The organism is Psychrobacter sp. Ps1, assembly GCF_022129425.1.
GTDB lineage: Bacteria > Pseudomonadota > Gammaproteobacteria > Pseudomonadales > Moraxellaceae > Psychrobacter.
This window is the reverse complement of sequence record NZ_JADQAN010000009.1, coordinates 1-57,671: the sequence shown is the minus strand read 5'-3', so window position 1 is coordinate 57,671 and position 57,671 is coordinate 1. Positions and strand designations below refer to the sequence as shown.

General features: G+C 42.7%; 47 protein-coding genes and 1 pseudogene (1 of these 48 running past the window's edge). 26 read left to right on the top strand and 22 right to left on the bottom strand.

Annotated elements, in window-relative coordinates; translation table 11 throughout:
- The 4 genes from I3249_RS06295 to I3249_RS06280 all read left to right on the top strand — a co-directional run.
- Nucleotides 1-605, top strand: partial view of a glycerophosphodiester phosphodiesterase family protein gene (locus I3249_RS06295; RefSeq protein ID WP_238069138.1) — the 3' portion only. 766 nt of this gene lie to the left of the window's left edge; 605 of the gene's 1,371 nt are visible here — the last part of the coding sequence; the start codon falls outside the window, past its left edge; it ends in the stop codon at nucleotides 603-605.
- Nucleotides 606-837: 232 nt separating this feature from the next.
- Nucleotides 838-1,617 (top strand): response regulator, encoded by a 780-nt coding sequence (locus tag I3249_RS06290; protein WP_238069137.1) that lies wholly within the window; start codon nucleotides 838-840, stop codon nucleotides 1,615-1,617.
- Nucleotides 1,618-1,633: 16 nt separating this feature from the next.
- On the top strand, nucleotides 1,634-3,391 hold the full coding sequence (gene creC / locus I3249_RS06285; RefSeq protein WP_238069136.1) for a two-component system sensor histidine kinase CreC: 1,758 nt from the start codon (nucleotides 1,634-1,636) through the stop codon (nucleotides 3,389-3,391).
- 235 nt (nucleotides 3,392-3,626) lie between these two features.
- Entirely contained in the window at nucleotides 3,627-3,827 is a 201-nt protein-coding gene (locus tag I3249_RS06280; RefSeq protein ID WP_238069135.1) for a hypothetical protein, read from the top strand.
- Nucleotides 3,828-3,961: 134 nt separating this feature from the next.
- Here I3249_RS06280 and aroC read toward each other — a convergent pair whose 3' ends face one another.
- Both aroC and prmB read right to left on the bottom strand, forming a co-directional pair.
- The gene (gene aroC / locus I3249_RS06275; RefSeq protein ID WP_093068921.1) at nucleotides 3,962-5,065 is read right to left on the bottom strand and encodes a chorismate synthase; all 1,104 of its coding nucleotides are present in this window, start codon (nucleotides 5,063-5,065) and stop codon (nucleotides 3,962-3,964) included.
- A gap of 153 nt (nucleotides 5,066-5,218) precedes the next feature.
- Nucleotides 5,219-6,391 carry a 50S ribosomal protein L3 N(5)-glutamine methyltransferase gene (gene prmB / locus I3249_RS06270; RefSeq protein WP_238069133.1) on the bottom strand — a complete coding sequence of 391 codons (1,173 nt, stop codon included), beginning with the start codon at nucleotides 6,389-6,391 and terminating at the stop codon, nucleotides 5,219-5,221.
- Nucleotides 6,392-6,731: 340 nt separating this feature from the next.
- Here prmB and I3249_RS06265 point away from each other — a divergent pair, with 340 nt between their 5' ends.
- On the top strand, nucleotides 6,732-8,135 hold the full coding sequence (locus I3249_RS06265; RefSeq protein ID WP_238069132.1) for a L,D-transpeptidase family protein: 1,404 nt from the start codon (nucleotides 6,732-6,734) through the stop codon (nucleotides 8,133-8,135).
- 153 nt (nucleotides 8,136-8,288) lie between these two features.
- Here the strand turns inward: I3249_RS06265 and I3249_RS06260 are convergent, their stop codons facing one another.
- Entirely contained in the window at nucleotides 8,289-8,501 is a 213-nt protein-coding gene (locus tag I3249_RS06260) for a hypothetical protein (RefSeq protein ID WP_101206118.1), read from the bottom strand.
- Nucleotides 8,502-8,776: 275 nt separating this feature from the next.
- Here I3249_RS06260 and I3249_RS06255 point away from each other — a divergent pair, with 275 nt between their 5' ends.
- From I3249_RS06255 to I3249_RS06235, 5 genes and pseudogenes are all read left to right on the top strand, one after another.
- Nucleotides 8,777-10,528, top strand: a complete 1,752-nt coding sequence (locus I3249_RS06255) for a TIGR00341 family protein (RefSeq protein WP_238069130.1) — start codon at nucleotides 8,777-8,779, stop codon at nucleotides 10,526-10,528.
- Nucleotides 10,529-10,682: 154 nt separating this feature from the next.
- Nucleotides 10,683-13,355: an alanine--tRNA ligase gene (gene alaS, locus I3249_RS06250; protein ID WP_238069129.1), complete on the top strand. Its 2,673-nt coding sequence runs from the start codon at nucleotides 10,683-10,685 to the stop codon at nucleotides 13,353-13,355.
- Nucleotides 13,356-13,712: 357 nt separating this feature from the next.
- A complete protein-coding gene (locus I3249_RS06245; protein WP_057759246.1) occupies nucleotides 13,713-14,999 on the top strand; it encodes an aspartate kinase in 1,287 nt (428 codons plus the stop codon).
- A 423-nt stretch (nucleotides 15,000-15,422) separates the two neighbouring features.
- A pseudogene (gene csrA / locus I3249_RS06240) lies at nucleotides 15,423-15,590 on the top strand (carbon storage regulator CsrA); the annotation flags it as partial.
- Nucleotides 15,591-15,769: 179 nt separating this feature from the next.
- On the top strand, nucleotides 15,770-16,144 hold the full coding sequence (locus I3249_RS06235) for a HopJ type III effector protein (protein ID WP_057759243.1): 375 nt from the start codon (nucleotides 15,770-15,772) through the stop codon (nucleotides 16,142-16,144).
- Between the two features lie 126 nt (nucleotides 16,145-16,270).
- Here the strand turns inward: I3249_RS06235 and I3249_RS06230 are convergent, their stop codons facing one another.
- Both I3249_RS06230 and I3249_RS06225 read right to left on the bottom strand, forming a co-directional pair.
- On the bottom strand, nucleotides 16,271-16,582 hold the full coding sequence (locus tag I3249_RS06230) for a DUF1315 family protein (protein WP_057759241.1): 312 nt from the start codon (nucleotides 16,580-16,582) through the stop codon (nucleotides 16,271-16,273).
- 55 nt (nucleotides 16,583-16,637) lie between these two features.
- Nucleotides 16,638-17,642: an NAD(+) kinase gene (locus I3249_RS06225; protein WP_179798759.1), complete on the bottom strand. Its 1,005-nt coding sequence runs from the start codon at nucleotides 17,640-17,642 to the stop codon at nucleotides 16,638-16,640.
- Between the two features lie 319 nt (nucleotides 17,643-17,961).
- On the opposite strand from I3249_RS06225, the gene I3249_RS06220 reads away from it, so the two are divergent.
- Nucleotides 17,962-18,684, top strand: coding sequence for a Bax inhibitor-1/YccA family protein (locus tag I3249_RS06220; RefSeq protein WP_057759239.1), 723 nt, complete (start codon nucleotides 17,962-17,964; stop codon nucleotides 18,682-18,684).
- A gap of 119 nt (nucleotides 18,685-18,803) precedes the next feature.
- Here the strand turns inward: I3249_RS06220 and I3249_RS06215 are convergent, their stop codons facing one another.
- A complete protein-coding gene (locus tag I3249_RS06215) occupies nucleotides 18,804-21,599 on the bottom strand; it encodes a heavy metal translocating P-type ATPase (RefSeq protein WP_238069128.1) in 2,796 nt (931 codons plus the stop codon).
- 497 nt (nucleotides 21,600-22,096) lie between these two features.
- Here I3249_RS06215 and mrcB point away from each other — a divergent pair, with 497 nt between their 5' ends.
- The 6 genes from mrcB to purH all read left to right on the top strand — a co-directional run bounded on the left by mrcB (nucleotide 22,097) and on the right by purH (nucleotide 30,223).
- Nucleotides 22,097-24,541, top strand: a complete 2,445-nt coding sequence (gene mrcB / locus I3249_RS06210; protein WP_238069187.1) for a penicillin-binding protein 1B — start codon at nucleotides 22,097-22,099, stop codon at nucleotides 24,539-24,541.
- A 97-nt stretch (nucleotides 24,542-24,638) separates the two neighbouring features.
- Nucleotides 24,639-25,451 carry a tetratricopeptide repeat protein gene (locus tag I3249_RS06205; protein ID WP_238069127.1) on the top strand — a complete coding sequence of 271 codons (813 nt, stop codon included), beginning with the start codon at nucleotides 24,639-24,641 and terminating at the stop codon, nucleotides 25,449-25,451.
- Between the two features lie 133 nt (nucleotides 25,452-25,584).
- A complete protein-coding gene (gene prmA / locus I3249_RS06200; protein ID WP_102090395.1) occupies nucleotides 25,585-26,511 on the top strand; it encodes a 50S ribosomal protein L11 methyltransferase in 927 nt (308 codons plus the stop codon).
- Between the two features lie 172 nt (nucleotides 26,512-26,683).
- Nucleotides 26,684-27,952 carry a DUF3426 domain-containing protein gene (locus I3249_RS06195; RefSeq protein ID WP_269137219.1) on the top strand — a complete coding sequence of 423 codons (1,269 nt, stop codon included), beginning with the start codon at nucleotides 26,684-26,686 and terminating at the stop codon, nucleotides 27,950-27,952.
- A 178-nt stretch (nucleotides 27,953-28,130) separates the two neighbouring features.
- Nucleotides 28,131-28,493, top strand: a complete 363-nt coding sequence (gene fis, locus I3249_RS06190; protein ID WP_238069125.1) for a DNA-binding transcriptional regulator Fis — start codon at nucleotides 28,131-28,133, stop codon at nucleotides 28,491-28,493.
- Between the two features lie 149 nt (nucleotides 28,494-28,642).
- Nucleotides 28,643-30,223, top strand: a complete 1,581-nt coding sequence (purH, locus tag I3249_RS06185; protein ID WP_238069124.1) for a bifunctional phosphoribosylaminoimidazolecarboxamide formyltransferase/IMP cyclohydrolase — start codon at nucleotides 28,643-28,645, stop codon at nucleotides 30,221-30,223.
- Between the two features lie 181 nt (nucleotides 30,224-30,404).
- Here purH and I3249_RS06180 read toward each other — a convergent pair whose 3' ends face one another.
- Nucleotides 30,405-32,279, bottom strand: coding sequence for a SurA N-terminal domain-containing protein (locus tag I3249_RS06180; protein WP_201580036.1), 1,875 nt, complete (start codon nucleotides 32,277-32,279; stop codon nucleotides 30,405-30,407).
- A 351-nt stretch (nucleotides 32,280-32,630) separates the two neighbouring features.
- Entirely contained in the window at nucleotides 32,631-32,903 is a 273-nt protein-coding gene (locus I3249_RS06175; protein WP_045445077.1) for an HU family DNA-binding protein, read from the bottom strand.
- A gap of 524 nt (nucleotides 32,904-33,427) precedes the next feature.
- On the opposite strand from I3249_RS06175, the gene I3249_RS06170 reads away from it, so the two are divergent.
- The 8 genes from I3249_RS06170 (at nucleotide 33,428) to fdx (ending at nucleotide 40,582) form a co-directional block, all read left to right on the top strand.
- On the top strand, nucleotides 33,428-34,072 hold the full coding sequence (locus tag I3249_RS06170; RefSeq protein WP_238069123.1) for a hypothetical protein: 645 nt from the start codon (nucleotides 33,428-33,430) through the stop codon (nucleotides 34,070-34,072).
- Between the two features lie 395 nt (nucleotides 34,073-34,467).
- Entirely contained in the window at nucleotides 34,468-34,977 is a 510-nt protein-coding gene (locus I3249_RS06165) for an Rrf2 family transcriptional regulator (RefSeq protein WP_057759222.1), read from the top strand.
- On the top strand, nucleotides 34,974-36,200 hold the full coding sequence (locus I3249_RS06160) for an IscS subfamily cysteine desulfurase (RefSeq protein WP_101206130.1): 1,227 nt from the start codon (nucleotides 34,974-34,976) through the stop codon (nucleotides 36,198-36,200). Before I3249_RS06165 ends, I3249_RS06160 begins: the two co-directional genes overlap by 4 nt.
- 152 nt (nucleotides 36,201-36,352) lie before the next feature.
- On the top strand, nucleotides 36,353-36,763 hold the full coding sequence (iscU, locus tag I3249_RS06155) for a Fe-S cluster assembly scaffold IscU (RefSeq protein WP_057759218.1): 411 nt from the start codon (nucleotides 36,353-36,355) through the stop codon (nucleotides 36,761-36,763).
- Nucleotides 36,764-36,990: 227 nt separating this feature from the next.
- Nucleotides 36,991-37,311 (top strand): iron-sulfur cluster assembly protein IscA, encoded by a 321-nt coding sequence (iscA, locus tag I3249_RS06150; RefSeq protein WP_021814983.1) that lies wholly within the window; start codon nucleotides 36,991-36,993, stop codon nucleotides 37,309-37,311.
- Nucleotides 37,312-37,485: 174 nt separating this feature from the next.
- Nucleotides 37,486-38,067 carry a Fe-S protein assembly co-chaperone HscB gene (gene hscB / locus I3249_RS06145; protein ID WP_238069122.1) on the top strand — a complete coding sequence of 194 codons (582 nt, stop codon included), beginning with the start codon at nucleotides 37,486-37,488 and terminating at the stop codon, nucleotides 38,065-38,067.
- Between the two features lie 209 nt (nucleotides 38,068-38,276).
- Nucleotides 38,277-40,157, top strand: a complete 1,881-nt coding sequence (hscA, locus tag I3249_RS06140; RefSeq protein WP_238069120.1) for a Fe-S protein assembly chaperone HscA — start codon at nucleotides 38,277-38,279, stop codon at nucleotides 40,155-40,157.
- Between the two features lie 86 nt (nucleotides 40,158-40,243).
- Nucleotides 40,244-40,582, top strand: a complete 339-nt coding sequence (fdx, locus tag I3249_RS06135; protein WP_101206134.1) for an ISC system 2Fe-2S type ferredoxin — start codon at nucleotides 40,244-40,246, stop codon at nucleotides 40,580-40,582.
- Between the two features lie 97 nt (nucleotides 40,583-40,679).
- Here the strand turns inward: fdx and I3249_RS06130 are convergent, their stop codons facing one another.
- The 5 genes from I3249_RS06130 to I3249_RS06110 form a co-directional block, all read right to left on the bottom strand.
- Nucleotides 40,680-42,101, bottom strand: a complete 1,422-nt coding sequence (locus I3249_RS06130) for an adenylate/guanylate cyclase domain-containing protein (RefSeq protein ID WP_238069119.1) — start codon at nucleotides 42,099-42,101, stop codon at nucleotides 40,680-40,682.
- A 311-nt stretch (nucleotides 42,102-42,412) separates the two neighbouring features.
- The gene (locus tag I3249_RS06125; protein WP_057759208.1) at nucleotides 42,413-42,844 is read right to left on the bottom strand and encodes an HIT family protein; all 432 of its coding nucleotides are present in this window, start codon (nucleotides 42,842-42,844) and stop codon (nucleotides 42,413-42,415) included.
- Between the two features lie 150 nt (nucleotides 42,845-42,994).
- On the bottom strand, nucleotides 42,995-46,708 hold the full coding sequence (gene mfd / locus I3249_RS06120; protein ID WP_238069118.1) for a transcription-repair coupling factor: 3,714 nt from the start codon (nucleotides 46,706-46,708) through the stop codon (nucleotides 42,995-42,997).
- A 217-nt stretch (nucleotides 46,709-46,925) separates the two neighbouring features.
- Entirely contained in the window at nucleotides 46,926-47,462 is a 537-nt protein-coding gene (rraA, locus tag I3249_RS06115) for a ribonuclease E activity regulator RraA (protein WP_238069117.1), read from the bottom strand.
- 206 nt (nucleotides 47,463-47,668) lie between these two features.
- A complete protein-coding gene (locus tag I3249_RS06110) occupies nucleotides 47,669-48,370 on the bottom strand; it encodes an NAD-dependent epimerase/dehydratase family protein (RefSeq protein WP_201571930.1) in 702 nt (233 codons plus the stop codon).
- A 464-nt stretch (nucleotides 48,371-48,834) separates the two neighbouring features.
- Between I3249_RS06110 and rpsT the strand changes: the two genes are divergently transcribed.
- Nucleotides 48,835-49,101, top strand: a complete 267-nt coding sequence (rpsT, locus tag I3249_RS06105; protein ID WP_010200097.1) for a 30S ribosomal protein S20 — start codon at nucleotides 48,835-48,837, stop codon at nucleotides 49,099-49,101.
- Nucleotides 49,102-49,256: 155 nt separating this feature from the next.
- Here the strand turns inward: rpsT and I3249_RS06100 are convergent, their stop codons facing one another.
- From I3249_RS06100 to I3249_RS06060, 9 genes are all read right to left on the bottom strand, one after another.
- Nucleotides 49,257-50,093 carry a histidine phosphatase family protein gene (locus I3249_RS06100; protein ID WP_238069116.1) on the bottom strand — a complete coding sequence of 279 codons (837 nt, stop codon included), beginning with the start codon at nucleotides 50,091-50,093 and terminating at the stop codon, nucleotides 49,257-49,259.
- A gap of 158 nt (nucleotides 50,094-50,251) precedes the next feature.
- Nucleotides 50,252-51,064, bottom strand: coding sequence for a metallophosphoesterase (locus I3249_RS06095; RefSeq protein WP_238069115.1), 813 nt, complete (start codon nucleotides 51,062-51,064; stop codon nucleotides 50,252-50,254).
- 210 nt (nucleotides 51,065-51,274) lie between these two features.
- A complete protein-coding gene (gene pyrF, locus I3249_RS06090; protein WP_201571926.1) occupies nucleotides 51,275-51,973 on the bottom strand; it encodes an orotidine-5'-phosphate decarboxylase in 699 nt (232 codons plus the stop codon).
- A 104-nt stretch (nucleotides 51,974-52,077) separates the two neighbouring features.
- Nucleotides 52,078-52,485: a lipopolysaccharide assembly protein LapA domain-containing protein gene (locus tag I3249_RS06085; protein WP_102094435.1), complete on the bottom strand. Its 408-nt coding sequence runs from the start codon at nucleotides 52,483-52,485 to the stop codon at nucleotides 52,078-52,080.
- Between the two features lie 62 nt (nucleotides 52,486-52,547).
- On the bottom strand, nucleotides 52,548-52,853 hold the full coding sequence (locus tag I3249_RS06080) for an integration host factor subunit beta (protein ID WP_057759195.1): 306 nt from the start codon (nucleotides 52,851-52,853) through the stop codon (nucleotides 52,548-52,550).
- A gap of 324 nt (nucleotides 52,854-53,177) precedes the next feature.
- Entirely contained in the window at nucleotides 53,178-54,866 is a 1,689-nt protein-coding gene (gene rpsA, locus I3249_RS06075) for a 30S ribosomal protein S1 (protein WP_057759193.1), read from the bottom strand.
- A gap of 307 nt (nucleotides 54,867-55,173) precedes the next feature.
- The gene (cmk, locus tag I3249_RS06070) at nucleotides 55,174-55,941 is read right to left on the bottom strand and encodes a (d)CMP kinase (protein WP_238069114.1); all 768 of its coding nucleotides are present in this window, start codon (nucleotides 55,939-55,941) and stop codon (nucleotides 55,174-55,176) included.
- Nucleotides 55,942-56,130: 189 nt separating this feature from the next.
- A complete protein-coding gene (tadA, locus tag I3249_RS06065; RefSeq protein WP_346268580.1) occupies nucleotides 56,131-56,682 on the bottom strand; it encodes a tRNA adenosine(34) deaminase TadA in 552 nt (183 codons plus the stop codon).
- Entirely contained in the window at nucleotides 56,683-57,420 is a 738-nt protein-coding gene (locus I3249_RS06060; protein WP_201605546.1) for a uracil-DNA glycosylase, read from the bottom strand.
- Nucleotides 57,421-57,671: the final 251 nt, after the last annotated feature.

Sequence of the window (57,671 nt, the reverse complement as noted above, 5' to 3'; positions counted from 1 at the left end):
ACACGCCTGAGCTAAAAGCGCCTGCAGTGACCATGCCGTTTAATGGCTATCGTTTGAACGATTACCGCCAACAGCTGATAGATACTTATAAGGCAGCGGATGTACCTGCAAGCGATGTATTTGCCCAGTCATTTAATATAGAAGATCTGGATTACTGGATCAAAAACGAGCCAGCTTATGGGGCTAATGCCGTTTATCTTATTGATGACAGCAATGAGACCGCTAAGGATAAAACATTTGATAAAGATGACGCAGCCACATGGAAGCACTCATTGGCTGATATCAAAGCACGTGGCATCAACACCATTGCACCAGCACTTTGGTTGTTAGTCACTACTGATGGTAAAGGAAATATGCAACCATCAGAATACGCAAAACAAGCCAAAGCCAATGGTCTAAAAATTATTACTTGGTCGATAGAGCGTTCAGGACCATTAACCGATGGTGGCGATTGGTACTATAGTGGTCTTGGTGATGCTATCAACAATGATGGTGATATGATGAATTATATTGACGTACTAGCGCAGGACGTCGGTGTCCAAGGTATTTTTTCAGATTGGCCCGCTACAGTGAGCTACTATGCCAACTGCAAAGGTCTTAAATAGGTTTTCGCTTAGTCTATTAATAAACAACCATGCTTAATCTTCGTTATCAAGGCCAGCTTACCCATTGAGCTGGCCTTTTTGTTAAATGTATCAAAATGGTCACATCGCAAACCGTCCACTTAATATCTTATTTTTCCATTAACTTTTCACACCATTTAACTCGTGGCAGCAAGAGCAGTCTGCTGTTTTGTGCTACGATAATTTATTAAGCTTATAAGACGATGTAGAGACTATGACCCATATTTTACTGGTAGAAGATGATCCTGCGATCGCGATGTCACTCAAGGTCACCTGCAAGCGCGAAGGTTGGCAAATAACTTGGTTGGATAATGCCAGTAGTGTGTTACCCATGCTGCATAGTTATGAAGCACAAGATCTGTCGGCGATCATTATGGATGTCGGTCTGCCAGATGGTGACGGCTTGAGCCTATGTCAGCAAATACGTCACACACCTGATATCGACGCCTTAAAAGATTTGCCTATCGTGTTTTTGACAGCACGTAGCGATGAGGTCGATCGTATTTTGGGATTGGAGATGGGCGGTGACGACTATTGCGCCAAACCCTTTAGTCCACGTGAGTTGGTCGCGCGTTTAAAAGCCATTTGGCGACGTGAACAGCTGATTCAACAGTCAGGCTCTCATACCATAAACTCAGATAACAGTACTGATACTACTTCCTCGAATAATCTATCAGGACAAGCATTAACGTTTGAGAACCAATCTGGTGTTTGGCATTATCAACCGCTCAACTATTCATTAACGTGGCAAGAGCAAAAGCTTGAGCTTAGTAATACAGAACGCAAAATTTTGCTGACACTATTACAAGCACCGCAGCAAGTCTTTAGCCGTGAGCAATTACTTAGCGCAGTAAGCGACTATCCTGACCACCGTTTGGCACGCACGATAGATAGTCATATCAAATCAATTCGTAAACAGCTTGCTATGGTAGATGTGAATATCGATGTCATCCATACGCATCGCGGACTGGGTTACGCATTATGTCCCGCTTAACAGTGGCTGCTAGTTTATGAATAATAAAACCAATCCTGCTGAAAATGCTATTCATAACGACCAAAGTAATTGGTATGCCAAACTGCATCCTATTGGTACTGCTCAGCAAGCCCCTAAACGCAAACGACTGCTCAATTTAAGTATATTTTTTAGAATTTGGCTAGCCGTTGCGTTGGTGCTCGTCATATGCGGCGTGGTCGTGTTTACTCAATTGTTTGGCTACGTCAAGCCAACCGCGCAACAAGTCATCGAAGACACGCTCTTAGACACCAGTAAATTACTCGCGGCCAGTCTACAGGTGCCGTTATCTACAGGACAGTTATATGACGAGGAATATCAAGCGCAACTTGATGCTGCATTTGTCGGCATGCCAGCGATGAATGAAACGCTCAGTCCTGTCGATCAAACCAAAAGCTACAGTAGCTTTCGCGTGTATGTGACAGACAGTAGCGGCATAGTCATTTACGACTCCCTGCCCAAACCTGATAATAATGAAGGGCAGAACTATGGACGCTGGAACGATGTCTATCTCACGTTAAAAGGACAATACGGCGCAAGAAGCACGCTGCGAGATTATCAGCGGCGCGATGGTTCAGTCATGTATGTGGCTCAGCCCATCAAAAATCCGTCTGGAGATATCATTGGCGTGGTCAGTGTCGGTAAGCCTGTCGCTAGCGTATTGCCTTATTTAGATGACACTCGTAACCGCATGCTTATCACCGCACTACTTATCAGTATCGCCGCCCTTATACTGGCAGGTCTAGTAGCATGGTGGCTTAAGCAAAGTATTACCTTAGTGACTCAATATACCAGTGCATTGGCAGAAGACACCAAAAAGCCCTATTTCTATCTAGGTCATGAATTAAATAGCCTGACAGATACCATCGAGACTATGAAGCATCGACTCGAAAACCGTGCTTACGTCACTGATTATGTCCATACTTTGACCCACGAGCTAAAAAGCCCTTTGACTGCCATACGTGCCAGTAGTGAGCTGTTAGAGGACGATGGACTAGATGGCAATAAACTAGATGATGAAGATCGGCAGATGCTCATTGAGACGGTTGGTGAGCAAAGTGTAAAAATGCAACAGCTCATCGACCGACTTCTGTTGCTTGCTAAAGTAGAACAGCCTACCTTTAAGCTCAACCGACAATTGACTCCCCTATTACCGCTTTTGCAAAGTCTGATCAGAGATAATACAGCCAAGCAGCAACAGCAGAATCTATACCCTATCGATATACATATTGATAATAAGAATGTGAACAATACTGCAAACTTGCCAGTAGAAGTACTGGCATCGACCAGCGTGTATGCTGACCAATTTTGGTTAATACAAGTACTGCAAAATGTGCTTGATAATGCCATTCATTTTGCTGATAACACTGTTGATATCTCGTTGCACAGCACAGCGCGAACGGTAACCATCGATATATTTAATGATGGAAAGCTATTGCCTGATTATGCTATAGCCAAAGCATTTGAGCGTTACTTTAGCTTGTCTCATCAAGACCAACCATCATCTCAAACAGACAGCAATAACTTAAATACAGACTCGGTATATCCAACAACTGAGCTGAGGCAAACTGACCATAGTAGTAATACGCTTAAAAAAGGCACGGGCCTTGGACTCACCTTAGTAAAGCAAGTAATTGAACATCATGGTGGTCAGGTAGCCCTCAATAATATCCATGCCAATGATGATAAAGCCTCTGATACTAGTAAAAGCCAGCGTTCTGGTGTGATGGTTAGTGTCACCCTACCACTAGCTTGAGAATAATAACTTATAGTCGATTCAATTTAAGAGTAGTACAAGGCAACCGAGTGCAGATGTATATGTGATACTTCAAGCGAGGTTAACGCTGTAATACTTTTATAGTGGAATGACTATATATGGATTCATCAACTTTCCATCATGACTACACAGGATTTCTACTTCTTTGTTTTACGATAGCACTAGGTTCTGTTGAACCTTCAAATTCGTAAAGTAAATGAGGAGTAGAAAATCTATGTCACATCAATTAACGGATAACCCTATTATCAATAACCTAATCGGCCTTAGCCGTCATCATTGTACACAAACATTAACGAGCCAAGGCGTCGATAGTATTGAGTTTGGTCATTGGCTAGCGATTCCTAGTCAGCGGTTATTATTGGTATTTAGACATCAGCAGTGCGTGGCTATTGATGAGTATCAACTGGCAGCCTGATATCTTGCTCGCTCAATACATTAATTGTGTTTAGGTAACACCTGTATTTTATTTGGACATAAAAGAGCCTTTTATTATTTCTAGTATTAAACTACTGGAAACAACAAAGGGCTGATTACTCTACGACAAAAATACTAAGTAATCGATTGTACTGGCGGCTTCACATCCGCGTTTTGACCACGGTGACGCAGATAATGATCAAGCACTACAATCGCTAGCATTGCTTCGGCAATAGGCGTAGCACGCACACCAACGCAAGGATCATGACGACCCTTAGTCAGCATATCAACTGCTTCACCTTGAGTGTTGATGCTCTTGCCAGCAGTGGTAATACTAGACGTTGGTTTTAGCGCAATACTCACACGGATATCTTGGCCTGATGAGATACCGCCCAAGACACCGCCAGCATGGTTGGCTGCAAACCCATCTGGCGTCAGCTCATCACGAGCGCTATGTCCGAATTGACCTGCCACCGCCATCCCATCGCCAATCTCGACGCCTTTAACCGCATTGATACTCATCATCGCATGAGCAATATCTGCATCTAAACGATCAAATACTGGCTCACCTAAGCCTACTGGCACACCGCTCGCAATGATATCAAGGCGCGCGCCACAGCTAGTGCCTTCACGGCGCAAGTTATCAATCAAAGTTTCAAAACGGCCAATCGCTTCTTTGTCTGCACAGAAGAACGGATTGCTATTTACAAATTCCCAGTCAATTTGGCTTGGGTCTAAGACATTACTATGCTCATTGCCGATTTGGGTCACGTGACCACGGATTTGTACACCCAGACGTTCTTGCAAGTATTTCTTGGCGATAGCACCAGCAGCCACTCGCATAGCCGTCTCACGCGCTGACGAGCGACCGCCACCGCGATAGTCACGGAAGCCATATTTCATACTATAAGTATAGTCAGCGTGTCCAGGACGGAAAGTATCTTTGATATCGCTATAGTCTTTAGATTTTTGATTGGTATTGCGAATCAATAAACCGATAGACGTACCTGTGGTTTTGCCTTCAAATACGCCAGAGATAATCTCAACTTCATCAGACTCACGGCGCTGGGTTGAATACTTAGACGTACCCGGTTTGCGACGATCCAAATCTACTTGTAGGTCGTCTGCAGATAATGCTAAACCTGGTGGTACGCCATCAACGATGGCCATAAGGCCTGCGCCATGTGACTCACCGCAAGTGGTGACCGTAAAAACCTGCCCAATACTATTGCCTGCCATAACTGTCCTTAAACAAGTAAACGCTACTGATGACTATTTGACCAATCACTCATGCCACTTATGATGATTGCTTGTGTTGCTTATAATGAGTGATTGTATTGTTGCTTATAGTTTCGACTCGTGCAGCCGACGCCCATTCAAGCTAATATTTAGCTATTTAAGACTATCTAATAGCTGAACATAAGAGGCAAACAATTGACGGTTTGAAACTAGCTCATCATAGGTAATCGCAAAGACACCATGCCCGCCATGTGCAAACTTCAACCAATCAAACTGGATTTCAGGATAGGCTTGTTTTAGTGCCCATTCGCTGTCACCTACCTCACAGATCAGTAAACCATCTGGGCTAAGGTAATCTGGCGCTTCAAATAAGATACGATGTACCAAATCTAAGCCGTCTTGGCCAGCTGCAAGTGCATGCTCAGGCTCATATAAGAACTCAGGCGGCAAATCTGCCATGATAGCGGCGTCCACGTACGGTGGATTGGTGACGATAAGCTCATACTGGTTCTCAGCAGGTATCTTGGCAAACAAATCAGACTCGATTACGTTTACTTGATGACCAAGGTCATGATGATCGACATTGACCATTGCCACTTCTAACGCGCCTTTATCAATATCAACAGCATCGACCAACGCATCAACGAAACGGGTAGCAAGCGCGATTGCGATACAACCAGAGCCAGTACACAAGTCCAAGATACGCTCAGGCTGCGACAATTGCTTTACATCCAAGCCATGATCATAGAATACCGCTGACTTTTCGTTCGGACTGACACCCAGTGGTTTGGCCAATTCGGTAACTTCAAAGTATGGATGGAACTGCTGACGAATCAACTCTGCAATCGGTGAGCGCGGGATAAGAACACGCTCATCAACATAAAAAGGCAAATCGCAGAAGTACGACAAGTTAATCAAATAACTTAACGGCTTACGTTCAGCGATACGCTCTTCTAACAGCCCTAGTACCAACTGCTTTTCAGACGTGGTCAGACGACAGTCTAAAATCTGCTCATTGGCAGACCAATCGAGAGACAAAGAATGCAAGACAATGGCTGACGCTTCTGCAAACTCATCGGTCGTGCCTTGTGCAACAACAACGTCATAATTACGCAGCTGTGTGACTGAAAAACGAATAAAGTCGCGAATACTGACGAGCTGCTCTCGTGCTTCGTTTAGCTCTAAATGTAAGTTAGCAAATTCATCGTGCTCACCAAGAAGTCCAGTCTCTAAATCATACTCCATCTCACCGTCTAAGCCCTCAGACTCATCATTGAAGTATTGGTTTTGAAACTCTTCTGCACTCATTGTTTGGTCTTCTGACATATCGCACCTTGTGGATTAACTGCTAGCGGGTTAAATTGCTTTTTGCTAAAAATCGTTATATTAAATAAAATTCAGTCATACATTATAGACGTAAACCTCTAGTAGCGCCAATAACTGTCATTTTTACTTGCACAAAAAATAGTGCGAATAATGAATAGTTTGCGTAAGAATCGAGCACGACGCCATACACACCTTGGTTAAATTATTACCCAACTGTAGCGAATACGTCAGCAGTTGACGTTTGGCAAGTCTTAAATGCAAAAAGATGTGTCAAAAGTTTGCGATGCAATCAAATTATGCGCATAATAGCCGCATTAGTAGCAACCACAAGTGACTCAATATGATGAAAATAAAGCCAATTATTACTGCCATATCTATCGCAGCTGTAAGTGCTAGTGTAGCCGCACTTGCTGCACCTGCCGATAGTACTCGCACATTGCCAGTACGCACGGCTGACGCTATGCCAGGTCTTGCAAAAAAGGTTAGCCTTAATGTGCAAGAAAACCGTAGTCGCTCAGATGGCGCTGCTACTGTACAGTTAAATACAGAGAAAGCGAAACCAGTCGACAGCATGAACCAGCTTATCAATAATAAGCAAGAAGCCAACCAAAACGTGCCAGCCCCAGTTGCTGATAATATGAGTGCAGCAGAACTAACGCGTAAAGATGAGCAAGCTGACCGCAATGATGACATTAGTGAAGGTCAAGCCGTCGCGGCGCCTAGCGACCTATCATCTATCGACTCGTCTGATCCACTCGCTTTTGAGTTACCAGAGAGTGAGAAGCGTCAAGACTTTAGCGATGATCCAACCATCAAAAACATCGAAGACAAGGATGGTAAGAAGCACACAACGCTGAACTTGTCGAACTATGCTAAGCAAGTGAATGGTGCTGTCTGGTCACCTAATATGAAAGTCAACTCAGCGATGACCATCAAAATGCAGGCGCTGCTCGATTGGAACCATGCTTCTCCTGGTCCTATCGATGGCGGTTGGGGTATGAACAGCAAAAAAGCCCTTGTTAACTTCCAAACGATGAAAGGCTTGCCAGCGACTGGTAAAATGGACCAAAAAACTTGGGATGCCTTGGTTAAAAATATCCCTGCGAACAAACCTGTACTGGTCACTTATACGTTGACCGCAGACGATATCAATACCAATTTTGCGACTACCCCTTCTGGTTCGGAAGCGAAGTCAAAAATGAAAGGTCTTTATTATCAAGACATTAAAGAGATGCTAGGTGAACGTTTCCATATGGATGTACGTTACTTAGATAAACTCAACAAAAATAAAAAGTACGCTGTTGGCGAGACTATCACAGTACTAAATACTCGTGACAAGCTGAACCAACGTATCAATCGCGTGGTTGCCAACAAAGCCGACAAAACATTGTATGCCTATAATGGTGACAAATTGGTTGCTACTTATCCGACGACCGTCGGTAGCGATGCCACACCGTCTCCAAAAGGCAAGTTCAAAATTATCAATAAAGTAAAAATGCCTTGGTATAAATCAACCGTCGGTGAAGGCGCTCAAAAGAAAGTTCATATGATAGCACCAGGACCAAACAACCCAGTCGGTGTCGTTTGGATGGGATTATCTAAGCCTTCTTACGGTTTACATGGCTCACCAGTACCTGAAGGTATCAGTCGTCAGGGCTCAGCAGGTTGTGTTCGCTTGACCAACTGGGATGTGTTAGAAGTGTATGCCAATATCGAAAATGGCGCAGTTGTCGAACTTCAATAAATAGAACTGTATTAAAACTAGCTTCGATACTAGTTATCAAGTATTTTTAATGATAAAAAAGACCTCAATATTGAGGTCTTTTTTTTGTTTGTTGATGGGCGGTTCCACTTCACATCGATAACACTGCTTGTCTTTGTGTCTTACTGTTCGCCTTTATGTCTTATAGCCTTCCTCATTGCCAGTAATACTGCCAATTTTTTTGGTAAAGAATAACCCTGCAGGTATTGAAGCCAAAAAACCCAATCCCACCGCTATTTGAATATGAAATATCTCATCGAACCCTGTAACGAGAGCTCCGATCATAAAAAGCCCAATAGTCACGGTGGCTGTCATTGAGTATATGACAGAAAATAATGGCCAGTTCATAAGTTATTCCTTATCTTTATTGAGGATATAATATATTTAACCTCAATTCCACAAAAAAAGTAAGTATTTACCGTGAACCCTTGTAGCATCTATATTGAATGACTTTTGAATAAAAACCATGCTATTATTAAGGTTTTAGACTTAATCATAAGAAACATCAGTTCTTACCCCCACCTTCTCTCAACTCTTTTTTATATTTTCAAGAATCTCCTATATCTTTATCTATTTATCATTACAATAATGACTTTCTTTATCTACTAAGAATGTTATCTGCTATGTCCTCATCTAAAAAAAACACTGCGCCTAACTCATTGGATCCAAAAGATTCATCTGTCACTACTAACGCTTCTCAAGATCAAGACGCGATAATTGACCTAGTAGTTGATGATGATGCTGTCGATCACGATGAAAGCGAAGACAATCAACACAAGCAATCGACTGATACAGATAGCAAAACAGACTCCGAAGTAGACACTGAATGTGCGCAGCCACCTGACGCCGAGATAACGATGGAAACCATCAGTGACGATGTGGTCGTAGCAACATTGGAGTCGACAGAACCTGAGTCACAATCAAATACTGAAGCATCAGAGGTTGCAGAGTCAGAAACTATAGAAGCGAAAGAAAAGTCCGATTTCTTCCAGTCGGATACGGCAGAAATAACAGAAAAAAGTGCTCAAGATGATAGTGGTGCTGAAGTAACGGTAGAAGCAGAAGACGACCCTGCCGATGACCCTGCTGATGACACAAACATCGCAGCACAGTCATCAGATAACAAAACAGCCAATCAACAAAAGACAAAAAATGAATCTAGTCGCGATGATGACAATCAAGAGAATAATTCAGAAGATAAAAGTCAAAGTAAAGACACCGATGTAGAAGACAGCGACGCTCAAAAGTCTCAAGATGAAAGTGACGAGGATGAGGTTCAAGAGGAAAAAGAAGCCAAGCTTGAATCTTATAAGCAGTTTGTCGCCGAGCAATTCAGCAATCAAAAGGTAGATTACCCAGAAGTACGGGTTAGGATTGAGGCGAACGCACTGCCTAGCAAGATGTACTTCATCATGAATATTTTGTCTGCCATCATTGCCAGTTATGGGCTAGTGACCAATTCAGCAGCCGTGGTTATCGGAGCTATGTTGGTTGCGATGATGCTAGGCCCTATCACGGGTATAGCGCTAGCGATTATCGATCACCGTATGCCCTTACTGCGTAAGTCGCTTTTTACCGTCATTATCGGTGTCTCGCTGGTGGTATTGGTCGGCTTTATCGTTGGTTGGCTACACAAAGACCAACCGCTAACGGCAGAAATCCTATCACGTACCCAGCCTACCTCTATGGATTTAATGATTGCCTTAGCAGGTGGTACAGCTGGTGCTTATGCGATGGTATCTCCGCATCTCTCGGTTGCGGTTGTTGGCGTTGCGGTTGCCACAGCCTTAGTACCACCACTGGCAGCTAGTGGTATCTTGCTCGCTAATGGCGAGATGCAACTCGGGCTTGGTGCGCTATTATTGGCAGCGACTAACATTCTTGCTATCCAGTTTACCAACGCGCTTGTATTATGGGTCTTAGGCTTCCGTCGTTTGGTCGATGACGATTATAAATCCAATACTTATCTGACCTTTTTGCAGCGCAATGCCGTGACCTTGTTGCTACTTGGTGGCTTAGGTGCCTACTTAACCATCAATCTACAGACCAATGCCAAGCAGCAAGTATTTGAGAGTAGTGTAAAAGAAGCCATCAACAACTACTTTATCGACCAAGGCAATGTATTGACCAATACGCAGTTTGATACCTCAGAAGAGAACCAAGTGGTGCGAGCAATCGTACGTGGAGAGACTTTGCCGAGTTCATATGACGTACGCCAGATTGAAACGCTCATTACTAATGATATGGCAGAGAATTTCCCAGAGTACTTGCCAATCAAGCTCCAATTACGTTATTTGCCTGTACAAGTAATCGAGTCCAATCCAACCACACAAGACAAATTGGATGAAACGGATGCTGCAATTTTGACCAACTAGTTTGCATACTCTATAAATTAGGCAATGACTAGCACACGTATAATAACCTAGTAGTTATAACTCTTGTACCAAGAGCTTGGGCGTTTGTGCTAAAATCGCTTGCAAAATTATTTTATGTCATTTACTCAATTCTATCCGTCAGTAAGGAGCCGCTGTGAGCCAGCCATTTCGCTCAGCCGATATTCGCCAAGCCTTTATCGATTTTTTCATAAGCAAGCAGCACACCCAAGTTTCATCGTCTAGCTTGATTCCACACAATGATCCGACATTGCTATTTACCAATGCCGGTATGAATCAGTTTAAAGAAACCTTTTTGGGTATGGAACCACGTGACTATACACGTGCGGTAACCTCTCAAAAGTGTGTACGTGCTGGCGGCAAACATAATGATTTGGATAATGTCGGCTATACCGCACGTCATCATACTTTCTTTGAAATGCTTGGCAACTTCTCATTTGGTGATTATTTCAAGCAAGCAGGCATCGAGTATATCTGGGAGTTTTTGACCTCAGATAAGTGGTTAGCGATTGATAAAGATCGTCTCTATGTGACTATTTATGAAACTGACGACGAAGCCTTTGAGATTTGGAATAAAAACATCGGCATTCCAAGTGAGCGCATCATTCGTATTGGTGATAACAAAGGGGCTCCTTACGCTTCTGATAACTTTTGGACGATGGGTGATACTGGTCCTTGTGGCCCTTGTACCGAAGTCTTTTATGACCACGGCGCCGATATCGAAGGCGGTTTGCCAGGTACGCCAGAAGAAGACGGCGATCGCTATATTGAGATTTGGAACTGCGTATTCATGCAGTTCAATCGTCAAAAAGACGGCACGCTATTACCACTGCCAGCACCTAGCGTCGATACAGGCATGGGGCTTGAGCGTATTAGTGCCATCATGCAAGGCGTTCATGGCAACTACGAAATCGATTTGTTTGTCCATTTGATGGATGCAGCAGCTGACATCTTAGAGATCAATAATGAGCAACAATCATCATTGAAAGTCATCGCCGACCATATTCGTGCTGTAGCATTTTTGATTGCTGATGGTGTTACGCCAAGTAATGAAGGTCGCGGCTATGTATTGCGCCGTGTCATTCGTCGCGCGGTACGTCATGGCAACAAGCTTGGCGCTGATAGCGAGTTCTTCTATAAGATGGTTGCGCCGCTTGTAGCTGAAATGGGCAGTGCCTATCCTGAGCTACAAGACAAACAAAGCGTCATCGAAAGTGCTATTCAAAAAGAAGAAGCACAGTTTGCTAAAACATTGGCTCAAGGCTTACGTTTACTTGCCAGCGAACTTGAAGGCTTACAAGATGGCGATACGCTATCTGGTGAAGCTGCATTTAAGCTCTATGATACCTATGGTTTCCCACTTGATTTGACCGCAGATATCACTCGTGAGCGTGGTATTGCTATTGATGAAGCAGAATTTGACGAGCATATGCAGGCACAACGTGAGCGTGCGCGTAATGCTGGCAAGTTTGACGTCGATTACAGCAGTGTCATCCAAGTAGAAACGCCAACGACATTTATCGGCTATGAGCAGCTTGAAGAAGACGGCGTGACTATTGACGCGCTTTATCAAGACGGCAACCTAGCAGACAGCTTAACAGAAGGCATGGAAGGCGTTGTGGTATTAGATCGCACCCCATTTTACGCTGAAGGTGGTGGTCAGGTTGGTGAGCTTGGTGAAATCCGTACAGCATCTGGCGTCTTTGAAGTACAAGATACCAAAAAATCTGGACAGGCGATTATCCATTATGGTGTCGTGACCATGGGTGATATTAGTACTAAACAAACCGCTGAAGCGCAAGTACTGTCTAGCATTCGTGCAGCCAGTGCCAAAAACCACTCGGCCACTCACCTATTGCATGCAGCGCTAAGAGAAGTGCTAGGCGACGCGGTCACGCAAAAAGGCTCATTGGTCTCAAGCGAAGTACTACGTTTTGACTTTGCTTATGACAAACCTGTCAGCGCTGCTGAAATCATGCGTGTTGAACGTCTCGTTAATGAGCAAATTCAAGCCAACACCCCTGCCCGTATCGAGCACATGTCGATTGATGAAGCGATGAACCAAGGCGCTATGGCGCTGTTTGGCGAAAAGTACGGCAGTGACGTTCGAGTCCTAACCATGGGTACAGACCGTATCGTTGATGGTCAGCGCAAGCCTTTCTCTATCGAGCTATGCGGTGGCTTGCATGTACAGCGTACGGGCGATATCGGTGTGCTAAAAATCACCAGTGAGTCTGGTATTGCGGCTGGTATCCGCCGAGTTGAAGCTGTCACAGGTATGAATGCGGTCAAAAACATTCAGCAAAGCGAGCAACAGCTAAGTGAGTTGGCAAGTCAGCTGAAAGTAAAACGTCCTGAAGTAGCGCAGCGTGTCCGTACTATGGCTGATAAGCAACGTGACCTAGAAAAACAACTAGAGCGTTTGCAACAAAAAATCGCCAGTGCTCAAGCAGCCAATTTGCTTGATGATGTACAAACGATCGCAGGTACGCCAGTTCTTATCAGCACCTTAAGTGGTATCGATGGTAAATCCATCCGTACACTGATGGACGATATCAAATCAAAACTGCCTGATAGCGTGATTGTATTGATTGGTGATAAAGACGATCAGTTAGCCCTAGCAGCGAGCGTCGCAAAATCTGTCACTGCAAAAGTGAAAGCTGGTGATATTATTCGTCATTTGGCAGGTGAGCTTGGTGGTAAAGGTGGTGGTAAGCCTGACTACGCACAAGGTGGCGCACCGAAGTCTGGCAACAGTACAGCGGTTATCAGCGCTCTACCTGCTTGGATTGAAACCCAGCTTAGCTAAGCTAGCGAATACTAAACTCGTGAATATATTGGTATAGCGCGTCACAATGTACTTTATATTTATCGCATAGCTTTACTCTATTACACATAGAATACGTGATTGGTTATAACTACTATAACCAATCGCCATACATCTAAGCGCTCCTGAGGCTTAAAGTTATGCGGCAGATATGGTATAAAGGTCAACGTTTGGGCATATTGTTCATTCCATAAGGTTGATAGATACCATTAGAAGAATGAAAGACCTAAAGGCATAACTCTTATCATCTGGCTTTATCTATACAAGCATTGACGAGCATCACATTGACTCTCATCAATGACAATAAAAAGTCATTATTGAATAAATAGGTAGATTTTTATGGCGTTAATAGTACAGAAATACGGCGGCACCTCGATGGGTAGTATCGACCGCATCAAAAACGTCGCCAAACGAGTCAAACGCTGGCATGACAATGGTCATCAAGTGGTCGTCGTGGTCTCAGCCATGAGCGGCGAAACCAACCGTTTGATTGATCTAGCTCGCCAAATTAGCACGCAACCTGATCCTCGCGAATACGATCAGATGGTCTCAACAGGTGAGCAGGTTTCTATCTCACTCCTCGCTATGGCCATTAAAGAGCTTGGTATTGGTGCCCGTTCAATGACTGGTCGCCAAGTCGCGATTAAAACCGACAACGCCCATAACAAAGCCCGTATCGAAAGCATCGATGACAAAAACATACGCGAGCAATTAGATGCTGGCAATATCGTTATTGTGGCAGGTTTCCAAGGTATCGATGAAGAAGGCAACGCGACCACATTAGGGCGCGGCGGTTCTGATACCACAGGTGTGGCGATTGCTGCTGCCTTGGGCGCTGACGAATGTCAAATTTATACCGATGTCGATGGTGTCTATACCACTGACCCTCGTGTGACCTCAAAAGCCAAAAAACTTGAAAAAATTACATTTGAAGAAATGCTTGAAATGGCAAGTCTTGGCTCCAAGATTCTACAAATTCGCTCAGTAGAATTCGCTGGTAAATATGGCGTGCCGCTGCGTGTACTTTCTAGCTTTGATGAAAACACAGACGGTAGCTTTGACCAAGAATTTCAAGACAACGTGGGTACCCTAATTACGATAGACGAAGGAGACAATATGGAACAGGCAATCATCTCAGGTATCGCGTTCAACAGAGACGAAGCAAAAATCTTAGTACGCGGCGTGCCTGACCATCCTGGTATCGCCTCTGCTATCTTAAGCCCAATTGGTCGTGCCAATATCGAAATCGATATGATTGTACAAAATCTTTCGGATAACGGTACCACTGACTTTACTTTCACAGTTAACCGCACTGATTTAGATAAGACGCTAAAAGTGCTTAACGAAGAAGTGAAAGATGAAATTGGCGCTAAAGAAATATTGGGTAACAGTGAAGTTGTTAAAGTTTCATTGGTTGGTGTTGGCATGCGTTCACACGCAGGTGTCGCTAGCCTTATGTTCCAAACACTGGCTGAAAACAACATCAACATCCAAATGATTTCAACCAGCGAAATCAAGGTGTCGGTTCTGATTCAAGATCAACACTTAGAAAAAGCCGTTAAATCATTACACACGGCATTTGGCCTAGATCGTGAAGACGGTGAAAGCAAAATCGCTGGGCTATAAGACACAAAAACTGTTAAAATATAGCATTAGCATTGATGGTTATCTATTAATCGCTATTAATGCCTTTATATAGTATGTAGACAAACAGCATTTAAATTAATAGCGTTTGAATTAATAGTATCCAAATAAATACAGTACTTAAATAAAATAGGATCTTTTTAGGTCCTATTTTTATTTTTTAGCATAGTTGAAATGAGCATTTACCTAATAGTTTTGTGAAAAGCCGTGACAGTATCTGTTATGCCGCCTATAATGGGGCTTTCATTTGGGCTAAATGAATCTACCTATCATTACCGCTATTGGCACGATATCTGGCATCGTGATAATGGTTATATTGCGTGTTTGGTGCTGCGGTAATGTTCTGCAATTGAGAAGTAATCTGATGAGTAATAATTTGTTGATGCGACATAAGGAGTGTGACGCATGTTAATTTTGACACGCCGCGTGGGCGAAACGCTAATGATTGGCGACGAAGTAAGTGTGACGGTTCTAGGCGTCAAAGGCAATCAAGTACGTATCGGTGTAAACGCACCTAAAGATATTGCAGTACACCGCGAAGAGATTTATCAACGTATTCAGCATGAGCGTTCTGTACAGTCGCAAATGCAGCATCTTGAGCAAGGCAACTTTTCGCCTTCGTTTGATGATGAAGATTACTTTAATCGCTAAGCTAGCTAAATTATAATGCTGAACGCTCAACGGCTACTATCATCATTGAGCACACATAAATATTATATTGTTTTTTTAATCTGCTCTGAGGTCATTTATTTATGAGTATCCGCCAATCAGATGTATCGGCATTACTTAATGGTTTGAACAAAAAAGCCATTGGATTCAATGATGTCATCAGCTTTATCGATGATTTTTATCGCTATGCGCCTGCCCCTTTTGTGAATGGGATGGTACATAATGCAGCCGGTGAGAACGAAGGTAGCGCAAAGATTTTTGGTTTTGCTAAGCACCATGGCCTGAACCAATTGGACACGCTTAAGCTATTTGGCGAACATTATGCCAAGGTTCAAGCAACGCCTAACGGTACCGATCATGCCAATATCCGTAATTTTTTACATTGGGGCTGGCAAGGATTCTTGATGCAAAAGAATCCGCTAACGGTTCGTCCTAGTGTCGATACGACTGCTATTTAATCATTTATAGTGATTAAGCTATTTCTGATAATTTAATTATTGGTAAAGTAAAAAAAGCCACGCTATATAGCGTGGCTTTTTTATGACAATTGTCTTTATCACAACTATTATAGACTTCTTATAAACCTATTTATCACGAAACTTAACAGGCTGTACCGCACCTTTAGGATTCGGCATATTAGGGTAGTGATGCTCGTGCTCAACGTCACATTCAGCGCCAACGACAGAGCCATCATCTTTTACGGGTTTATGAATATAACCTGTACGCTCAGCTGGCGGTAGGTGCTCATGCTCCCATACCATCACTGCTTGCATACAAGTCTCGCGCTGCTCAGCGGTAATCTTACGACCGTCAGGCCATTTGCCTAGTTCAATCGCCATACGAAACTTATCAACTACTTCGGGCGTTAGACTTGCTAGTATTGTTTGTTTATCCATCTTGCCTACTCTCCACTACCATTTTTTGCATCATATATTGGTCTAATAGATACGCTTATTCATCGTCTATAATATCATCATCGACATCAAGACTGAATTCTTCGGCATGTACGTTCCAGTGCAGCTTGGTACGGCAGGCCTCATAAAAGTCAAACCCAGGTGGGTGCAACAAGGTAAGCTTATCAGGATGCTTACGAATATGAAGGCGCTGCTCTTGCTCAAGTGGCACGCTTGGCTTACCGTCCGCACTAACCATCGGCTGAGTACGATTGTCTTCGTGGATACGAATACAGACCTCACTATTACCACTGACCACAATTGGTCTGCTAGATAATGTATGGGGATGCATCGGCACCAGACAAATAGCGTCCATACTCGGATGAATAATTGGACCGCCACCTGATAAGGCATAAGCGGTAGAGCCAGTCGGTGTTGCTGCTATCAAGCCATCACTATGCTGTCTATAAACGTCGTGACCATCAATTTTCATCTGAAAATCAATCATATGTACCGATTTACCAGCATGCAGTACGATGTCGTTCAGCGCCATATCTTCATGGATAATTTTGCGCCCTTCTCGTATCTCCATCGTCAATAAAAACCGATGGTCCAGTTGATAGTCTCCCATCAATACTTGGCGCAACTTGAAGGCAGCTTCATCAGGTTTTACATCTGCTAAAAATCCTAAACGACCACGGTTTACCCCTAGTACAGGTACACGGTAGCGTGCTAACGCCTCAGCGGCATGTAGTATCGAACCATCACCGCCAACCACAATAACCAAATCACAAATCTCACCAATCAAACCACGTTTGACGATTTTGACTCTTTCTATATCTGTGAGGTCAAGCGTTGGTAAATTGGCTGTTTGTACATCCATTATCAAGGTCAAATTCATGTCATTGACGGTTTGGGCAATCTGTACCAAGCTTTGAGTGACACTACGTTTACCAGCACGGCCCATTAGACCAATACGCCTAAAGGCGGGGTTTTTAATAGCGTGGAATAGCTCTGATTCATGTAAGTGTGGCAATCTTGCTGACTGCGCTGAGTTTTCCATAAAACGACTCGGTATAACGGTGAAGTACAAGGTAATGATAGCGATAAATGCGCGCTTAGACTAGCATGTTTATTAATTATCGTTGTTAACTGTCGTAACTGACCCCATATAAAAGCTATCGAATGTTTTACTTAGTCAGATCTGTCTGTTCAGTTTTTCAATTAGCGTATTGGGCGATACTGTAGCTCGATGCACTAGACAATGAACAGCCTGAGGTTGCACCGCAGCAGTTGTCACGCAAACACAGTTGACAATAATGGCGGTTTTGCTAAAGTAACTAACATCACTATTTTTATATTTTATTATTAAGGACTTATGTATGGCCAATCCTATTGTCAGTCGCGCAGAACTTGCGATCGGCGGTAATCCAATGACGGTCAAGGGCGTAATTCAAAAGACCAGCTTATTACTTGGTTTATCAGCCATTACTGGTGTGGGCTTTTTCTTTTATGCGCTTATGGCAGGTTTATCGCAAGGTTTTATTACGATGGCAGCCTTTGGTAGCATGATTGCTGCGTTTGTTCTGGCTCTTTTTATTACCTTTAAGCCGCAAAAAGCCAAGACTTTGGCAGTGCCTTACGCCTTGCTAGAAGGTATCTTTTTGGGCGGCATCTCATTATTTTTCATGAGAATGTATCCAACAGTACCAGTCACTGCAATGTGTGCAACTTTCGTCACAGCTGCAGTTATGCTTGGTCTATATCGTTCAGGTCTAGTTAAGGTTACTGAAAAGTTCCGCTCTATCGTGACCTCAGCGGTTATTGCCATTATGCTTGTTTATGTAGCACAGTGGGTACTTTCTCTAGCGTTTGGTTCATCATTGCCGTTCCTATTTGAAGGTGGCGCTATCGCTATTGGCTTTAGCTTATTTGTCATCGTTATCGCTTCTTTCACCTTGCTATTAGATTTCGATAATATTGATCGCGGTGTTGCGATGGGTGTTTCTGAAGATTACGAATGGTTGTTCAGTATTGGTATTCTTGCAACCCTCGTCTGGATGTATATCGAATTTATGCGTCTGCTAAGCTATCTACAAGACTAATTGTAAGAGTAACCTAACAGTATCTCTGTATAGAAAAAACCGCCTTCCATTTGATGCAAGGCGGTTTTTTTATGGGCAAACTTTACAGACCTGTTTACATTAAATGCTTTTTAAAGAGACTAAGCACGTTTTAGACGCAATGCATTTAATACAACAAACAATGAGCTGAGCGACATACCAATTGCAGCGAGCCATGGTGGCACATAGCCTAAAGCCGCTGGTATCAGGACGATACTGTTGTAAGCAAGCGCCCAACGGAAATTTTGCTTGATAATACGTTCCGTCTTATCAGAGATGCGTTTAGCCGCAGTGATGGCCTCGATCTGTCCATTTAAGATAATACTATCACTAGATACTTGTGCTAAGTCTGCCGCACCTGCAATCGAGGTCGACACATCTGCTGCGGCTAGCACTGGTGCATCGTTGATACCATCACCTACCATCAATACCACAGCACCATTAGCTTGCAACTGCTGGATATGATTGACCTTATCAGTTGGTGATAGTCCATTGTATGCTGCTTGCATTCCCAAGTTCTCAGCCATGACTAGCGCTTGCGGGCTTGGATCACCTGTCAACATAACAGACTCGATACCTAGCTCTTTGAGCGTATCCAGCATCGACTGCGCACTATCACGTACCTTGTCATTGAAATAAAAGCATGCCAGCGCCTGCCATCCGTTATCATCAGTGTTCTGACAAGATAACAGCACTGCTGAGCTGGCTCGTTGCGCTACTAGATCGATGGTTAAATCATTACTAGCATCTATATCATTGACGCTATTATCTGTTTTATCTAACGCAAAGTCCTTGTGACCGATTCGATATACAGTGCCATCAATCATCGCTTCCACCCCGCCCGCTGGATAATGCTGTACGGCTTGCGTCGATGGTAGATGTAACTGATAGGCTGCCGTCAGTAACGCATGGGCAATTGGATGACGACTCCCTACTTCTAGTGCAGCTGCAATTGCCAACAGCGTATCTTTTTGCGCCGTTGATGATAAACCATCAGATTCGTTCTGGCTTTTTGGTGTGATTAATTCGATATTTAATAAATTTGGCTTACCATAAGTCAGCGTGCCAGTCTTATCAAAAGCAAAATGCGTGATTTCAGCTAGCGTTTGTAGTGTATGTCCACGCGTCGTCAAAAAACCATAGCTTGCCAGACGATTGGTTGAGACGGTTAAGGCAATCGGCGTCGCCAACGACAGAGCACATGGACAAGTAGCGACCAAGACTGCCACGGTTGCCCAAATCGCTTGGCTTGGATCGACGATATACCAGCCGATAAATACTAAGACGGATAACACCAAAATACGCGCGACAAACCAACGTGCTAGCTTATCTGCTTGCTGCGCCAATTTGGGTTTTTCGCTCATGGCACGATTCATCAATCGATCAATTAGGCCTATCTGGCTGTCTTTTGGCAAGGCGGTGACTAGCATTTCGAACGGCTGGCTGTCGTTTTGTGCACCGCCAACAATATAATCGCCTTGAGACTTGATGATTAAATCACCCTCGCCCGTCAGTAGACTTTGTGACACCGTTGCAGTAGAACTTAGCAAGATGCCATCACTGATAATCTCAGAGCCCGCTTCAACCAAAATGATGTCACCCACTTGTAAACTATGAGCGGTGACCATTTGCTTTGAATCTATATCGCCTTCCGATTGTGATTGCACATTCTGTTGGTTGCATGACTGTTGCCAATCTTGAGCGATACGTGATGTGAGCTGATAAACATTGGCGTCCATACGCTGCATAAAATCAGGCATGACATCAGCCGCGTCTGATGCCTTTTGAGCCTCATCTTCGATAGCCTCATCTTGTTGATATTCATTTTCTTTTAGAAGTTGTAAAATACGCTCGGCAGCGGCTTTATCTTCAGCGACTTTTTGTACCAATACCGGCTCAACCACAACCAAATCATTAGCCATAGTCGCGGCTTTTAGACGTGCATTGTGCTCGATATAACGCCCTGCCAGCAAAAAGAAAATAAACATACTGACCGAGTCATAGTATGTCTCCCCTTGTCCAGTAATGGTGGCGTATAGACTGGCAAAGAAGGTGATAATCAAGGCAAGACTAACAGGCACATCCATATTGACTTGGCGCGCACGAATTGCTGACCATGCAGAGGTAAAAAAAGGAATGCCAGCATAGAAAAATACAGGCGTACTCACAAACAAAGATACCCAACGCAAAAAGTCACGTTGGAATATCAACATGTCGCTATACTCGCCAAAATACAGCGCAACGGCATACATCATCGCTTGCATCGAACCTAGTGCAGCGATGCCGAGACGCAATAGCATTTGATTATTATGACGTGCCAGCATGGCTTCATGAGTATCTTGCCGATAAGGCTTGGCTTCATAGCCGATTTCATTGATGACCGCTAGAATACGACTGATAGGTAACTTATCTTCATCCCAAATAACCCGCATACGTTGGTTGGTCAAATTCACCTGACATTTACCAATACCCTCTAGCTCATCGAGACGTGACTCAATCAGCCAAGTACAGGCAGCACACCGTAAGTTATTAACAGACAGCTCTGCTACTGACATGCCATCTTGCGCGTAAACGAACTGTGATTTTATCTCGTCATGATCGTAGACCTCGAGACGTGTCAGCTGAGTTGGCAAACTTGCTGTACGGTTAATTTCCGATCGGTCAAGATAATACTGCTCAAGACCAGCCTCTACTATACTTTGGGCAGCTAACTGACAGCCCATACAACACATCTCTCGTGACTGACCTAATATCTCAGCATAAAACGGTGGCTGAGGTACGGGATCACCGCAGTGAAAGCAGTGGTCAGCCAGCGGGAGCACTAATCCTTCGATGATAGAAGTGTCTTCATAAGAGTGATTGGTAGCAAATGATACTGATGATGGGATACTAGACATAGTCGCGCTTACTTCCTTTGACAGGCTTGCTTAAAATGCATTCACTTAAAGCAAACTTGCTCGTATTGACTGTACTGTACGTCATGCAATAGAGCCGTTTTTAATCACATGAATATTACTACCGCTAGTAGCATAATATTAATAACAAACGGCTAATAGCAAACAATTAGCAACAGCGAATTCATACAAAATACATCGTGAGGACAATCGTAAATTGTTATCTTATATAGCGTTTATCTACCAGATTGAAAGTGACTGACGCTTTATTACAAGTATCGGTATTTTAATAGGGATTATACTATAAGCCATCGCTATGAGCAGTACCATCGCTCATGGTCTACGACCAATAAATGCCTGCGTTAACGATGATAGATTGAAAAATTTGTCAATTTGCGTCATTATGAGGCAGTTTTTTATCCAAAAATGGTGCGACATCCGTGCAAAAACCTAATTACAAGTTACCAAATACCAAGTTATCAGCGTCATCTAAGTCTGCTATGCACACGCTACCCTCGCAGCAGCGCGGCTTGGTCTTTAGTAGTCTGCTATTAATTATCATCATCGCAGGCATGGTGCTGTTGGCGCTATATTTGATCAAACTTGATCGCACCATTACTCATAAGTTTGAGGGCAAGCGCTGGGACATTCCAGCCAAAGTGTATTCGCAGCCGCTTGAGCTGTATCAAGGCGCCAATGTCGATAGAGATACGATGAAGACATGGCTAGAGTTGCTCAATTATCAAAGCAACAAGGCTTATGATCGCACGGGCACCTATCATCGGACAGGTAATACTTACTTTATTCACACTCGCGGCTTTACTTATAGCGCCAATGATAAAGATGCCGAGCAAGTCATCAAAATGACGATTTCTGGCAATAAAGTAGAGTCTATTCAAAGTACTCTGCCTGCCAAAAGCGGTATCATTCGTCTAGAGCCTGTCAATATCGGTGGGATCTATCCCGACAGCAATGAAGATCGGATGGTTGTGTCTTTGGACGAAGTGCCTCAGCCGTTAATTGATGCCCTTATCGCTACCGAAGATCGCGCGTTTTATGAGCATAAAGGGGTATCGGTACGTGGTATCGCCCGTGCCGTAATCAATAACTTTACTGGTGGTGCCAGACAAGGTGGCTCGACCATCACCCAGCAGCTGATCAAAAACTTTTATCTCAACTCAGATCGCACTATCAAACGTAAAGCCAATGAAGCATTGATGGCCGTGCTACTTGAGCTGCATTACAGCAAAGATGAAATTTTACAGACCTATTTGAATGAGATTTATCTGGGTCAAAATGGCAATCGCTCTATCAATGGTTTTGGTTTGGCATCACAGTTTTATTTTGACAAACCTCTTAATGAGCTGCGCTTAGATCAGCAAGCGATGCTGGTTGGTATGGCAAAAGGTCCAAGTATCTATAACCCACGTCGCAATCCAAATGACTCAAAAGCACGCCGTGACGTGGTACTTAACAACATGCTGACCATGGGCACACTGAGCCAGGAAGACTACGACAAAGCCTTAAAGCAACCGCTTGGCATCGTGGATAAGCCTGCTGAAGGCAAAAGCCAGTTCCCTGACTTCTTAGATATTGTCAAACGTGAGCTAAATACCGTTTATTATTCTGACGACCTCAAGAACGAAGGTCTGATTATTATCAGTACTCTAGACCCTATCGCTCAATTGGCCGCAGACAAAGCCGTTGATAGAAAACTTGGTGAGCTACGCCGTAACAGTAGCAAAACTAAGGATTTACAAGGTGCGTTAGTCAGTGCCAACCCTGAGACTGGCGAGCTAGTGTCTGTCGTGGGTAGTGGTAGTGAATTTACAGGGTTTAACCGCGCGGTCGATGCCAAACGCCAAGTCGGCTCGTTGCTGAAGCCTATCATTTATATGACTGCGCTTGAGAGCGGTCGTTACAACTTAGCCAGTTCAGTAGATGACTCCCCTATTACGGTCAATCTAAACGACGGTACTGACTGGAACCCTAAAAACTACGACAACCGTGATCATGGCTATGTACCATTTACCACGGCACTGTCTCAATCATATAACCAAGCGGCAGTACGCTTAGGTATGGAGTTCGGCGTTAATACCTTTGCTAAGCAGTTACAGCGCATGGGTATCAAAGAAAAAATCCCGCCTTACCCATCAGCATTATTAGGCTCAGTTAATTTGAGCCCGATGGACATGCTTGGTATTTACCAAGTATTTGCCACTGGTGGTTTCCGTACGCCTATTCATAGTATCCGCACAGTCATTGATGATCGCGGCCGTATTTTACAGCGTACTGGGCTTAACACTCAGCGCAGTATTCCACCTGAGACCAACTTTTTGACCAACTATGCATTACAGCAAGTCGTCTCAAATGGTACAGCCAGACGTGCACAATCGCTCGGCAGCAATTTAAACCTAGCAGGAAAAACAGGTACGACAAACGACTACCGCGATGCTTGGTTTGCAGGCTATAGTGGCAACTATGTGAGTGTCGTTTGGGTTGGCCGTGATGATAATAAACCGATTGGTTTAAGTGGTGGTACTGGCGCCTTGCCAGTTTGGGTAGATTATATGAAACGCCTAAAACTGACTCCAGTTGCCCTACCAGAGCCAGAAGGTATCGAGTGGTTATGGCTAGAGAACAATTCAGGCAAACTGTCTAATGAACGCTGTTCGAACGCTCGCTACTTACCAGTAATGTCAGCTCATCTACCAGAAGAAGCCAGCAGTTGTGCGTTGAGCCTGTATCAGCAAGATCGCGCTCGTGAACAGACACAGTTCCAAAATCAGCAAGGTGATATCAATCAACAACGTCGCCGCGAAGGTTTAGAGATTCCAAATGGTGAAGCTGTTGAGTCTGATGGTGCAGAAGGTAGCAGCGAGCAAAGTGAAGGTGATGAAGACCGTGCTGATACTTGGTATGACCGTGCTGTTGAATGGTTCTAGCTATTTAATGGCTCTAGCTGTTGAATGGTTCTAGCTGTTAAATAGCTCTAATAATGTTTTTGGTATTTAGCTTTTAATATTTAAAAAAGGTTTTAACATGATGGTGTCATCTTTACGGACAACTACTTCAGTAAAACAAACAATGCTGCTATGGCGTAATAAAATTACGTCAAGCAACGCTTTACTTGTAGGTAGCGCGATCGTTGGCATGCTAAGCCTAAGTGCTTGTCAAACAGCACCTAGCACATCGACCACAGTGCAAACAACGCCTGTTCAAATATTACCAACGTCACAACCGACCGTGCCATCAACGACAACTGCTCAAGCGCCTGTCACGGAAGCAAATGATCAAAGCAACTACCCAACCGAGCCTTACGATGCAGTTGAACAGTCCGAAACACCAAATCCGTTAACGCAAGAGACCCCTGTATTTACGCCTCCTGCACCAGAAGTGACGCAGCCTGACCCTATTATCATTGCGCCTTCTCGTAATGACTATATAATCTCTGAACCATCAGTACCGTCGCATAATGAGCTACTTGAGCACGCTAGAAGAAACTCGCAGCAACGTACTCAACAATCTGCCAGCAACAATAGTAATCTACCTGCATTTCGCAATTTGATGCAAGTAGGTATCAGTCAGTTGAAAGCGGGCAATCTAACCAATGCCGAGAGCAGCTTTACCCGTGCACAGCGTCTAGCGCCTAAGTCATCGGCGGTATATTTCTACTTGGCACAAGTAGCATTAAAAAAGAACCAACCTCGTAAGGCAGAAGCGATGGCACGTCGTGGTCTTAGCGTCTCTCAAGATAGCAATCGTAGACGAGCACTATGGCAAGTTATATTGCAATCAGGACAAGCTCAAGGTAACTCACGCGTGGTCAATGAAGCAAAACAAGCACTACGCTAATAGCTGATATCTGCACATTTCAGATTCATTAGTTAAAACATCTATATGCAGCATGCATTTCATTGTATGTAGATTTATCTAGGGCAACCCCTAACACCTACACTTATTTTTATTTCCGCTTAAGGTTATCTTTATGGCATGGCAACAACTGCATTTACAATGCGAAAAATCAAACGTCGACTTAGCTGAAGCGCTTTTGTTAGAAGCAGGCGCATTATCAATAGCTTTAGATGATGCTGGCGATCAACCTTTGTTTGAGCCACTCCCAGGTGAATCACCGCTTTGGGATGAGGTGATACTAACAGGACTATTTGATGCGACTACTGATGCTGGCAGTCGTCAAGCGGTTGAGCAATTAAGTCATGAAATTGCTGCACAAGTACAGGCTACTCGTATTTGGCTAACGGCTGTTGATGATAAGGACTGGGAACGCGAGTGGATGAGCAACTATCATCCTATCGAATGTGCTAATGACTTATGGATTGTACCTGACTGGCTAACGCCGCCTAACCCTGAAGCCACCAATATCATTATGGACCCAGGCTTGGCATTTGGTACTGGCTATCATGCTACGACTCGCCTATGTCTAGACTGGCTAACAGAGCAAGACCTAACAGACAAAGTGGTTATCGATTATGGTTGTGGCTCAGGTATTCTAGGGATTGCTGCTTTACTATTGGGTGCACGTCAGGTATATGCAGTCGACATCGACCCGCAGGCGGTACTTGCTACCAATCAGAATGCGGTACGCAACAATGTAGGCGATCGTTTACAGGCATTTCTACCAGAAGAATTTACAGAGTATTGCTCGCAACATGATGTGTTGCCTGTAGAAGTGATTGTTGCCAATATTTTAGCAAAGCCGCTTATTGGTTTAGCACCTTACTTTGCAACACTGATTGCGCCAAAGGGCCGTATCGTTTTGGCAGGTTTGATTGAGTCGCAAACCGAGCAAGTCACTGAAGCTTATCAGCCATATTTTGCATTGGATCCTAAGCATGCTTTTACTGCGCAAGAAGACCAGCATTGGCAACGTTTATCAGGTACATTTACTAGCTAGCAACATTTAATTACATCTGTTACGATAGAGGGCAGTCAAATGTTATGTGTTTGACGCCACTCTGTCTTTGCCTACAATTCATCGAAATTAAATAAGTAAAATGCGTATTGTGGGCAGCTATTGGTGAGTGGCTAAGCGGTATTGATAACCATACTTTTTTGGATTCGCCTCTATGACCACGCCAATAAAAACCCAATGCCCCCATTGCCAAGCTTGCTATAGCGTTAAACAAACTCAACTAAATCAAGTCAATGCTACCATCAGCTGTGATCGGTGCCAGCAAAGTTTTTTGGTCAATAAACATCTTGTGGTAAATTCTGAGGTCATTCAAAAACCAACACCACAAAAAAATATTCCTGCTCAACAAAAAGCTCAAACTCAACCAATATCAAACGAGCAAAAAACGTCTACTAATAGTAATCAGCATAAACCTCAAAATGTGCCAAATCGCCCTACATCTTCAATCAGTAAGAAAAAATCATCTGATACTTTAAATTATGATGGTTTAATCCATGACGATATGGATATAGACGAGCCAGAAGAAGACGTTCAAGAGTATGACTCTTTAGATAATATGGATGCATGGTTAACCCAAGCCAGTAATACCAATCCTAGCGCAGCAACCACAGAAAAACCAAAAGCGCCCTCTTCTAAAGAAACTATCAAAATCCCTAATCCATCAACAAAGAAACCATCTACTAGTACAATATCAGCATCAGCATCAGCATCAACACAGGACATGCTTAGCTCGGCAGCGGCCAATGATATTCATGCCAATGTTGAGAGTACTGATAACAATTCATGGCTACAAAAACTATTAGAAGAACAAAATCAAGACGAAGAAACACCGCCAGATGATACAGACTTATCACAGCTTCTATCCGATATGGGAGTACCCGTTAAAGATGAAGACCCTGTTGCCGACGAACGTTTAAGAAAAACACAGCTACCGTTTGCACCAACCCAAACGACACGTTCAATTGCGTCATTGTTATGGATACTAGGTTGTTTGGTTCTAGCACTGCTACTCGTGGCTCAGTATGTTATTTTTAACTTAGAAAATTTAGTCAAAAACCCAGCCTATGCTCAGCGTCTCCAATCGATCTGCTCTGTCGCTGCCTGCAGCTTGCCCAGTGCAGACTTATCAGCGTTTACCATCAACAATACCTTTCATAGAAGCAGTCAGATTAAAACTGCTGGTACATTTAGTGATATAGGCGCTACTCTGAGTAATGGCAGCCCGCAAGCACAACTATACCCAAATGTAAAAATAAGCGTTTATGGTAAAAATGAAATTATTGGAGAGTTCATTGCAGATCCAAACGATTATTTATTAGGCAAGCAAAGTCAGTTAGCTGCCAGTACAGATAGACAGCTATTATTTACTATCCCTGTCGCTAATGCGCAAATTCGCGACATTACTATGACCGCTCTTTATTAAAGTAGGGTGTTATATATAAATAAGTCTGAGTAGAAAACACACCGTAAATTCACTTTCAATTAAACCGTGATAGCCAAGATAACGATGAATCTATCAGCGCTAGGCGATATTAATTTGATATACTATGGTTCTGACCCTTCACAATCAGAATTTTTCTTCATCTCAAGGATATTATTTTATGGCACCTCATGCACAGCATAATGCCAATCATTTTGCTAAAAGCTCTGAGCACCCTGCCGATTATAATAAAGACGAATACCAACCACCTACGCACGGCTTTGATTTTGCTAGTCAACACTATACAAATAGTGCGCAGCAACCTCTACGAGTTCATGTAGAGCGTGTGGTACGTCAGTACTTTGCGATGCTAGGAGATGAGATGCCTACTGATTTATATGAGCTGATTTTAAAGCAAGTCGAAGAGCCTCTCTTATCTGTCGTCCTAGAAAAAACAAGAGGCAACCAAACCAAATGTGCTCAGATATTAGGCCTAAATCGAGGCACTTTGCGCAAAAAAATGAAGACCTATGATTTAATGTAGCATTGTTATATGAGCTTACCCATCATCATTGACTATCATTATGTATGGCAATTAAATGTTCCGCGCTTTATCTATCATGATACGGCATACCATTGTCATCATCACCTTGCCAGACGTTTACGTCAGGCTTTTTTTATGGAAAATTTCTTATGAGTACAACCCCACTTGCCCTACTATCGGTTTCCGATAAGTCTAATATCGTCGAGTTTGCTCAAGGCCTTCTCAAAGCAGGTTTTGGTTTATTATCTACTGGCGGTACTTATCGTCTACTCACAGAAAACAATGTCGACGTGACTGAAGTATCAGATTACACAGGCTTTCCTGAAATGATGGATGGTCGTGTTAAAACGCTACATCCTAAGATTCATGGTGGCATCCTAGGACGCCGTGGCACAGATGATGCAGTTATGAGCGATCATTCGATCGAACGTATCGACTTAGTCGTCGTGAACTTATATCCGTTTGCTGAAACTATCGCACGTGCCGACGTGACTATGAACGACGCTATCGAAAACATCGATATTGGTGGCCCTACCATGGTACGTTCAGCGGCGAAAAACCACGCTCATGTAGGTATCGTAACGGATCCAGCTGATTATGACCGTGTACTTAATGCGTTAGACGGTGGCACCGAACTGACGACTGCTTTACGTTATGACTTGGCAGTAAAGGCGTTTGAGCATACTGCACAGTACGATGGTATGATTGCCAACTTCTTAGGTAGCCGTGTCAACGAAACTCAAGAACCAGAAAATTTCCCACGCACATTCAATGTACAGCTTGAAAAAGCACAAGACCTACGCTACGGTGAAAACCCGCATCAAAACGCGGCTTTCTATACTGAAAACCAGCCTCTGAAAAGTAAACAAGCCTCAATCGCGACAGCTAAGCAGTTACAAGGCAAAGCATTGTCTTATAACAACATCGCAGATACCGATGCTGCACTTGAGTGCGTTAAAGCTTTCAGCGCGCCTGCTTGCGTTATCGTTAAGCATGCCAACCCTTGCGGTGTCGCGGTTGATAATGACCAAGTAACGGCTTATCGTACTGCTTTTAGCACCGATCCTGAATCGTCTTTTGGTGGTATCATCGCATTCAACCGTCCGTTAACGCTTGCTGCTGCAAAAGCCATTATCGACAATCAGTTTGTAGAAGTAATCATTGCACCTAGTATCGAAGACGGTGTACTTGAAGCGACAGCTGCTAAGAAAAATGTACGCGTATTAGTATGTGGCGAACTACCCGCACCAGATCAGCGTGATAGTCAACTTGACTACAAACGCGTCAATGGCGGCCTACTCGTACAAGAGCAAGATCTTGGTTTGATTACGGCAAACGATCTAAAAATCGTTACTGATGTTCAACCAACTGAAGCACAGGTTGCTGATTTATTATTCAGCTGGAACGTGGCAAAATATGTCAAATCTAATGCCATCGTTTATGCCAAAGGTCAACGCACTATCGGTGTTGGCGCTGGTCAAATGAGCCGCGTCAACTCAGCACGTATTGCTGCTATCAAAGCGGAACATGCTGGATTGGCTACCGAAGGTGCAGTTATGGCATCAGATGCCTTCTTCCCTTTCCGTGATGGCATTGATAATGCTGCTGAAGTAGGTATCTCTGCTATCATTCAGCCAGGTGGCTCTATGCGTGATGACGAGACCATTGCAGCAGCTAATGAGCATGGCATTGCAATGGTATTCACTGGCATGCGTCATTTCCGCCATTAAACAATCACCTATTAGTTTAAGACTGGGATTAGTCACAGCAATTGTATTTGTCACTGCGACTAATTTTCAGTCTATATAACATTTGTGATAATTATCGTTAAAGCATCATCCACAAAAAAGCCACTGCATCAATCGATACAGTGGCTTTTTTAATATCTAAGAATAATAAACTAGCAAATACTTAGCGTCCTTGTGCGTTTGCCATGTTGCTTTCATTAATCTCAACCGTATACACCATACGTAGATAGTCCAAATAGTCTTGCAACTGGTCTTGGCCTAAATTGTCACGAATGATACTGGCTGTTTGCGCTCTTTGCATATCAGACAGTGGCGACTGCTGCTCAGTTTTAATACGGTCTCCAACCAGTAGCGTTGCACCCATCTCAGTCTCACTAGCGATCGCAACGACGCCATTATCAGCGGCTTGCTGGCTAAATGCCAATCCACGCTCTTTGTCTGTTAGCTGCGTCGTTTGACGGTTAATCTCACCCAGTGATTGGAAGCTTACCGACTGCTTACTTATATCAGCTGGCGTCTTGATACCAGCAGCCAATGCTTTAGCATCTTTTAAAGCTAATGCTGTCGCTTTCTGCTGACGGAGTATTTGAGTGATTCTTGGAGTTGCATTTGCCAAAGCAAGCGTCTTAGTAGGACGATAATTGCTTGGCTGTAACCATACGGTACCGTTGCCAACTTCTACGCCTGCCGTTACCGCTTGATCTTGAATAGTAAACTCATCAAATGCCTGTTTAACCACTACTGGTTGCGGCAGTGCTGATTTGTTGTTCACTTTACGATAATCTTTGATACGCTTGAGGCTGACGTTTTCTTGCTGTGCAATATCTTCGATACTGAAACCATCTGCTGCCAAATCATTGATTGATGTCACTTTATCAGCATAGATTTCCTGACGTTTATACTCTTTTGCTTTCGCAGTTAGCTCTTCACGCATACTGTCTAGACTTGGAATTTTTTTGCCATTATCTTCAGTAACCGTAAATATCTGATAACCAAAGCTAGTCTTGATAGGCGCAGTCACATCACCAACGCTCAACCCTTCTAGTGCCTCTTGCACAGTATCCGCGTCACTGCCAAACACTGACGGATTAAAGCGTCCGATATCACCACCTGTTTCACCTGATGGATCATCCGACTCTGCTTTAGCAAGCGCAGCAAACGCTTCACCTTTATTCAGACGCGCTTTCACTTTATCGGCTCGTGTTTTGGCATCTTTACCAGTAAACAGTATCTGACTGACTTTACGCTCATCAGTAGCCGCAATGCTCTGCTTATATGCTTCATACTGCTGCTGCAACTCTTCTGCGGTTACTTCATCAACCTTGATAGTTTGCGGGCTAAGCTGGATATAAGCCAAGTCAACCATCGCTGCACTTTTCAATGTGTCTTTGTTGGCATCATAGTATGATTGAATGTCTGCTTTACTAAGCTTAACTTTGTCAGCATAGTCTTGCCAATTAAAGCGATGTACCCAAACGTTGCGCGACTCAAGTTGCAAGTCAATCAATTGACTGACCGCTTGCATAGGATAGACGGCCGTCCCAACAATACTGGCGTTCAATTGATCCAAGCTTAACTGATTGCGAAATTCTGCAAATAGTTGATTTTTGGTCATGCCGCGCTGACGCAAGAAGTTTGAGAACTGATCGTTTGAAAAGTTACCTTCTGCATCTTGGAATATTTCTTCTTGACGCAGCAAACGATTGATCGTGTCGTCAGACACTGTCATACCAAGCTTACCTGCTTGCTGCTCTAACAACGTACGGTCGATTAGACCCTTTAATACTTGCTCATGAAGCACATCTTCATTCAATAAGCTGGCATCTTCAACTTGCTCTAATACTTCAGAACGACGGCTATTGACAGCAGTTTGATACTCGGACAGTCCTACGCTTGCCTCACCTACCTGCGCAATCTGGTTGGGATCGACGTTGCCGCCAAAATAGCTTTCGACACCCAAGAGAGCGAGCGGCGATAGGCATAAAATCAATAAAATGCGACCTGGCCAGCTTTTTAAGAAATCGCGCAATTTATCCATAGTTATCTCTGCTTTATTAACCTATATTGATGAAAAACCATTGTAATACTGTTAGGAGCTGTTAAGTGCAACCTGCCAACATCAGTGCTATCTAAGCTCGCAATGGTAAGAGTAAGAGCGTATGCATTTTATAGTAAAAAACAAAATTTACTAAAGAAATCTGACTTAAATGACACACCTATCGCGCGCCCTATGATACGTGATTTTTCATGCAGACTCAAAATATTCACGACGCATGATACAAACTATAGCGATAAAAAAAGCACCTAAATATTAGGTGCTCTCTTCGATGGCTAGCTCATTACCTCAGCTATAGACCACCGACTATCATTTTACGCTTAAAAAGGCGGCTTAGTTCAAGCGCTCTTTTAAGTTTTTACCAGCTTTGAAGCTTGGTACTTTGCTTGCTGGAATGCTTAGCTCTTCGCCAGTCTTAGGGTTGCGACCAGTGCGTGCTTTGCGATCTTTCACACTGAAAGTACCAAAGCCAACTAATGAGATGCTATCGCCAGCTTCTAGCGCTTCACCAACACTTTCCATAACAGCGTTTAGTGCATCACCAGCTTGGGTTTTATTTAGACCACTTTTGTCTGCGATGCTATCAATTAATTCTGACTTATTCATAAAATTTCCTTCAAGTTTAAGGGGGTAATAAATGCTCACGCCAAGTATTGTAACGCTCTCATGGTGCTTACGCAATAAAAACTACCTAACTGGCGCATTAACAGGTTCTTCTTTGTTATCGTCTTTATATCAAGGCAGCATAAGGAGCGCAAGCGATTTTACATATTTTTGTGCTCTACACTACGTATTTGACACCTAATGTTACGCAAAGCGTTAGGAATTTATATATAACCGAGTCTGCATAACTGAGACGATTGACTTTCCTATTTTCTACGCTTTGACAGATTTGTCAATTGCCGTCTGTGCATTGCTATACATTAAGTTTGTATATTACTGGTCATAAATAAGAGTGTCTTTATTGACTGCTAAATTGTAATGTAATAGTTTAGCCACTACAGAAACTAGCGTTACTTTTTATTATAAAGACGTTACTATAAGCAAAATATCACTGCAAGACTTGGACAAATACAGACTTCTGTTTGCTAAATATCTAAAACTTGCTAAATAAAAAACGGATTACTTACATGAAGCGTTCTACGTTGTCTCACTCTTTTCTTAATATCATTTTAGTATTTATCGAGTCGGCGCTGACATTACTGTTACGTTTGGATCCTGAATTGCGTAAAGCCGCTTATCCGCTTGCCAAGCAAGGCACCGTGGTGGCACTTCGCCTGTATTTACCACATGTAGAAGTATTTGCCACCTTTAGTACCAAGGGCGTGTTACTAGATGCTCAGCTGCCGATTGGTCGTAGTGAGCCTGACGTGGTTATCAATGCCTATAGCATTCAAGTTATCAACGCCATCACCACTCATGATAGCGAAACCACTGAAAAGCTACAGATGCGCGGTGAGTCGATTCAAGTACAACTGGTCAAACAGTTTATTATGCAACTTGGGCTTGGCAGCTTGATTCAAGGTCTGATCAAAAAGATAAAGGGTGGCAAGACTAAAACCAAACCTACAGAAGCTGACTTGGAAGAAAAAAAGAACAACTACAAACTGCGTATTAAAGAACAGCAAACACAGATTAATACCTTGACCATTAAAAACCGTGAACTTGAAACAACCGTAAGAGAGCTTCAGAGCAAGCAAAAGACACTGATGATTGTCACTGTTGTCGCCCTCGTCATTATGATCGGTTCAATCATCGCACTATTGATGAATTAGTTTTGGTTTGCTGAATTACCTATAAATAAGCGTTCAATGTCTTCTATAGATATTGAACGCTTATTTTTTACTTCGTTAAATATATCTGTAGCAGACAAACTAAGCTGCTTATGTCTCACTCATATATCTCTTCTAAACATCATTGTTTTTATCAATTACAGCAATAAGCTTGATTAACCATTGAACCACACTTTAATCTTGACTAAATTACTCGGGATTAAGTATAATTACCTTAATCGTTGCACACATCGGGTTAATCATCTGTTGTTCAATAACGATAAGACAAAACTTAGCTGACGTATTATTGGTTGCTCTTTTTATCTTATGAGTACTTATTAAAACTTTTAGCTAAGATCGTTGTTAAACATAAATGACATTAAGTTTGGAGATAACACATGCGTTTGACTACTCGGGGCAGATACGCTGTTACCGCATTATTAGATTTGGCATTACAGACTAGCCAACAAGACAGTGCTGTATCATTATCCGATATCGCCAAACGGCAATCGATTTCAATATCGTATCTTGAACAGTTATTTTCTAAACTTCGTAAACGCGGCCTTGTCACGAGTATTCGCGGTGCTGCAGGTGGTTACCACCTAGCTAAACCATTGAATGAGATAGATGTGATGAGCATCATATCTGCGGTTGATGAGTCAGTAAACGCGATGCAGTGTGAAGGACGCGGTGACTGTCAAGGTGGTACAATGTGCCTAACTCACGATCTGTGGTGTGCACTGTCGAATCATATCGAACAGTACTTGAAAAATATAACATTAGCGCAATTATTAGATATGGAAAACGTGCAGTCAGTCTCAGAGCGTCAGCACACCTCTACAAAAGATATTTCCATAAAAGACATTAATACTATTACCCTATCGAACAGCGAGGCAAACCCAGCATGAGCCAACATAACAACCTTATATACTTAGATTATGCCGCCACTACTCCAGTTGCTAAATCAGTAGCTGCTAAAATGAGCGAGTATTTGACTGTAGATGGTGTCTTTGGTAACCCAGCTTCACGCTCACATGGTTACGGCTGGCAAGCGGAAGAAGCAGTAGAAACTGCTCGCGGTCAAGTTGCTGAAGTAATCAACGCTGATCCACGCGAAATCGTCTTTACTTCTGGCGCAACTGAGTCTGACAACCTAGCCATTAAAGGTGCAGCACATTTTTATCAGTCTCGTGGCAAACATATCATTACCAGTAAAATTGAGCACAAAGCTGTATTAGATACCTGCCGTGAGCTCGAGCAAGAAGGTTTTGAGATTACGTATCTTGAGCCACAGCCAAGCACAGGTCTTATCCTGCCAGAGCAAGTAAAAGAAGCACTACGTGATGATACTATTTTAGTATCACTTATGATGGTGAACAATGAGCTTGGTACTATTACTGATGTTGCAGCGATTGGTGAAATCACTCGCGAAGCTGGCGTAGTTTTCCATGTTGATGGCGCACAGTCTGTTGGTAAAGTAAAAATCAATCTTGAAGAAATGAAAATTGATTTGATGAGCTTCTCAGGTCATAAAGCATACGGCCCTAAAGGTATCGGCGCATTGTTTGTTCGTCGTAAGCCACGTATTCGCTTGAAAGCTGAGCAACACGGCGGTGGTCATGAGCGCGGTATGCGTTCAGGTACTCTACCAACGCATCAGATCGTTGGTCTAGGCGCCGCATTTGCTTTAGCTAATGAAAGCTATGAAGCCGACCATGCACATGCAGCCAAACTACGTCAAAAACTTTGGGATGGTCTACAAGATATCGAAGAGATTTACTTAAATGGTGATCTTGAGAATAGCGTACCAAACATCGTAAACATCAGCTTTAACTTCGTTGAAGGCGAGTCATTGATGATGTCACTTAAAGACTTAGCTGTATCATCAGGTTCAGCCTGTACGTCAGCAACGCTTGAGCCATCATATGTACTACGTGCAATCGGTCGCCCAGATGAATTGGCACATAGCTCAATCCGTTTCAGCTTCGGCCGTTATACCACTGAAGAAGATATCGATACTGTTATCAAACAGATGCATGAAGCTGTTGATAAACTACGTGCCCTATCACCACTTTGGGATATGTATCAAGAAGGTGTTGATCTAAATTCAGTCGAGTGGGCTGAGCACTAATTTCTAATATGGCTTTTTAGTATAGCTAGCAATATATTTATTAAACAATTGATCAGACAATTAAATTAAGCGTTTGACCCCAATTATCGATGAGTAGTTAGACATTTAAAGTTGATAAACAACTACTCATCATCTAACTAGGAGAAAACCCCATGGCCTATAGTGACCAAGTTATTGATCATTACGAAAACCCACGCAACGTTGGTAATCTTGATAAAAACGCCAAGAACGTTGGTACCGGTATGGTCGGTGCCCCAGCATGTGGCGATGTAATGCGTCTACAAATCCAAGTCGACGATAATGGTATTATCGAAGATGCACGTTTCAAGACTTATGGCTGCGGTTCAGCGATTGCTTCAAGCTCACTTGTTACTGAGTGGCTAAAAGGCAAAAGCTTGGATCAAGCTGGCGAAATCAAAAACAACGATATCGCTCAAGAGCTAGCATTACCACCAGTAAAAGTGCATTGCTCTGTACTTGCAGAAGACGCTATTAAAGCCGCTATTAGCGACTATAAAGGTAAGCATGGCGTAGCCGCTCCAGCAGAAGAAGCTGCGATCTAAGCTAGGCTAAACCTGCTAGCGTATGCGCTACGTTGTACTAGCAACGCTAAAGTAGCAATGTGTAATCGCTACTGACGCTAAAGAGGTGACAATGACACTTATGTAATTGTCACCTTTTGTTTTCTAATAGTCGTAAGCCTACACTTTTGGCAATCTTGTAATTCTGGTTGTCAGTTTATCTAGATTTTTTTATTGATATTTATGATTAATAGTCAATGGGAGTTGGCATGATTGAAATGACAGAACGCGCCGCTCAGCATGTTCGAGACTTTTTGGACAATCGCGGCAAAGGCGAAGGCATTCGAGTTGGTATCCGTACGGCGGGTTGCTCGGGCTTGGCTTACGTTTTAGAGTTTGTAGATACCCCTGATGAAAACGACACGCGTTATGAAAGTCGCGGCGTTAGCATCTTTATTGATCCTAAAAGCCTAGTATATTTAGACGGCTTGTTGATGGATTATGAAAAAGAAGGTCTAAACGAAGGCTTTAAATTTACCAACCCTAACCAAAAAGGTGAATGTGGTTGCGGTGAATCGTTTACAGTTTAATGGTTCAATGGCTGAAAACCGATATATTTATGCTTCAATAAACTTTCATAAGAATAGTGCAGTATCTCTACTATCGCTATGAAGAAAGGTTAATGTAATTAAGTACCCAAGCGATTCAGTATTCTTAGCTAGGTCATGACCTCAAAAATAAATAAAAAAGTAAGGCATCAGATTATGACAGATATTACTTCAGAACCACAGTTTGATAACTTCTTTGCCCTATTTGAGCAGCCTGTACAATTTGAAATTAATCAAAGCAGTCTAGAGCAACGTTTGCGCTTGCTGCAGAAACGCTATCATCCTGATAATGTTGCCAAAAATCAGACCGATATGGTTCAAGCACAGTTGCAGTCTGAAAAAGCGTCGGCTTTAATCAATCAAGCGTATCAAACGCTAAGCGCTCCTGATAGCCGTGCCGGTTATTTACTAGATATGGCAGATCAAGCACAAAACATAGAGCACTCAATCGCAGATTTAGAATTTTTGGAAGATGCGATGCAGATGCGTATGGATCTAGATGATGCTATCGAAGACAAAGATCTTGTAGCCTTGCAGCAATTACACCCTCAAATTACAGAGCGTCTAACAAATCAATCTGAGCGCTTTAATGATGCTTATCAAAATCAAGATTGGCAAACAGCGATTGATGCGACACAGAAACTGAAATTTTTAGTTAAGCTAAATGCTGATGTGACGACTGGGCTTGATGATGTTGCAAATTCATCACATTCAGATGACGATGACTTATACGTCTAAACATCTGTGGTTATGGCCCTCACTAACAAGCTAAATTCTGTATATTTGGTTAAAATAGTGACCGTGATACCGTATAATCTTTGAGTCTAAGCGCATCAAACTGTCAGAATCCTTATTCCATGGAATGAGATTACTGACGTTAAGCTCTCGTACTGCATATGCTATATTTGCTCCATTTCACTTATTCATTTTATCTCTGAGTTATCCTTATGTCTTTAATGCAAATTGCTGAACCCAATCAAAGCGCTCAACCTCACCAACATAAATTTGGCTTGGGCATCGACCTTGGTACTACACGCTCGTTGGTTGCTGTGGTCCGTTCAGGTAAGGCACAAGTCTTAGAGGCAGGGTCAGCGACAGATACATTATTACCGTCTGTTGTCTATTATCCAGCAACTGGCACGCCATTGGTTGGCTATGACGCCCTAGCGCATTTAGCGGATGATCCAAAAAATACGATCGTCTCGGCTAAGCGTTTTATGGGTCGTAGTCAAGCTGATATCAAATTCTCTCATCCTTATGAGTTGTCTGGTAATAAAGATGATATGCCCGCCTTTGTCACGGCTCAAGGTGAAGTTTCTCCTGTTGCAGTATCGGCGCGTATCTTAGCCGCTCTTGAGCAACGTGCAGTGAGTGCCTTACCTGCAGATAGCATTGAAGGTGCCGTGATTACGGTTCCCGCTTATTTTGATGAAGCACAGCGCCAAGCAACCAAAGACGCCGCTCAAGCAGCGGGTATCAACGTACTGCGTTTACTCAATGAACCAACGGCGGCGGCAGTCGCTTATGGGCTTGACCAATCATCAGAAGACAGTAAAAAAGAAAGCTATTACTTAATCTATGATTTGGGCGGTGGTACTTTTGACGTCTCTATCTTAAAGCTTACCGATGGTGTCTTTGAAGTATTGGCAACTGGTGGTAATAGTGCATTGGGCGGCGATGATATCGATCGTCTTATTACCAATTGGATTATTAAACAATTAAATATTGATCCAAAAGACGTAAGCCTGCATGACAAATCAATACTAGCTCAACAAGCCAAGGCTTATAAACAAGCATTGACTGACGCTGAGCAAGTGGACATCAATGTGGTTGTCAATGGTCAGTCTTATCAAGGTGTATTAAGCCGTACAGATGTGCTAACGATTGTAGAGCCTGTTAGTCGCCGTACGCTAAGCGTGTGCGAACAAGTCCTACGCGATGCCAAGCTGTCTACTACAGATCTAGATGAAGTTATCTTAGTGGGCGGTTCGACTCGTATGCCTGCAGTACAGCAAGTCGTGACTGAATTTTTCGCTAAGCAGCCCCTTTGCCGCCTGAATCCAGATGAAGTCGTTGCTTTAGGTGCTGCTCAGACCGCTCATCAATTGGTTAACGGTGATAGTGATAACAATTTGTTGTTATTGGACGTGACGCCATTATCATTAGGTCTTGAAACCATGGGCGGTTTGGTCGAAGTGCTCATCCCACGCAATACACCTATTCCTGTGAAGAAACGTCAAGTGTTTACCACTTATCAAGATGGTCAAACAGGCATGGTGATTCATGTGGTGCAAGGTGAGCGCGAGACGGTAGAAAACTGTCGTTCTCTGGGACGTTTTGAGCTGTATGGTATCCCGCCAATGAAAGCTGGGTTTGCGCGTATCGAAGTTACCTTTAGTATTGATGCTAATGGTCAGCTTACTGTCAGTGCACAAGAAACTACGACCAAAACAGAAAGCAAAATCGAGATTGTGCCTTCTTATGGTCTATCAGATGAGCAAAAAGAACAGTTGCTTGTTGCAGGGTTTAAACACGCAGAAGAAGACAAAAACGCGCGGTCTTTAATTGAGACAAAGGTAGAAGCGGAACGTGAAGTACTTGCCCTAGAGTCGGCACTTAACGAATTTGTGGCGTTGCTTTCTACTGAAGAACAACAATCACTAGCAGAGCATATACAAGCGCTACGTAACTCTCTCAGCACTGATGACTTAGCGCTTATTGAAGCACAACAAGCACAGCTCAAGCCACATAGTGATGCCTTTGCTGCACGTATTATGAATCAAAGCGTCAAGACCAGTATGGCCGGTACTAGTGCCAAAGACTGGTAATAAATACATCGACATATATCGCTTAACTGACACGTTAAGCTAACTTCTAATATTTTTTAAATTGATTAGCATCGGACAGATAATTTATGCCAAAAGTTACCGTACTACCCCACCACGAAATTTGCCCTGAAGGCGCAGAAGTTGAGTTGCAAGCTGGTGAAAACTTATGCAAAGCACTACTAGAAAAAGGTATTAAAATCGAGCATGCCTGTGAGATGTCGAAAGCTTGTACTACATGCCATGTTGTAGTACGTAAGGGTTTCAACAGTTTGGATGAGATGGATGATATCGAAGCTGATCTACTTGATCGTGCTTGGGGACTAGAGCCTGATTCACGTTTATCTTGTCAGGTCATGCTTGATGATGAAGACTTGACCATCGAAGTTCCTAAATATACCCTCAATCATGCTAAAGAAAATCATTAAACACTGATGATACTTTCTAGTTAAGATTAAAAAAGGCCAGCTATGTGATAGCTGGCCTTTTTCTATATATGCTTTTGAGATATCAAACTTGAAACGCTTATTTGCGATTGGCATCCTCACGCTTACTTTCTGCTGCTATGTCCTTTACTACTTTTTCTTCCTCTTGCTCGATGCGTTCCAGTGCAAAATTTAAACGAGCTCTAATATCTTGATAATCATTGTCTTTCATATCTTTAAAATTCAAATGCAAATTGAAACCAGGCAATGTATGGTCGACCCATTTAGACAGATGACCTGTACTGGCACTAGGGTCAAGTACTTGCCATGCATCGACCTTTTCATCAATACCCTTCAAGCAAAATGCGGCAACGTGCTCACATTCATAGTTATGGCATATATAATCGTAAGTGCTTTCACTGACCAATATCTGATCTTTGCCCGCACAGGACTCAAGCCTAGAAGCTAGGTTGGCTTCTTTGCCAATGATGGTATAGCTTAATCGACTATTACTACCAAAATTACCAACGTGGCAGTAGCCAGTGGTGATACCAATACGTATATATAAGCCTTCAAACCCCATCAACCGCCATTTCTGGCGTAAGGTGCGCATTTCTCGGCGCATATCAATTGCCATCGCCACACAATCTAGTGCATCTTGACGCGAGCCGCGGCTATTCGGTTCACCAAAGAAACATACCATGCCATCACCAATAAACTTATCAAGCACTGCACCATGCTTATCAGCGATCGACGTCATGCAATGCATATAAGTATTGAGAATATCTGCCAAATTATCAGAACTTAGACTGTCAGAAAGCTCGGTAAAGCCAACGATATCTGAAAACATAATAGTTATTTTTGCACGTTTATTAGAGACACTAACAGGTCTATCCGATTTGACAATAGGCTCCCAAATCTGTGGTGGCACAAATCGAGTCAGTTTATTGATCACTGATACCATCGTATTTAAACGTCCCCCTGCCTTGCGGGCAGAAGTCTTATAACCAATGTATTCTTGATACATACGTCGAAACTGACATAGGACAACAATCATACTAGCTACCAGCACCGTAGGTGGTAGCCAACTGTCACCGCAGTCCAATTCATCATTACTTAGAATGGTACCCACGTAATAAAAAACAATAGCCGTTATCAGTGCCACTGTAAGCAATTTGAGCTGGTTCTCAGGCCGGCTAAGAATGATACGTATACCAATCAAAACAGCCAAGCTGATTGATATGATCATACAAAACTGTAGGGAGCCAATGACAACCGATAATAGAATAATAACTATATTAGACGTCCAAAAGCTGGTCTGACGTCGGTAGTTATATATCAGGATCAGGAGACTTGGCAATGTAATAATAACCAATAGTGCCATTGAGATAGAACGGAAGTCGTAATATATAGCACGCAAAACAACCGTCATTATTAAAACGAAGACTTCTGGATAATCGAAACGACAAACTCCAGCATCTTTCAGCGGCGACTTTGGTTTGAATGTCTCTGAGAAGGTCATATGAGATTCACTTAAATAAGGTGAGCTATCTGAGAGACAAAGGCATACTACACTAACATATGTACGTTATTTGTCCTTATGACGATTTATCATAAGATATATTTAATAATATATTATACTTTTGAAATAAGTTTAAACAAGGTTACTGATGACTATAAGGCGACCTTTTGTCTAGTTTATTCACTGTTTTACAGTTTTTATCCACATTTAAATAAAAAGAGAGACCAGATATATTTAAGTATCTGGCCTCTCTTTTTGCATATAGAATTTAGGTTCAAGCTATTCTTATTAAATGCAGGATAGAATGATAATTACATTTGCCAGTCAAACGGCATTTGGTGATGACCACGTAATGCCATCATTAATGTTTGCTGCATTTGCGCCAATACTTCTTTAGTATATGGCACAGCTGGCACACCCCATACTGGGTTTGGCCATTGCATATCATTTTGATAACGGACAATATGATGAAAGTGAAGCTGTGGCACTTGATTACCAAGAGCGGCCACATTCATTTTATCGGCTTGAAAGGTTTTGGCTAACTGGCTCGATAACCAGCTGGACTCTCGTAAGAACTGCGTTTGGTCTGCCTCAGACAGTTCATATAACTCTTTGATACCGGATACACGTGGCACTAATATCAGCCAAGGAAATTGGCAGTCATTGATTAAACGACAAGTGGATAATGGAAAATCCCCCACTAAAAAACTATCAGCAGCAAGTTTATGATGAAGTTGGAACATAATGACGGTTCTCTTGTTGTTTAATGCAAATAAAATACAGAAAGTTAAAAAGTTAGTTTGGCTATTTTATCAGTTATCGGGTTGATAAAATAGCATCATAATTTATTGCCTTAGTATGACTACCTAGCCTACTTGATATCCAGCTATGTACTAAGCAGGCTCTGTCACCATGTGCTCGCTAAAATAGCGCAGCAGCTCTTGTATGACCGTCACACGCTGTTGCGGTGTGGCCAGTTTATCGCTATTTTGATAACGGATACCAGATGCGCCATTCATACGATAATGCTGACCATTTGATTGGATCAATTTAATAATCGCTAACGCATCAACTGGAGTATCTGGCGCAAACTCCAGTGTCATACTACTACTGTTGGCATCAATTTTATTGATTTTAAGCGGCTCTGCTTGTAAACGTAATCCATGAATGGCGAATAATTGCTTGGTTTGATCTGGCAATGCCCCAAAGCGGTCTATCATCTCCGTACGAATATCCGTCAATGCCTCTTTATCATCGGTATTGCTAATACGCTTGTAGAACAATAAGCGCTGATGCACGTCATGTAGGTATTCCTCTGGAATGAGGGCAGAGCTGTGTAGATTGATTTCACTGGTCAACGACAATGGTGTATTTAAGTCAGGCTCCTTGCCAGCTTTAATGGCTTTAGTCGCACGCTCAAGCATATCCATGTATAAGCTAAAACCAATCGCCTGCATATTACCACTTTGCTGCTTACCCAATATCTCACCTGCGCCGCGAATCTCTAAATCTTCACTTGCCAGCATAAAGCCTGCACCTAAAGTATTAGCACGCTCGATCGCATGCAAACGGCGTTTGGCATCACCTTTAAGGCCTTTCAGAGAAGGCACTAGTAAGTAGCAATACGCTTGATGATGACTACGTCCTACTCGGCCGCGCAGCTGATGTAATTGCGCAAGACCAAACTTATCCGCACGCTCAATGATGATCGTATTGGCATTGGGCACATCAATACCTGTCTCGATAATGGTAGAGCAAACCAAAACGTTGAACTTTTTATGATAAAACTGTTGCATGATTTGCTCAAGCTGACGCTCTTGCATTTGCCCATGAGCTACTCCTACTCGCGCTTCTGGCACTAGGTCACGAATAGTCTCTGCCATACGCTCGATACTGGCAACATCATTGTGTAGCAGATAGACCTGCCCACCACGTAATAACTCACGTAATATGGCTTCTTTCATCAGGGCTTCTGTCTTTTGCATCACAAAGGTTTTGATGGCAAGACGACGAGCAGGTGGCGTGGCGATAATCGACATATCGCGCATACCTGAGAGCGCCATATTAAGCGTTCTAGGGATCGGAGTCGCCGTCATAGACATGCTATCCACATCTGTCTGAATGGCCTTGATACGTTCTTTATGACGTACTCCAAAGCGATGCTCTTCATCAACAATCATCAGGCCAAGGTTGGCAAATTTCACATCCGGTTGTAGCAGTTTATGAGTACCAATGACAATGTCCACTTTACCAGCGGCCAAATCAGCCAATACCATCTCTTGATGTTTTTTGCCACCAAAGCGCGATAAGCTCTCGATACGGACTGGCCAGTCGGCAAAACGATCGCGGAAATTGTCTTCATGCTGACCGGCAAGTAATGTGGTAGGCACCAGTACGGCAACCTGATAACCAGCACTAACGGCAATAAAGGCGGCTCGCATCGCAACTTCTGTTTTACCAAAACCAACGTCGCCACAAATAAGACGATCCATCGGCTGGTTTTGTCTCATGTCTTCCATTACCGCATGAATGGCATTGGCTTGGTCGGCGGTTTCTTCAAAGGCAAACTGACTGGCAAATAGCTCATACTGCGATGGGTCTATCTTGAAATGAATGCCAACTTTGGCCTCACGTCTTGCCTGCATATTGAGTAGTTCAGCAGCGACGTCATGAATTTGCTCCAATGCTTTTTGCTTGGCTCGGTCCCATTTGCCACTACCAATCTTATGAAGTGGTGCTAAGGCTGGATCGCCGCCACTATAACGACTAATCATTTGCAGATTGGCGACTGGTACATAGATGCTGGCATCATCAGAATACTTTAAATGGATAAACTCTTGCTCACCATCGCCCACATCTAAGGTAATCAAGCCATTATAACGACCGATACCATGCTCGATATGCACTACTGGACTACCATCTGTTATTTCAGTGACGCTCTTAACCAAGAATTCTTCTGATACCCCGCTTTGGCGACGACGGCGTGTCTGTAAAACTTGACGACCAAACAGCTGCGTCTCACTAATCAACACCAAGCGCTCAGGCACATAGACACCGCGCTCAATTGGCGCTACGGTCAGACCGACATGTGGTAGATGACTGTTATTAATAGCGCTGGTTTTATCTGCGGCTAAAAATGCCTCAAAGCTATCGTACGCCTTGATATCAATCTTGCCTTTGAACAGTTCAATGAGAATCTCGCGACGGCCTGCGGTTTCTGCAACGATCAGTACGGGTGTTGAAGTCTTTGATTGCGTATCCAAGAAGTCGAGCAATTCGGATAATGGTTCAGACTTTTGATGATTGACTGCTAATTGTGGCGGCTCTTCAGCACTTAATGTCACCAGTCCTTGTTGTTTAGTGACACTCACCAATGGTAGTTGCGGCTGAGAAGCATCTGTACTTTCTGGTGCTTCCACATCATTCATCGTAGCCAGTTCATCACGAGCACTTAATATTACTCGTGGATATTGGTTTAGCTGTTCATTAAGCGCATTAGATAATAGATACAGCATTGCTGGCTCTACGATAGGCTTGTCAATGTCATGGCGACGCTCTTCGTAGCGGCGCTGAATTTGTGACCAGTAATCAGCTTGTTTTTCATTGATTAATTCATCGGTGATAAACAACGCATCGCTTGGTAAATAGGAAAATAAGCTACTCTCCGCCTTCCAGTCTTTCAAATTAAAAAATAGCGGCTGATAATACTCTAATCCGCTACTAGCAATTCCTGCCATCACGTCTTTATGTAGCTCAGACTTGCGGCTACTGGTATTAGGGAACATTGCAGCAAAGTTTGTGCGGAACGTCTCACGCCCTTCATCGAGCGGGAACTCTTTTGCTGGTAATATTTGAAATTGGTCGATAGGTTTAGAGATATCTGGCATTTTGTGCAGCAGTGACAATGACTCTTTTGCCATACTGGTATCATTGCCCGTTAACATCGCCTTAAGGTCGTCAGGGGTCAATGTACGCTGCGTTTGAGGATGAAAAAAGCGAATCGTTTCGATTTCATCATCGAACAAGTCTAAACGTAGCGGAAAAGGTTGACCCATGGCAAAAATATCAATAATACTGCCACGTACTGCAAACTCACCTGGTTCAAAGACATTTTCAACCGCGCGATAACCTGCTTTTGCCAATAGCCCACGTTGGGTATTGATATCAAAACGATCGCCAACACTCAAATCAAAATGCTGTCCAATCAACCAGCTTGGCGGTGCGACGCGATGCATGAGGGCTTGTATTGAAATAAGCAGCACGCCCGTTTTTGGCATATCTGTCAACAGATTGATACGTTCACTGACGATGTCTTGATGCGGAGATAGCTCATCATAAGTCAGTGTCTCCCAGTCAGGGAACACATAAGCATCGACTCCGCAAAATGCCAGCTCAGTCTCTATCTGATTAAGTTGGTTCTGGTCACGTGCCACCACAACTTTTAGGCGCTCGGCAACATTCCACATAGGCGTTTGCACCAAGCTTGCCAACCATAAACTGCTGACCGCACCATGGACAGGCGCTAGCCAACGCCGCTCGGCATTTTGGATAGGAAACAACTGCTGGTTAATAGGGTCAAACGCGTCAGTCAAAGCAGTAATAGGCATAAAGAATAGGATCAAAGTTAAGGAGTCAGAAAGCTATTATACGAATATTTGAGCAATTACCAAAACTTATGCCGTAACGGTTTGTCACTTAAGAGTTTACCCATTAATGATTGAGGGTTAACAACGATTATTGCGCTTTAACTGTCGTTACATAACAAAAAACCCCAACTTATCAGCTGAGGTTTTCGCTTTTGCTAATCAAGCCAAGCCTAAAACTTCAGCTGATAAGTGGTTTATCGCTAGCGATGATGCCATTATTATCAGCATAAACAAACATACCTGAGTTCAACGTTAAGTCACCGAAGCTGATTTCGATATCCGTTTGACCTTCATCACGGCGAGTTGATTTGCGCGGGATACACCCAAGCGCCATCACGCCAAGATCCATCTCTGCCATGTCATCAACATCGCGGACACAACCATATACAATAACCCCAGCCCAGCCATTATCGATAGCTGATTGTGCAATCATATCGCCTAGTAGTGCACAGCGCATAGATCCACCGCCATCAACGACCAACACTTTGCCATTGCCTTCTTTGTCTTTACCATCGCTATTCAATAGAGATTTAACACGGCTATTGTCTTCAAAACACTTAACCGTCACGATTTCACCGCAGAACCTATCTTTTGCACCAAACTGACGGAATGACTTACTTTCGATATTTGGCAAGCATACTTGCGACTCAGGATTGGCATCCAATAGATCACAAGTGACAAAATTCCCTCTATCCATTTGTATCGATTCTGACATTGCTCCTGCTCCTTGTTTTAGTGATTCAACTGACTGGTTTTTCAATACTTATTGATGCTTTGATAATAGTTATTGTGTTTTGTATTTTTGTATTTTTGTATTTTTGTATTTTTGTTCTAATGCAATCTTGTCCCAATGCAATTAACAATCGATATCTGTAACTTTCCAGTTTTGAGACTGAGTCTGTCACTAGAAAAACTGTTCTTTTATTTTTTGACCCGGGTCATCGCTAGCATCTGCTTATTTTCGATAATATCCGTACGCTTGATTTGAGGTTCAGTACGATATTTACTACGATGATAGATATCATGAGCACTCATGGCCATAGCACTGGCAACGCGTTTAGCAGAAATAGGGTGTAGCGATAGCGACTCTGACACGAGCGGCGAGATGAGTTTAAAGGCTTTTTGACCAATGCTTTCAAGCGGACGACCTTTATGCTTACCAAGCAATAGTGACGGACGGAAGACGACCAATTGTCCAAAATCTAATGCCATAACAGCCTGCTCTGTCTCAGCCTTGACTCGATTGTATAAAAAACGACTGTCAATATCCGCATTCATTGAGGAGAGTAAAAAGAAATTCTCTACCCCTTTATCACGACATAACTTGGCAAAATTTACATTATAGTCTCGATCTACCTTGCGAAAAGCCTCATCGCTACCAGCCTGCTTTTTTGTCGTACCCAAACAACTAAAAGCATCCGTGGTTCGATCGGCACCGACACTTGCAAACACTTCAGAGAGATTATCAAAATCATTGATTTGATAAAAACGCATGCTGGCATTAATGTAGCGTGGCGGACGACGAGCAATCACAATCAATGTGTCATAAAGCTCACTCAGTTGCTTTACCAAATGCTGCCCTACTAACCCCGTTGCGCCAATCACAATTGCTTTTCGCTGCATATCCTATCCACTTATATAACATTAGATGAACTATATTGATGAGAAAATACCTATATCAAGGTCTATCGTTAGAATATCATACCTAAATTCCTCAATAACTGACGCTATTATATAGGATATATTGTAAGAGATTTTATCAACCCTCTACGTCTATCAGCGCTTACTACTGATTTAGTTACTAGAATGACCCAAATTCGATGATATTGCGTAACTTCTTTGAGCATTAATCATCAAATATATTGTCCTTAGTTCAATAATTTGCTAAGATAATCGGCTTTACACGTCAACGCTGTTTAATTATTCCAAACAGCTCTGACGCTTACGATGCTCTATTTATATTAGATACTTTAATATCAGACATCGACATCATATTTGACGAGACGGCTGCTCGTCACCGATGATTGTTAAACCCATTATTGCAATCAACATTCATATTTTTATCTATCTTTATCAAGGAGATACGCGTGGCTAATACTGCACAAGCTCGTAAACGCGCCCGTCAAAACACCAAACGTCGTCAGAACTCTGCGTCACAACGCTCTATGGTTCGTACTTACTTAAAACGTGTTGATGCGGCTATCGCAGCTAAAGATTATGACGCGGCTACCGAAGCTTACAAAAAAGCGGTACCAGTTCTTGATCGTATGGCTGACAAAGGTATTATTCATAAGAATAAAGCTGCTCGTCGTAAGAGCCGCCTAAACAAAACAATCAAAGGCCTACAAGCTTAAGATTTGTATTGGTTAGACCGCATTTCGCTTTTATAGCGTAATGACTAAAACCTTGTCACTGGTTCTAATACCGTGGCAAGGTTTTTTTATGCCTATTCAAAACGTATTCAATGAACAGCTTCCCTACGAAATCGTCTCAATGTTTGAATAAAACATCAATTCCACTGCACTTCTGGCGGCAATAGCAACTTGCTAGGATGGTAGCCAGCTGCACGGTAACCATCTAACAATGAACTAATCGGCCGAGTATATGCTTGACCCCGCCAAATAAAATGGGCGCTCGCTTGATCAAATGGCTTATCATCAAACCATAAAAATACGCCTTCCATCATTTTTGGCCAATCATTCCAATCAATCTCTACTACATCGAACATAACTGCTAAGAACGCAGATAGCAACGTGTCATGACTCACAGCGAGCATCAGATGGCCATGTTGCGGCTGATTCTGGTAAAAAAGCGACAGAATATCCAAACCGCCTTGATAGGTATTCTTAGTCCCTTCCAGATTGCCTTGTAAAAAGCGATTAATAAAGTTTAGGACGCCAATTTCTTTGAACACAGGATTGGCTATTTCAGGCTCGGTGACGAGGCTACCAGGCTCAACTAACAATGATTGATGCGTAATGTCACGCCGTAGTCCTGCACCCTCTTGCATCAGCTGCGCGGTATCGATACAACGCCCGATAGGGCTAGAGATACTATCGACGTCGAGCGAATATGGTAGATGACCTGATAACCAACGACCCCAAGACTTTGCCAGTATACGGCCTTTAGGAGTCAACGGTAACTGATAGCTAGCAAAACCATTACCATCAGAACGCTCGCGTAAAGAGTGCCTAGTAAATAGAATCAACCGCTTATTTTCAGGCAATAAGCTGACAGAGGAGATCATACTATCTGGTAGGTGCGAAGGTGCAGGCGCGCTTGGGGTGTGACTCGCAAGCTTGTCAGCAGATATTTTGGACAGGGTGTTATTTAGATATTTACTCATGATAGCAAGCCTAGCAGATTTCTTATCAGGAATGAACCACAGACAAATCTAGTTGCAATATATCTTATAAATACTCTGCACTCTTTAAAAAAAACGCTTTATTCAAAAGAGTCGATACCTAAAATAAATGGAGGTTTGCCCGTTATTTACACACGGTCCTAGCCAATATCAATAACTTTGTCCCATGCAAACTCTAATGCCGTACTGCTAACCTCGTTTGGATAGGCTCGTGGATTGACAATCACTCGCGTATTACCAATTTTATAATCAAATGCTTCATGAGTATGTCCGTGTACCCATAGCATCGGTGCCCAGTCTTCGTGCATCCATCCCGATAAATCACTAACGAAAGCCGCATTACTCGGTAGATTGGCATATTTTTCAGACACCGATAATGCACTGACGCTATGATGACTCATTACCACAGTTTTTTTACCAAGTTTATAAGATTCGATCAAAGCTTGCTGTAGCCACTGACGATGCTCAGCATGAATCTGCATAGATACTTCAGGTGAAAACAGTTCGTTTCCTGCGTAAATCTGCTTGTAATCACGCATAAAATGCCTAGCAGCGACCATGGTGTCTTCGTTAGCATGATACTTATAATCAGTCCAAAGCGTACAACCTAAAAGGCGTATATCACCGATATCGATATGCTGACATTGTAATACGCGAACACCTTTCTTAGACGCAGTATCATAGTTATCCCAAGTTGCCAGTTTACGGTCAAAGCTCAATACGTCTTCATTAAAGTATTCATGATTACCAGCGATAGTAATCAGGGGAGCTTCTAAGCGCGCCGCTTGTTCTTGCAACCACGGCATACCTTTGTCGCTATTAGCAGTATCTCCTGCTACCAATACTAGGTCTGCATCAGTTTTAGGAATATGTCCAACGGGGTGCGATTGACGTGCATAACTATCAATATGTAAGTCACTCAATATCTGTAATTTCATATTATTCAACATCATTTAGTGGCGTTATTATTAAAAATCTAATTAGCGATAAACGCTCATAGCAGTACTACTGATATTTAGCTAAATCAGCGTTTTTAATATAGTTATTATATTTTATAAAGGTTGTAAGAATAAATTTAAGTAGTGTAGCAGCTTTTTCTTTGCCATCAAAAAGTAAAAAGACAGCCATTTAGGCTGTCTCTTTTTCTTAACGTCTATTCAAACTTAAATACTTTGAAGTATTGTCTGTAGTTTAGCAGCAGGATCTGAAGCTTGAGTGATCGAACGACCAATGACTAAATAATCAGAACCGTCTATTAGCGCCTGACTTGGTGTACAGATACGTTTTTGATCATCTGCATTGTCTTCAGCTAAGCGAATACCAGGCGTTACCAGTTTGAAGTCTTGACCACATAATGCTTTGAGTGCCTTTGCTTCTTGAGCCGAGCACACCACCCCATCAAGTCCAGCTTGCTTAGTCAGTTGTGCTAGTCGGCTCACTTGGGTATCTAAGCTATCAGTGATTCCTGTTTGCATCAACGCTTCATTATCCATAGAAGTCAGTACGGTGACTGCGATAAGTAAGGTATCAAGATCTCTATCTAGCAAGCGCTGTTTTGCCAACGACATGGCTTCCAGACCTGCGCTAGCATGGACATTCACCATCCAGACACCAAGCTCAGCGGCAGCCAATACTGCTTGGGCAGTAGTATTAGGAATGTCATGGAATTTTAAGTCTAAGAACACTTCAAAATCACGTTGATGCAGTGCCTTGATGATATCAGGACCACAACGGGTAAACAGCTCTTTACCGACTTTCAATCGACATTGAGATGGATCTAACTGGTCAGCTAGCGCTAGAGACGCCTCTACCGTCATATTGTCTAGAGCGACGACAACTGGAGAGTTAATTACATTATTCATGGTTTTACCATATATTTTGAAGTTATCAAAGTATTATATTTGAGGTCAGTACTGCGATCGTTAAGCTATCACCTAGCAGATCACATAAAAAATCACTTAACGACTTAATCTCGTCTACGCTTGGACAGAGTAGAGCCTTCAGTTAGGCTAGTTGCGTCACTGTTTTGCACATTGGCAGCAGAAGCACCATAAACAGCTTCATCTACTGTTGGCGCGCTTGCTTGACGATCGATAACTGTGTTGGCTTGAGCCAATTGCTCTTGCAGGTTTGCGTTTGCTTTTTGCAGACGTGAGATTTCCCACTTATTCTGTAGCACACGAAAGATAAGCAATGCCAGTAAAATACCAATAACAATACCTAGCATCAAACACAAAATAAGTAGCAACCCTAGATTCATCGTAGGTGCTTGTGAAAACAGTAGGTTGACTCCGACCTCAGTATTATTTGCTAATACCAAACCAAGTGAATAGGCAAAGCTCAAGAATAGCAATACAAATAGTAGAAAGCGCATGAGACAGTTACCTCAGTTTGGAATAATAAATTTTGACGGTTAGATAGCCAGTGCTGGTTTAATTAACCGTTTGCTACCGTATCGTTTACTGCTTCGCGTAAAGCCTTACCTGGCTTAAAATGTGGAATCGCTTTAGCCGGTACAGGTACGCTTTCACCTGTCTTAGGATTACGTCCCATACGGGCACGGCGATGATGTAGACAAAAACTACCGAATCCGCGAACTTCGACTCGGCCATCATTGGCTAAAGTATGGGTCATCAAGTTTAAGATTTCACGCACTGCGTCATCAACCACGGTATCTGCCATGTTGTCACAGTTTGCACTCAAATTACTAATAAATTCGGATTTGTTAATCGCTTGCTGCATTATTACGCTTGCCTTGTTGATTGATGGATAAGCTGATGATAAGTCAACGCTCTATAGTACATAAATGCGTTTATATAATTGAACTATATATACTGAATTTTTCAAAAATAACTTTCAAAATCGCATTATGACTACAAAAAGCTTATAACTATCATCTCGTTACTCAATGGTGCAAATGATAGCGGATATTAGCGTAAATGGGAATAAGAGTTTGCCCATTTGGCTAAAAACCTCTATTACTAACTGTGTTAATAAAATCTAATCATAAAAAAAAGCGACCGAAGTCGCTTTTTTTATATCACTTTTATATTAATAATTTGCAGCTTACTGCATTTGCTCTTTGATCAAATCACCAATAGTTTTTGGCTGTGCATCAGAACCTGGAGCAGCAGTAGTGTTCGTGCTACCAAGATCTTTAATCGCTTGACGCTCTTCAGCTTCGTCTTTCGCTTTGATAGACAAGTTGATGTTGCGTGTTTTACGATCAACACTGATGATTTTCGCTTCAACGTCATCACCAACAGTCAGATGCTTAGTTGCATCTTCAACGCGGTCACGTTGGATTTCAGAAGCACGTAGATAAGCTTCAACTTCATCAGCAAGTTCGATAGTAGCGCCTTTAGCGTCTACTTCTTTTACTTTACCATTAACGATAGCACCACGGTCATTGTTGACTAGGTATTCGTTGAATGGATCAGAGCTTAACTGCTTCACGCCTAGGCTGATACGGTTAGCTTCTGCATCTACAGACAATACCATTGCTTCAACGGTGTCGCCTTTGTTGTAGTTACGGATAGCATCTTCGCCAGTTTCGTTCCAAGAGATATCAGATAGATGAACAAGACCATCAATACCGCCGTCTAGACCGATAAAGATACCGAAGTCAGTGATTGATTTGATAGTACCAGTGATTTTATCACCGCGCTCATGTTTCTTATCAAACTCATCCCATGGGTTAGCTAGAGTTTGCTTGATACCTAGGCTGATACGACGACGTTCTTCATCAATATCAAGAATCATTACTTCAACTTCATCGCCCACTTGAACAACTTTAGATGGGTGGATGTTTTTGTTGGTATGATCCATTTCTGATACGTGTACTAGACCTTCGATACCTTCAGAAATCTCAGCGAAACAACCATAGTCAGTCAAGTTGGTTACGCGAGCTTTTACAACACTACCTACTGGGTAAGTGCCGCCAACGTTATCCCAAGGATCAGTACCAAGTTGTTTTAGACCTAGGCTAACGCGGTTGCGTTCACGGTCAAACTTCAATACTTTAACTTTTAGGTCTTGGCCAACTTCAACAACTTCAGATGGATGCTTGATACGGCGCCATGCCATGTCAGTGATGTGCAATAGACCATCGATACCACCTAGATCAACGAACGCGCCGTAATCAGTAAGGTTCTTAACGATACCTTCGATCTCGATGCCTTCTTCAAGCTTGTTCAATAGCTCTTCGCGCTCAGCTGAGTTTTCAGCTTCCATAACTGCACGACGGCTAACAACAACGTTGTTGCGCTTCTGGTCAAGTTTGATGACTTTGAATTCTAGCTCTTTGCCTTCAAGATGCGTTGTATCACGGATAGGACGTACATCTACCAATGAACCTGGTAAGAACGCGCGTACTGAACCGATATCTACAGTGAAACCGCCTTTAACTTTGCTTGAGATAATACCTTTAACGATTTCATCGTTATCAGCGATTTTTTCAAGGAAGTTCCAAGTTTCAACACGTTTAGCTTTCTCACGTGACAGCAAGGTTTGACCCATGCCGTTATCAACCGCTTCAACTACGACATCAACGCTATCGCCAACTTCAACTTCAAGTTCGCCTTCTTCGCTTAAAAACTCTTCACGAGCGACGATACCTTCAGATTTAAGACCAGTATCTACTGTGATCCAATCGCTATCGATGGCCACAACAGCACCTGTAATAACCGAGCCACGCTCGATATCTAGGCCCTGCTCTTCAATGCTCGCTTCAAATAGTTCAGCAAATGATTCCATTATGTCTACCTTTGTATAGCCGTATCCTGTCCAGCACAGTACGGATCAAATTTATGATTGTATAGAACGAAATACTGGTTTTATATCCCATACAATCATATAAAAAAACGTTTGTTGATAGTGAGCTCATCGTAATTAAAACTGACTAACAACAACTGTCTTATATCGAATGCAATATCTTGAATAAACTAAGTTTTTCTTATGGCTTCAATAAAATTTAACTTAACCGTATTATTTTATACTAAAACAATGATTAATAGGAAACTTTTTGGTACTTAATATGTTGTTTTTACTAGCTATTAAATAACTAACTGGTGAAAAACACACCTTTATCTTGGCAATGTTTTTTGACCTGCTCATATACTGCATCGGCATTCAGTGCTGAACTATCAAGTAATAGGGCATCTGCCGCAGGCTTTGACGGCGCTGTACTACGATTTTCATCACGGTCATCACGCTCTTTTATCGTCGCTAAAATCGCTTCAAAATCTGCTGTTTGACCAGCGTTCAATAACTGAGTCACACGGCGCTCTGCACGCGCTTCAGCACTGGCCGTCAAAAACACCTTAACATCAGCATCTGGGAAAACAACCGTACCCATATCGCGACCATCAGCAACCAAACCTGAACGAGTGGCCATATCTTGTTGTAACTTGAGCAATGCTTGACGAACCTGTGGAAAAACAGCTATCTGTGATGCATAGCCTCCAACCGTTTCATTGCGTACTTGCTCACCTACTGCTTGTCCATTAACAATAATGTCTACACGTCCTGAGTCATTGTTCGGTACAAACGCTATCTTCAAGCTTTCAGTCAATGCTAATACAGCATCTTCGTCAATTGGCTGGCTGGCATCTGCGCTAATCAAACCCGCTTCAAAGGCTTTTAGCCCAACAATTCTATAAAGCGCACCAGAATCTAATAACTGATAGCCTAACACTTGTGCTAGACGCCACGTGACAGTGCCTTTACCAGCGCCACTAGGACCATCGATACAAATAACAGGGTAGCGCACTGATGAGGTATGGCTATCCTCTGTATTGAGTAAAACATTATCAGGTGTAGAACTAGTCATAATACTTACTCAATAATATGCGTTACTTATATCGCTTATCGTATATCATTAATAAAACAATATTTATTCGTATGTTAAGTCTTTAATAGCCCATTAAGATGGGTGCTATCAAATAGGGCAATATTATAGCAAAAAATCATCGTGACCACTAGCACCAAGACGGATATCTTGTTTATTAGTATTTTGAGTTTACATAGTGGCCTTGTTCTTTTTTGCCGCTTGCCTACGCTCACGAAAAAATGTCTTGAGTATTTGGCTACTATGCTTGCTACATAACCCACTATAGGCTTGGATACTGTGATTATAGAAAGGTTGTAATGATAAGTCCATTTGACTACCAACCATCCCAGCACGCGGTTCACTCGCTGCGTACACCAACTTGTTTACACGCGCATGGATTAAAGCACCGATACACATCGTACAAGGCTCTAAAGTAACATATAGAGTAGTCTGGAGCGGCAGTCGATAGTTTTCTAAACGCGTACAAGCGTCTCTTAATGCAACTATCTCTGCATGCGCAGTAGCATCATGGCTACTAATAGGTTGATTAAACCCTTGGCCGATAATCTGCTGATCATGTACCAATACCGCACCTACGGGTACCTCTCCTCGCTCAGCACCTTGCTTAGCAAGTTGGATTGCTTGTTGCATCCATATAACATCTTCAGCTAACCAAAAGGTGCTGACCTGAATATCTAAAGGTTGATATGGCATTAAGCTTATATTCTGTATATTTTGCATTTATTGTGGTAATTGCCAGTCAATTGGAGTTTGGCCATACTGCACCAAGTAGTCATTTGTTTTAGAAAAAGGTTTGGTGCCAAAGAAGCCGCCACGGTTTGCCGCCAGTGGTGATGGATGTACCGCTGTCAGAATCAAATGCTTATCGGTATCGATATACTTACCTTTCTTCTGGGCTTTACTACCCCATAAAATAAACACGGTATGCTTTGTCTGTTCATTGACGGCATCGATGACAGCATCAGTAAACTGCTCCCAACCTTTATTCTGATGACTGTTTGGCTCGCCCTCTCGTACAGTTAGTGAGCTATTAAGCAGTAAAACGCCTTGCTGCGCCCAGTATGTCAAATCACCATGCGCTGAAGGGCGAATACCAATGTCATCTGCCATTTCTTTGAGCAAGTTATTTAGTGATGGTGGCTTAGGAATGGCTTTAGGAACAGAAAATGATAATCCCATAGCCTGACCTGGACGATGATAAGGATCTTGGCCCAAGATTACCACTTTGACTTGTGATAACGGCGTAAGATTAAGCGCATTGAACATCAGTGGTGCAGGCGGATAGATACTATCATCCGACTGATACGCCTCTTTTAAGAACGCGCGTAGATTGTCCATATTCTCAGATGTTAGCTCATCTGCTAACGCTGTTTTCCAATCTTCTGGTAAACGGACATTGTCTAAAATCGCCTGTTTTTGTTCTGGAGTCTTGGTTGTCGGTTCATCAAACAGTTCCATAGTGTGTCCTTTTTATACTTGTTATCTTGTTATAAATTCAATAGGTTCGTTAAAGCTGATTTACTGTAAATAATCATACTAACAAAAAACGGTGTGTGCTTTGTTGATGAATTATAGCAATAAAAAAACGGCTACCGCAGTAATACGGTAGCCGTCTTTATGATGTCAATATTAAATAGACCTCTTGCAAAAGTCATAAGCTAAGCTCGAAATTAACAAGACCGGCGAACAGCTTCATTCTAAGATCATAG

Coding starts and splice junctions, on each gene's coding strand:
- I3249_RS06290 (WP_238069137.1), top strand. CDS start 838: ATGACCCATATTTTACTGGTAGAAGATGATCCTGCGATCGCGATGTCA.
- creC (WP_238069136.1), top strand. CDS start 1,634: ATGAATAATAAAACCAATCCTGCTGAAAATGCTATTCATAACGACCAA.
- I3249_RS06280 (WP_238069135.1), top strand. CDS start 3,627: ATGTCACATCAATTAACGGATAACCCTATTATCAATAACCTAATCGGC.
- aroC (WP_093068921.1), bottom strand. CDS start 5,065: ATGGCAGGCAATAGTATTGGGCAGGTTTTTACGGTCACCACTTGCGGT.
- prmB (WP_238069133.1), bottom strand. CDS start 6,391: ATGTCAGAAGACCAAACAATGAGTGCAGAAGAGTTTCAAAACCAATAC.
- I3249_RS06265 (WP_238069132.1), top strand. CDS start 6,732: ATGATGAAAATAAAGCCAATTATTACTGCCATATCTATCGCAGCTGTA.
- I3249_RS06260 (WP_101206118.1), bottom strand. CDS start 8,501: ATGAACTGGCCATTATTTTCTGTCATATACTCAATGACAGCCACCGTG.
- I3249_RS06255 (WP_238069130.1), top strand. CDS start 8,777: ATGTCCTCATCTAAAAAAAACACTGCGCCTAACTCATTGGATCCAAAA.
- I3249_RS06245 (WP_057759246.1), top strand. CDS start 13,713: ATGGCGTTAATAGTACAGAAATACGGCGGCACCTCGATGGGTAGTATC.
- I3249_RS06235 (WP_057759243.1), top strand. CDS start 15,770: ATGAGTATCCGCCAATCAGATGTATCGGCATTACTTAATGGTTTGAAC.
- I3249_RS06230 (WP_057759241.1), bottom strand. CDS start 16,582: ATGGATAAACAAACAATACTAGCAAGTCTAACGCCCGAAGTAGTTGAT.
- I3249_RS06225 (WP_179798759.1), bottom strand. CDS start 17,642: ATGGAAAACTCAGCGCAGTCAGCAAGATTGCCACACTTACATGAATCA.
- I3249_RS06220 (WP_057759239.1), top strand. CDS start 17,962: ATGGCCAATCCTATTGTCAGTCGCGCAGAACTTGCGATCGGCGGTAAT.
- I3249_RS06215 (WP_238069128.1), bottom strand. CDS start 21,599: ATGTCTAGTATCCCATCATCAGTATCATTTGCTACCAATCACTCTTAT.
- mrcB (WP_238069187.1), top strand. CDS start 22,097: ATGCACACGCTACCCTCGCAGCAGCGCGGCTTGGTCTTTAGTAGTCTG.
- I3249_RS06205 (WP_238069127.1), top strand. CDS start 24,639: ATGATGGTGTCATCTTTACGGACAACTACTTCAGTAAAACAAACAATG.
- prmA (WP_102090395.1), top strand. CDS start 25,585: ATGGCATGGCAACAACTGCATTTACAATGCGAAAAATCAAACGTCGAC.
- I3249_RS06195 (WP_269137219.1), top strand. CDS start 26,684: ATGACCACGCCAATAAAAACCCAATGCCCCCATTGCCAAGCTTGCTAT.
- fis (WP_238069125.1), top strand. CDS start 28,131: ATGGCACCTCATGCACAGCATAATGCCAATCATTTTGCTAAAAGCTCT.
- purH (WP_238069124.1), top strand. CDS start 28,643: ATGAGTACAACCCCACTTGCCCTACTATCGGTTTCCGATAAGTCTAAT.
- I3249_RS06180 (WP_201580036.1), bottom strand. CDS start 32,279: ATGGATAAATTGCGCGATTTCTTAAAAAGCTGGCCAGGTCGCATTTTA.
- I3249_RS06175 (WP_045445077.1), bottom strand. CDS start 32,903: ATGAATAAGTCAGAATTAATTGATAGCATCGCAGACAAAAGTGGTCTA.
- I3249_RS06170 (WP_238069123.1), top strand. CDS start 33,428: ATGAAGCGTTCTACGTTGTCTCACTCTTTTCTTAATATCATTTTAGTA.
- I3249_RS06165 (WP_057759222.1), top strand. CDS start 34,468: ATGCGTTTGACTACTCGGGGCAGATACGCTGTTACCGCATTATTAGAT.
- I3249_RS06160 (WP_101206130.1), top strand. CDS start 34,974: ATGAGCCAACATAACAACCTTATATACTTAGATTATGCCGCCACTACT.
- iscU (WP_057759218.1), top strand. CDS start 36,353: ATGGCCTATAGTGACCAAGTTATTGATCATTACGAAAACCCACGCAAC.
- iscA (WP_021814983.1), top strand. CDS start 36,991: ATGATTGAAATGACAGAACGCGCCGCTCAGCATGTTCGAGACTTTTTG.
- hscB (WP_238069122.1), top strand. CDS start 37,486: ATGACAGATATTACTTCAGAACCACAGTTTGATAACTTCTTTGCCCTA.
- hscA (WP_238069120.1), top strand. CDS start 38,277: ATGTCTTTAATGCAAATTGCTGAACCCAATCAAAGCGCTCAACCTCAC.
- fdx (WP_101206134.1), top strand. CDS start 40,244: ATGCCAAAAGTTACCGTACTACCCCACCACGAAATTTGCCCTGAAGGC.
- I3249_RS06130 (WP_238069119.1), bottom strand. CDS start 42,101: ATGACCTTCTCAGAGACATTCAAACCAAAGTCGCCGCTGAAAGATGCT.
- I3249_RS06125 (WP_057759208.1), bottom strand. CDS start 42,844: ATGTTCCAACTTCATCATAAACTTGCTGCTGATAGTTTTTTAGTGGGG.
- mfd (WP_238069118.1), bottom strand. CDS start 46,708: ATGCCTATTACTGCTTTGACTGACGCGTTTGACCCTATTAACCAGCAG.
- rraA (WP_238069117.1), bottom strand. CDS start 47,462: ATGTCAGAATCGATACAAATGGATAGAGGGAATTTTGTCACTTGTGAT.
- I3249_RS06110 (WP_201571930.1), bottom strand. CDS start 48,370: ATGCAGCGAAAAGCAATTGTGATTGGCGCAACGGGGTTAGTAGGGCAG.
- I3249_RS06100 (WP_238069116.1), bottom strand. CDS start 50,093: ATGAGTAAATATCTAAATAACACCCTGTCCAAAATATCTGCTGACAAG.
- I3249_RS06095 (WP_238069115.1), bottom strand. CDS start 51,064: ATGATGTTGAATAATATGAAATTACAGATATTGAGTGACTTACATATT.
- pyrF (WP_201571926.1), bottom strand. CDS start 51,973: ATGAATAATGTAATTAACTCTCCAGTTGTCGTCGCTCTAGACAATATG.
- I3249_RS06085 (WP_102094435.1), bottom strand. CDS start 52,485: ATGCGCTTTCTACTATTTGTATTGCTATTCTTGAGCTTTGCCTATTCA.
- I3249_RS06080 (WP_057759195.1), bottom strand. CDS start 52,853: ATGCAGCAAGCGATTAACAAATCCGAATTTATTAGTAATTTGAGTGCA.
- rpsA (WP_057759193.1), bottom strand. CDS start 54,866: ATGGAATCATTTGCTGAACTATTTGAAGCGAGCATTGAAGAGCAGGGC.
- cmk (WP_238069114.1), bottom strand. CDS start 55,941: ATGACTAGTTCTACACCTGATAATGTTTTACTCAATACAGAGGATAGC.
- tadA (WP_346268580.1), bottom strand. CDS start 56,682: ATGCAAAATATACAGAATATAAGCTTAATGCCATATCAACCTTTAGAT.
- I3249_RS06060 (WP_201605546.1), bottom strand. CDS start 57,420: ATGGAACTGTTTGATGAACCGACAACCAAGACTCCAGAACAAAAACAG.